The organism is Xanthobacter autotrophicus (genome assembly GCF_029991245.1).
GTDB lineage: Bacteria > Pseudomonadota > Alphaproteobacteria > Rhizobiales > Xanthobacteraceae > Xanthobacter > Xanthobacter autotrophicus_C.
This window is the reverse complement of sequence record NZ_JAIVFO010000010.1, coordinates 1-55,181: the sequence shown is the minus strand read 5'-3', so window position 1 is coordinate 55,181 and position 55,181 is coordinate 1. Positions and strand designations below refer to the sequence as shown.

The window sequence follows — 55,181 nt, the reverse complement described above, 5'->3', positions numbered from 1 at the left end:
CCCTGCCCTCCCCCGCAAGCGGGCGAGGGTTCAGCGGTGGTGCGGGGTGATGGCAGCCTTCTCACCGGAAGCGATACCCCCGCCCCTCACCCCCGCCGGCGGCTGCCCGGCTCCGGCGGGGGGCTGCCCGAGGCCAGCGCACGGGCCTGGCCGATCCAGTTCTCCCGCTCGATGCGGCCGGGAAAGGCCAGATAGCTGCCCACCCAGGCCGCCTCGTCCGGCGTCCAGGCGGCGATCTGGCGGACATGATAGATGCCGAGCGCGTTGAGCCGGCGTTCGTTCTGCGGGCCGATGCCCTTCAGCAGCTTCAGATCGTCCGCCCCTTCCCCCTCCGGCGCGCCAAGGGTGGGCGGGCGCACGCCGGGATGGCCGTCCGGTCCCTTCTCCCGCACCACCGGCGGCGGGGGCAGCGGCAATGGCAGGGGCTCATCGTCGGGCTCAGGCGGCAGGGAGGCGAGATCCGGGCTCAGCCCAAGCCGGGAGAACAGGTCCGGCTCCCGCGGCGCCGGCACGGGACGCGGCGGCAGGTGGAGCGGCTCGCCCGGAACCACAGGGTCCCGTGCGCCGTCATGGGGGCCGGGTTCGGAGGGCGGGGCCGAAACCGAGCGCGCGGCCGGCGGCACATGCGCCCCGCGTTCGCCCGCCTCGTGCACCGGCAGCCGGCCCGTGAACGCGGCCACGGGCCGCGCCCCGATTTCGGTGAGAGCTGCGGCGCGGCGGCGGCCGAGCTTGAAGCCCAAGGCAAGCCCCAGCAGGAAGGCCAGGGCCAGAAGCAGCAGGACTTCGATGGTGAAGGCCGTCATGCACGCCTCCCCGGGTTCAGCCGGCCGAGCGCATAGCCGGTGGCGAGGCCGATTCCCACCGCCCCCAGAAGATAAGGCCACAAGGCGATGGTGAGATAGATCACGGTGCGCGCTCCTTCACCTCGAACTCGATGCGGCGGTTCAGCGCCTTGCCCGCCTCGGTGTCGTTGGGCGCCAGCGGCTGGCCGGCGCCGAAGCCCGCCTCGCTCAGCCGATCGGCGGCGACGCCGGCGGTCACCAGATAGGCGAGCACGGCGTTGGCCCGCGCCTCCGACAGGCGCTTGTTGAACTCGGCGTCCCCCACCCCGTCGGTGTGGCCCAGGATGCGCACCACAGCGGTGGGACATCGCTTCAGCGCCACCGCGAGGCGATCGATCAGGCCCCGGCTGTGCCGGTCGATCTCGGCGCTGCCGCTGGCGAAGCGGATGGTGCCGCGCGCCAGAAGCTCCCCCACCTGCCGGCCGCAGGCGGCCGTATCCGCCGGCGGCGGGGCGACCGCCGGATCGATGGCGGTCTCCACCATGAAGGGCGGGCGCACGGCCCGCTTCAGCTCGGCGTCCATCTCGCTCGCGGCGGCCGGGGTCAGGGCGGTGCCGGTGAGGCGCAATTGTCCGTCGACGATGCTGATCTCCCCCGTTCCCGTGCGGGACAGCTGGGTCAACGCCGCCAGCGCGGCGGGCAGGAAACCGTCTGGCGCGCCGCCGCCCACGGCCGATACATCATTCACCTTTTCGCGCAGGAAGTCGCGTTCCAGCGCCGCGCGGATGGCGGCGTGGGCGGCAGCGTCCGGATAGAAGCCGGAGACGGTCAGCTCGTCCCCCTCCCGGCGAACCGAGAACACATAGGGCGAAATGGTGGGCGGCTCGAGGTCGTCCGCCACCACGCTCACCCCCGGGGGCGGCGCCTTCACCGCCTGCATCACATTCAGGAAGGCGACGGAATCGGCCGCCTCCCCGGACAGCGTCACCTGGGTGCCCGCCACGTCGGCCGCCCCGGTGCGCAGCTTGACGAGCTGGCCCACGGCGAAGCTCGCCGTGCTCGCCCACACTTCCGGCGCCGGCCCGCCGGAGGCGAGCTGCATGTCGTCCGAGACCGGCACGCCGGGGAAGGCGGCGCGGGTGGCATCCACCAGCAGCCGCCGCGCCTCCTCCGACGGCGCATAGCCGGACAAGCGCACCGCCTCGGTGAACCGTTCGATGCGCCAAGTGAAGGGCGCGGCGCGTGGCGGTTCCACCGCGAAGCGGGTGATCTGGAAGCCGTCGGGCGGCGCGCGGCGCTGGGCGAGCAGCTGGTCGAAGGCGGGGAAGCTCGGTGCCGCCCCCTCCGCCGCGATGGTGCTGTCGGAGAGCGTCACCCGGCCTTCGGGCAGTTGGGCCAGCACCTGGCCGGCGAAGCGCACCGCCTTCAGCCAGAGCGCCGTGGCCGGCGCGCCATCGGCCAGCCGGGTGTCGTCCTTGATGCCGATGCCCGGCACCGCGGAGGACAAGGCCACGGCCACCTCGCTGCGTGCCTCCGACGACGGCACGAAGCCGCTGAGGCGCAGCACGGTACCGTCGCGCACCGCCGACCAGAAGAAGGGCGAGGCCACCGGCGGGCGCACCGCGAAGCGGGCCAGCACCATGCCATCCGGCAGGGGGCCGAGCATGGTCCGGGCAAGGGCGTCATAGCTCGCAAGGTCGCGGGCACGGCCCTCGATGCCGATGGCCCCGTCGGCGAGGGTGATGCGGCCGGACGGCAGCTTCCTGAGCTGCACCAGGCCGAACGAGACCAGGGCGGCGAAATCGCCGGGCGGCGCGCCGCGCGCCCGCACCAGGCGCTCCTGGCCCACCACCTGATCGCCGCCGGCGCGGGCGGCCGCGACGATGCGGGCCAGCGCATCCGCCGACGGCACATGGCCTTCGAGGGCGATGGTGCGGCCATCCTTCACCGCGCTGAAGGTGAAGGGCCGGCGCTCCGGCAGGATCGTGGTTGCATCATGCACCACCCGCACGCCGAACAGGCCGGAGAGGGAGGCGCGCACCTTGGCCCGGGCCTCCTCCGCCAGCGCCTCGCCCTCCAGCGTGGCGTCGCGCCCTTCGAAATGGGCAGAGGCCCATCCCTCCCCGGTGCGGGCGAGGATGTCCGCCGCAGCCGAATCGAGGTCGGCCTCGATGGGGCCGCGGGCTGCGGCAAGGGTGAAGGCGCACAGCACGACGAACGCAGCGAGGCCCAAGACCAGCGGCCACAGGCCCGGCCACCCCGTGCCGCGCCCTTGCTCAGGCCCGCGTTCGCGCCCATCCGCCGAAGCCATCCGCTCGTTTCTCCCTCACGCGGGCATGTGCTGCCCCGGGTGGAGCCCGCGGGCGTCGCCCACCCGGCATTGGTCGGGGGGACTTCAGCACACTTCTGCGACGAACCGGAAGCCTCCCGCCGGAGAAGGGGCGAGCGCTCAAGCGGCATCCTGCCGCAACGCAAGACGCGCCACCCTCCGGCAGGAGGATGGCGCGTCCAGGTCGAGATGCACAAATGCGGCGGCAAAACCCGGCCGATGGGGCTTCAGAAATCGCGCGAGACGAAGAGCAGCACGCGATTGGCCGAGACCGACGACAGTGCCGGCGAGAAATCCGTGACCAGGTAGCTCGAAGCCGAGTTGTAGGTGTAGTCGTACTGCAGCGCGATGGTGAAGTGCTTCACCGGCGCGAAGGCGAGATAGCCGCCGAGATTGTAGTTCTTCCCGCCCGACGCGCCGTAGAAGGACTGCGCTTCCAGATCGTTGAAGTCATAGGCCGCATAGCCGCCGAACAAAGCGCTGCTCCACTTCTCGTTCCAATTGTGCAGGAGCGAGGCGGTGACGTTCCAGCCCGACACCCGGGAAAGGCCGGTGAGGCTCATGAAGGCGTCCGGCGGCGAATAGCTGCCGGACGGGTCCTGGAGGCCGAGATAGGCCGTGGCGCCGTCCGCATAGGCGGACTGGAGATAGAGCGTGTCCCCCTCGCCGAGCAGGGGCAGGTTGAACATCACGCCGCCCTGAAGCGCATAGCCCCAGTCCGAGTCGGTGGACGAGATGGTGTTCAGCAGCGACACCGCCTTGACCTGGTGGAGCGCGCCGGAGAGCTGCGCCGAGCCCCACTCGCCCTCATACTTCAGGTTCGCGACCACGTCCGGCACGCTCTGCCCGGCCAGATAGTCTTCGTCGGAAAACGTCGCCGGATCGGCGGCGAGGGTTCCGGACTGGCGGTCGGACGCATCCTCGAACGAGAGGGTGGCGCTCAGGCCCTTGGTGAATTCGTAGGTGTAGGCGATGAGGTTGAGGCGGGTGTCGTCGCCGATGGTGCCTGGGTCGGTGCCGAGCACGTTGGCGTTGGCGTAGAAGTCGAAGAAGGACTGCGCATGGCCGAAGGTGAAGCCGGCGAACTGGACATAGATGTTCCAGACCTCAAGCTCGGCCTTGTTCGGGCCATCGGACCACGGGTCCGACGAGCGCCAGCGGAACCGGGTCTCGAAATAGGAGCGCAGGGTGCCGTAGTCGGTCTCGGTGCGGGCGTCGAGGATGAGGCCGCCGGTGGCCACCGAATAGCTCTTGTCGTTCTCGGCCGGATACTGGGTATAGGTATTGTAATAGCCTTCTGCCCAGGCATAGCCGCCGACGCGAATGCAGGTGTCGGTGCCCGGAATGTAATAGAAGCCCTCGCCCTGCGCAGTGCAGGCGCGCATGTACGCATCCTTGGCCTTGACAGAGAGCAGGTCGGCCGCCCGCGCATCCTGCGCCGGACCGACCATCGATGCCAGCCCGAGCAGCGCTGCGGCCGCGAGCGGTGCCCGAGCGCTGCCGATCGTGGGGCAGAACCGAGCATAAGCCATGGAACGCGCCATTTGGTCCCCCATAACGATACAAAGTATCTTTAACGTCGCCGCCCACCCCTTGCAAGGGTCAGAAGCGGCCTGATCGATTTTGTCGCGGGGTGCGGCTTCCCAAACGGCGCGGGCCAAGATGTTATGAAATCGACAGACCGCCAGCGGAGCCCACCCGCAGCAACGCGCCGTGACGCACCCCAAAGCGCACTTGATGTCTGTGATCCAGCGACGTGAGTCTGGCCCGCTCCGCGCGCCGCACCTTTCGCTGACGACAATGGCAAAATGCAATCTCGATTGAAATACCGCAGATGCACTATTGGATTATTATAATTCCAGATACTGCCATTACTTACCCAGCGTAATTCAAGGTCGAGACAAAGAAAAGCGTCAAGACAAAGAAAAAGCCCCGGTGGTTTCCCACCGGGGCCTCTTTTGAAATCTTCGCTTGGAGCGAGGATCAGAAGTTGCGCTGCACGCGCACGCCGCCCGACCAGATGTCGGTGGAGCCGCCAGCGAGCGTGTAGCCAGTGGCCGGGTAGCCGTTGGACACGCCGCCCGTGTAGGCCGAGTAGTAGCCGAGCGGGGCCGAGCCATCGACCTTGCTGTAGATCACTTCCGCACCGATATCGAGGTTCTTCACCGGCGACCAGACGGTGTTCACACCGACCTGCCACAGGTTGAAGTCCAGGGCGGCAACAACGTTGTCCGGAACCTCGTAGGAGATGTAACCGGCGTAGAGCGCCGAGCGCAGGCCGGGGGTCCAGTAGTGGCGGAACTGACCCTGGAGGCTCCAACCCTTGGTCAGGCTGGTATCACCCCAGGAGTTGACCGCCACCGCGTCAGCCACGGTGTAGAACGCGCCAGAAGCGGTAATGAAGCTGCCGACCTGGTTCAGGTCGATGGAGCCGACGCCCACCGCACGACCCTGGGCAGTGCCGGAGAGGCCGAGGTAGTTGGCCGCGCCTTCTTCATAGCCAGCCTGGAAGAAGATGCTGTCACCCGCGGCGATGAAGGGGAGCTTGAACTCCACCGTGCCGCCGACAGCCCAGCCCCAGGAGTCGCTGGAGGTGAGGCCCGGATAGAAGCCCGCGTAAAGCGGAGCGGTGACCTGAACCTGGTGCAGGGCACCGGAGAGCTGGGCCGAACCCCAAGCCTGGTCGATGCGCAGGTTGGCGACGATGTCGGGCGCCTGCTGGCCAGCCTGGTAGTTGGTGTAGCCGAGACCGGTGCCGATCGTCGTGCTGCTGATGGAAGCCACGGTGCTGGCGCCGGCCATCTGCACGCCGGTGGTGCGGTTGGCGGCGTCTTCCAGCGACAGGGTCGCGGAGAAGCCGTTGCCGAACTGGGCGGTGTAGGCCGCAAGCGTGGTCCAGGTGTTGGAGCCCGCATACGGGGTGGTCAGCATGTAGTTCAGACCCGTGTCGAAGAACGACTGGGTATAACCGAACGTGAAGCCGGAGAACTGGATGAAGGCGCGCTCGAAATACACGCCCGAGCCGGAACCGGCGTTGGTGCCAGTCTGCGAGTTCCACTCGGCGCCGAAGCGCACGTAGGAGCGCAGGGTGCCGTAGTCGGTCTGGGTGCGGGCATCGAGGTCGATGACGCCGCGGACGCGGGTCAGGTAGTCGCTATCGTCAGAATCCTTGAAGGGGTAGGCAAAGTTGCCCACGCCCGGACCACTGAAGATGGTGCCGGCGGTCGACGAAATCGCCGGGTTGAAGGTGCCGACAGCGTTCACATACGTATCGAAGCGGGCGTAGCCGCCGATCTTGATGCAGGTGTCGGTGCCGGGGATGTAGTAGTAGCCCGCGCCGTAAGCGGAGCAGATCTTCACGTATTCGACTGCCTTCGCCTTGACAGGCAGATCGGCGGCCTGGGCTCCAACGACTGCGACGAGACCTGCCGCGCTACCGAGGAGAAGGCTCTTCACCATCTTCATTTTAGACCTCCAAGTTTGATCGAGGGAGCGAGTTCCGCTTCGCCGGTGCGGCTGCACCCCGAGAGGGTTCTTGCCCCGATTTCCCACTGCGTCCTCAGACCCCCCGAACACGCAGTGGGCGACCGGGGACTGCCCCCCTTCGTCGCAGTGCCAACATACAAAAGGCGAAACAGTGATCAATCAGAACGGTACCGTTCACGTCACCCAACGTCCGCTTTTCCGCCGGGTGTTGCAGGAATAGCACTCCACTGACAACCTACCAAAATACCTATTTTACCCCCTGCGCAGATCCCGCCCTAACCCATTTAACGTTATGATCCTTATCTATTTTTGGTTTGGCGAGCCGCACCGCAGCACGGATTTCAAGCCGGACCTTTCGGGCGGTAGCCGGCTCATGAGACAGGCCCCCGTGGGCCTGGGCCGTCAGGTCTCACCTGTGGCGGAATCTGGACCTCCGAAAAGTGTGCCATTTTCGCCGCGAAGCGCTGCGGTGCATGACTCTCACTTGGGGTTGGATGCGGCCTGATCAGGCGGTCCGTCCGGAGAATCAGCATCTTTTTACCGTCCCGTCTGCAGGTAAACAGATGCTCCCCGGGGAGCAGGCCGGAGCGGAAGCCGCTGTCCGGCGACGCTGGCGACCCCGGCGATGCGGTCGATTCGCCTTGTCCCTAGGGAATGCCCGGTGCCGGGGAATGCCGGCTTGCCGGCCCGCGATCCCAATGCCGGCACGCGCCGTGCTGCCTCCTGCAAACCTCCGGGCGCGCGCGCAAGGGATCACCGAAGATTCGCGTCGCGGCGGCCACGGTCCGCTGGGGAGAACAGGCAAGGGAATGGTCATTCGGCGCACCGCCGGGGCGATCGCCAGATGCGGGGACGGCCCCGCGCCCCACCCCGGACCCATCGGGCTCCGGCGAGGGAAGAAGACCTGCGAGGGAAGAAGACCTGCCGGCGCCCGGGGCGCAGCGGGCTTCCCTTCAGTCCGACCCAGGACGCGGCGGCGCCCCGCGCCCGGCGGCTGGGGCGACCGGCGTGTTCTCGTTCTTGAATCGAGAGGACGATTCACCGATCGAATCGCGCTCTGGAGCGTTTTCGAGCGAAGTGGATACCGGTTCGCGTAAAGAAAACGCGTCAATACAAGACTCTAGAGCGATTGCCGTGAGCCAAGGCGAAGGGAAAATGCTCTGGAGCATGTTCGGCAAACACCGGTTTGCCGGACATGCTCTAAACCTTTGTTTCATCGCAATTCCGGACCCAAACCGCTTCGCACTTTTGCTGGAATTGCTCTAGATCTTGTGTTCGTAAAGCAGGCGGGCGCGGATCGTCCCTTCGATCGCCCGGATGTCGGCGAGCACGCCCTGGCTGTCGGCGGTGGAGGCATCGGCATCCAGAACCACGTAGCCCACGTCCGCGTAGGTCTCCAGATACTGCGCGGCGATGTTGACGGAGTGGCGCGCCAGCACTTCGTTGAGCCGCCCCAGCATGCCCGGCAGGTTGCGGTGAATCTGGATGAAGCGGGTCCCCGTCGGGCGGGCCGGCAGTTGCACCTGCGGGAAATTCACCGCGCCCATGGTGGAGCCGGCGTCCGAGTAGTCCACGAGCTTGCGCGCGACTTCGGCGCCGATGCGCTCCTGCGCCTCCTCGGTGGAACCGCCGATGTGCGGCGTCAGGATCACGTTGTCGAGGCCCTGGAGGGGTGAGACGAAGCGCTCGTTGTTGGAGCCCGGCTCCACCGGGAACACGTCCACCGCCGCGCCGCGCAGGCGGCCGTCCTTCAGCGCCTCGGCGAGGGCGTCGAGGTCCACCACCGTGCCGCGGCTGTTGTTGATGAGGTAGGCGCCCGGCTTCATGGCGGCGATCTCGGCGCGTCCGATCATGCCGTGGGTCGCCGCCGTCTCGGGCACGTGCAGGCTCACGATATCGCTCTGGGCGAGCAAAGCGTTGAGGGTGGCCACCGGCTCGGCCTGGCCGTGGCGCAGCTTGTCGGTGTGATCGTAGAAGATCACCTTGAGGCCCATGGCCTCGGCGAGGATGGAGAGCTGCGAGCCGATATTGCCGTAGCCGACGATGCCGAGCGTCTTGCCGCGCACCTCCACGCTGTTGGTGGCCGACTTGTCCCAGCGGCCCTCATGCGCGGCGTGGGAGCGGGTGGGGATGCGGCGCAGCAGCATCACGATCTCGCCGATCACCAGTTCGGCGACGCTGCGGGTGTTGGAGAAAGGCGCGTTGAAGACCGGCACGCCGTGCACGCGGGAGGCGTCGAGGTCCACCTGGTTGGTGCCGACGCTGAAGCAGCCGATGGCGATCAGCCGGTCCGCCGCCTCCAGCACCTCGGGCGTGATCTGCGTGCGCGAGCGGATGCCGAGGATGTGGACACCCTTGATGGCTTCCTTCAGCGCCTCGCCGTCGAGCGCCTTGGGCAGGCGGACGAGGTTGGTGTAGCCGGCAACGGTCAGCAGCTCCACCGCGCTGTCGTTCACGCCTTCGAGGAGCAGCACCTTGATCTTGTCCTTGGACAGGGAGAGGTGCGGCGTGGGAGATGGGCTGTCGTGCACGATCGCGGCGTCCTTCAGCAATGGATGAGGCCTGGGCCGACGACCGCGTAACAGGACGCGCGGCGCAGCTCAATGCTGCCGGCAATTTCGGCAGCGATCCTCAGGGTTGGCGGATATTTAGCGCTTTTTGCCGCGGGCCGGTGCCCCCCGTCGCTGCGACACTTCGGCCTTGCGCCCCGCGGACACCGCCCCTGCGGGGCCCTTCGCCCTGCGCGGCTCCGGGGCCGCCGGACGGCATGACAGGAGCGCGAACCGCCTGTTGCGACCCGTTGCGGCCGGATAAATTGGCTGAACCGTCAACGGCTTGGCGGAATGAAATGGCGGAGACGGAGTCCGAACTACCTTGTAGTCTGGACGGGTCAGATCATGGCATCAACCCATTGCGGATATGGTCTTCTCCGAGGTGACCAAGCCTTGACGGTTCACTAAGTGTCTGGAAATGTCAGTTGCGCGCTGGGGCAGATGCTAGGGCAGCGCTGGGGCAGGCATGGGACGCGAAACCAAGAGGCTGACCGCGCGGACGGTTGCGGCGCTCACGAAGCCGGGCCGGCATGCGGATGGCGGCAACCTCTATCTGTCCATCTCGGCGAACGGCGGAAGGCGGTGGATCTTCCTCTACCGGTGGGACGGGCGGCAGCTTGAGATGGGGCTGGGCTCGGCCCGCGACGTGTCGCTGGCCCGCGCCCGTGAGCTGGCGGATGCGGCACGCGCCCAGCTCGCCGAGGGCATCAGCCCGCTTTCCATCCGGCGCAGCGAACAAGTCATCCCCACCTTCGGCGAGGCGGCCGATGCCCTAGTGGATGACATCGCTTCCGGCTTCCGGAATGAAAAGCATATCGAGCAATGGCGCATGACGCTGAAGGACTATGCGGCGGCGCTCCGGGGCAAGTCGGTTGCGGACATCTCCACCGAGGACGTACTCGCGGTTCTGAAGCCGCTCTGGCAGACGAAGCAGGAGACGGCTTCCCGCCTTCGCGGTCGCATCGAACGGGTGCTGGACGCAGCGAAGGCGAAAGGCTTGCGCTCCGGCGAAAACCCGGCCCGCTGGCGCGGTCATCTCGACGCCCTTCTGCCCAAGCGTCAGAAGCTCCAGCGCGGTCACCATGCGGCCATGCCCTATTCGGACGTGCCCGCTTTCGTGAAGCGCCTGCAGGCCCTCTCCGGCTCCACGTCGCTCGCCCTTGAATTCCTGATCCTGGCGGCCGCACGTACCGGCGAGGTCCGCGGCGCAACGTGGGCCGAAATCGACCTTGAAGCCAATGTGTGGACCGTGCCGGCGGCGCGCATGAAGGCCGGAAAGGTCCACCGCGTGCCCCTCACCGGCGCAGCGCTGGACGTTCTCGAACGGGCGAAGGCCCTCCAGCCGAGGCCGGAGGGCACCGCGTTCCTTTTCCCCGGCGGGAAGCCAGGCAAGCCGTTGTCGGTGATGGCGCTGGATATGCAGATGCGCCGCCTCAAGTCGGAGGTGACGGTTCACGGCTTCCGCAGCTCCTTTCGCGATTGGGCCGGCGAAGAGACGGCATTTCCTCGCGAGGTAGCCGAGGCTGCATTGGCGCATACGGTGGGCGACGCGACCGAGCGCGCCTATCGCCGGGCTGACGCGCTTGAGAAGCGCCGGAAGCTGATGGACGCTTGGGCGTCGTTCGTGGGCGGTGGAGATGGCGCCAACGTGGTACCAGGCGCAGGGATAGAAATTGCCCTGTCCAATCTGGACGGGGCATCGTGAAGCGTGGGGCTAGGCCGGCCAGCCGAAAGCCGAGAGCGCACCCTCGGTGCCCCACGCGCCATCTGGTGCGGAGGCGGTGCGCGCTGTGGACAATCGAGAGCACGGAACAGATCAGCAGGCGGATGCCGGCAATCCGCAGGGCGGGGAATGGCTGTCGATTCCCGAGGCCATTGGCTGGATCCTTTTCCATGACCTCGAAGAGGCACGAAAATGCTCGGGCAAGTCGTCTAGTTGGCTGTCGTTGACCTATGCTTTTGCGAAGAGAGGCGTTGATGGGCCTGCCCCGGTGATGTCTCTGGAAAAAGCAGAGGCCGGTCTTTTAAAGGCCCTGCAGGAAGACCGGGTCCTGGCCGAGGCTGAACGGGATGGCGGCAGGCGGTCGATGATCCCGCCTCGGGTATGGAAGCTGGTGAAATTCTCCGAAGCCCCCGACCCATGGTGCGCGAGAAGTCAGGACGGGAAGACGCTGCTGCGCCAGATCCTCGTGAGCGCCGACATGCTGGTGAAGGCCTTCGCCAAGGGGTCCGAGCCATCTGGCGACGGGCGAGGGGTCGGGGCACCCCCGAGTGAAGCACCGACCACAGGCGATGATGAGGTGGGGGCCGAAGGCCAGAGCGCGCTCGCCCTGAGGCCGGGCAAGCGGGGCAGGCCAGTCGTCCACGACTGGCCGCCCTTCTATGCCGAGGTGAGGCGGTTTTCCGCGGAAGGGGGCGGGCAACTCATCCAGGCCGATGTTGAAAAGCACATGGGCGAATGGTGCGACGAGAAAATCTCAGGAAGCGCGATCCGGGAGCACGTCAAATTGGCCCTCGCCGGCAACAAGCCTCCCGTCTCTGGAAAGTGACGCGTGGCGGCCGGCGGACGAGGCCAGACCTCAGGACTACGAGCACCCGCCGCGCCATATCCGGGCGACCTGGAGATGGCTCCTCAAAAATCGTGTTCCGCAGGTACCCCCTGCTACACTTGCTACGTTTGCTACGGTTTGAGGTAGCGCGGTATTGAGCGTAGCAACTGTAACAAGTATAGCAGGGGGCAGCGCAGCAGCTACAACGTTAACAAGCTGCGCCGCTTAATCTTGCCGGGGCAGAACCTATGGCTTCTGCGCAGTGCGATCGACAATCTCGAAGACCCACTCGCGAAGGCGCTCAGGCTAACGCACCTTAAAAGATTGGTCCGTAGTTGCTATTTTAGCCACTGGCCTTGAGGGGCGTCGCATTTATCGCCTTTGCAGGAAATAAGACGCTTATACCCTGTATTGCATTTATCTCTATATTGCTCAAAATGATCTGATTTCACGGCAGCAATATCTATTTTCAAGTCAACCCACGATCTGCCTTCATGGGATTTACGACGAGGGGTCCAAGTATAAACGCTAGCTCCGCCGGGTTCGCCGCCAACTCCCACGACTGAAGCTCTTTTTCCGGACCGCGGAACGATTGAAGTTAAATTAAATCGTGCGGCGCAGAAAACATACCCTGAAGGCATGTGAATAGACTGGTATGACTCTTCGCCTTTTCTTAAAAATGTCGATTGCGAGCCAAGTCCTCCTAGCCCGCCAACCACCCATAGAGGCGCCCCAAAATATACCATGGCAAATAACACGAGGGGCCCGGAGACCGGATTTGCAATACCATCACCTACTTCATCAAAAATAGTCGCTGGGCTCTGAACTGGATTGATTCTTTTCTGAAATAAAATTATATCGCTGGTGCTTTGTGCTATCGATGGCGAGCTATTTGCAGCGAAAATAAATGATATTGCCGTTAAGATCGTAGCGACTTTCCTCATGCCCCACCCCTCTCGAGCTATCAGGATCCGACAGCCAAGTTTAACACGGAGCAGAAGACACGTGTAGCCACTCCGGTGCTTAGAACGCCTAACAAAACCCTCTGACGGTTTGATGATACCAGCATCAGGCGCACGCTTGCAGAACTGCTCTATGAGTTGCGAGGGCTGCGCGACGGCGTTTCTCCCCCGAAAGCCAATGCACTTGATGTGCAGGCCGCCCGTGAGGCTATTGCCAAAACCCCCGGATAGACCGGCCCCCTCTATTTTCTGTCCCTTAGCCGCACCCCAGGCCCGTTGCCGTTCTGCTCGATGAATAGAACGCCGGCAGCTTCCAGGGGGGCACGGATGGCACGCTGATCGCGCTCGGCGTCCCGTAGAAGTCGCCTCGCGCCATTGTGCGCAAGGTCCGAACAGCAGATCACCGCGAGCCTCAACCCTTGCTCTGGCAGGACGGTGCGCCGCCGCTCGTCATAAATCCGACGCTGCTCGCCGCGCGAAATGCCGGCGGCGGTAATCCGGCGGTCAAAGAACGGCACCGGCTCATCATGCTGGCGCTCGTGATATTCCACCACAAGGCCAAGCTCGGGATAGAAGGCATCCACCGGCAGGCGGACGCACCTACCGCTCCGACCCGGATCGCCCAGGAGGAACGGGAAGCGCCATTGTCGCTGCGCCTTCAATCCGAGGATGCGGTCGCACAGGCCGATCACATAGGCTTCGTCGCTGTCGCGTCGCGATGCCATGGGCTCAATCCGCCTTGCGCAGCCTGACGCCTGGCTGTCCATGGTTCAGGAACTCGACGCCGACTCCCTCGAGGGCGATCTGTACCTTGCGAACCGTCACGGCGCCGCTTGTGATTGGCTCGGCACCCCGTGCCTCCATGTTTCGGATCGTGTTGATGCTCACCCCCGACTTTTCGGCGAGCCATTTCTGCTCGACGCCCGCTAGGGCGCGCGCGGCGCGAAGCTGATTTCCGATGCTCAAGGTCATGTTAGGTGTGATACCTAACTTTCTGGTTGACAGCAACATGGGATAAGCGTTTAGGTACTAACGCCAGATTAATGGCGTTGGCACCCAATCGAAGGCGCCCACCATGCCCAACCTCTCCCAGATCATGCGCCGCGCCTGGTCGCTCCTGCGGCAGTCCATGGCGCCCTATAGCCGGCCCACCTTCGCGAACCACCTGCGGCAGGCATGGGAAGAGGCCCGCAACGCCCCGGTGACGCCGTGGGAGGTGTTGCAGCGCTACGTGTCGGTGCCGCGCGGCTCCCACCGCGCCGAGGTCATCCGCCGTGCGGAATGCGCCCTGAATGCCGCCCGCATCACGGCGGCGAGCTATCGGAACGCACCCGAGCCCCGCGACGCCTACGCCGCCCGCAAGCGCAGCGCCGACCTCCAGAGGCTCAACGCCCTCGAATTGATCGTGCGCGATGAGAAGGCCGCCGCCGGCATCGCGGCCACCTACTCTGCCAAGCGCGACGGCGATGGCTTCGCTCTGAAGCGCAACGGTGTCCAGTTTGGACGCCTCACCGGGCCGGCCGGCGCGCTCACCTTCACCACCGACGACGCCGCCCTCGCCGAGCGGGCGCGCACCGCCTTCGCATCGTGGGAGGACTTCCCCGCCGCGCTCGCCAAGGTGCGCGCCGCCGACGAAACCCTTCGCCTGTCCCGCATCGCCTGATCCCGCCACCAGCAGGAGGAACGTCTATGCCGCTTCCCATCTGGCGCCAGTGCCCGGACCTGATGGTCCGCCTCACGACGGCGCAGAACCACCCGGCCAACGCCCGCATCGACATCATGACCTTCGCCGGCATGTGCGACAGCCGCGATGAGCTGGAGCGCCACGTGGAGCGCTACGAGCGCGCCGCCGCCGAGTTCGTTCCGCCCCAGCGCAACTGCCGCAAGGCCGCCTGACCGTCGGGGCGGCGGCTCCGCCCCTCTGACCTCTTCCAACACCACCGGAGAACACCAATGCCGAAGCCCACCGCGGCGGCAAACGCCGCCCCTATGCCTGAACCCACCCGCCGGGCCTTCCTCAAAGCCGGCGGCGCCCTCGGAACTGTCGCCGCGCTCGCGGTGCCGGTGGCCGTCCTCCCGAAGGCGGAAGCCGCAGAGCAGGCCGATGCCGCGCTCCTCGCCATGGGCCGCGAGCTTGAAACCCTGTGGGAACGCGAGCGCGGGCTTGCCGCCGAAGGCAAGCGCCTCGACGCGCTGACTGAGCAGACGCGCCCCGCGCCGGAGCCGAAATTGCTCGCCTACCAGCGAGGCGGCAAGCGCCTTCTCGAGGAGAAGGGCGGCCGCTTTTGGGTTAACTATCACCTGTACGACTGGTTGCGCGCTTACGGCGCGACATGGAATTCGCCGACCCTTCAGCAGCAGTCCGAGGTGGCGCAAGTGCTCGCGGCCCTGGAGCGGTGGGACACCGCAGGCCGCGAAACTGAGCGGGCAATCGGCGAGACAGCATGCGATGAAGAACACGACCGTGTGACAGACGCGATCAGCGCGCTTTGCGACCGGATCGTCGCCGAACCGGCGCGGACGCCGGCCGGCTTGGCTGTGAAGCTGCGTGCGCTGGACTGGTGCTATCCCGACAGCTCCCATGCAGCCGCGATCAAGGAGCAGATTGATGATGAAGACGAGGTGACGAGCGTCCGGCTGACGGCCAGCGTTCTTGCCGACACCCTTCGCCTCCTCGGCCAGGGAGGCGCTCATGTCTGAGCCCAGCCCCACCCGTCGTGCCTTGCTGAAAGGCGCTGCCATCACCGGCGCCGCTCTGCTAACTATGCCCGGTGCCGGTTCTACCCTGGAGCCCGATCCTGTCTTCGCCGCCATCGCGGCTCATCAGGAGGTCATTGCCGGCCTGAAAGTCGCCCTGGACCGCTTCACCATCCACGAGCTGGCCGGCGGCAAGTACGATGCTCCAGAAATCGAAGCCGCCGTTGGTGCCGCGCACGACCGTGACTTCGCCGGCCTCTGGGGCGTGATCGATACCGTCCCGACCACCGCCGCCGGTGTCGCTGCATATATCGATCACCTGACCGGCAAGGATTGCTTCGGCGGGGTGATGATCGAAGAGGCAGAGTTCCAGGGCATCATGACGACCCTGCGTGCCTTCGCCGCGAAGGGAGCCGCAGCATGACCCGCCGCACCTCTGCCGGCCGTCCCGCTCCGAAGGCCCGCACCATCCCTTTCGAGCACCAGCCCGAGCTGCGCGCCCTGATGATGTTCCCGACGCTGCCGCCGGGCCACATGACGTTTCCCGTCCCGGATGACGCCTTCTATCCGCACCTGCGCCGCGGCGAGTTCGCCGTGGTCGATCTTGCGGACCATCAACCGGCCGAGGGCGAGCTGTTCCTGATTTCCTTCACCGACCCGCGGGTGGAGAGCGGGCTGGCCTTTGATCTGTGCCTGATGCGAAGCCGGCCGAGCTACTACCGACCGGACCGTGGCTGGCTCTCCCTGTCTCTTCCACGCGAAGAGGGGTACGAGCCGGCGCCCATGTGGTCCGCGTGCTTCTGGATTCCGCCGGAGGATCCGGCCGAGTACGCCGCCGTGCTGCGCTCCGGGCACATCGGCACCAGCGAAGGCCCCTTCACCACGGAACACGCCGCCGAGAAGCTGGTGGGGCGCGTCGTGGGGGTGTGGGTGCCGGGGGCGGAACAGCGCGGCAAACCCAGTGGAATCAACGGCTCTGCGAAGGTTTCTAAAAGGCCGGCAAAAGGCTTCTAATTCCGCTCTCGAATTACAGACCAATTGCAATCCTTTTACCGGCCGACAGGGCAGAAAAACTAAGTCATCGTCATGGCAAGTCAGGTCGCTTCCACAAGAGCACTGGCGGTCATGAGCGAGGATCAAATGCACAACGTCGCCCATACCGATGGAGAACGCGGGAAGGCTTCCGCGGCAGAGGTCAATACCAAGGAATATGACGCGCTCGGCCCGAAGAGCGTCGCGAAGCGGGTGGGCGTCAGCCTCAGCACTGTGAATCGGGCCATCCGCGACGGCAAGCTGAAGGCGAAGAAGTACGGCCGGCGCACCCTCGTCCTGCGCACCGACCTCGATGCCTGGCTGCACAGCCTGCCTGCCGCCTGAAAACGCGAACACCCGACGCTTGCTGAAGGCGCCGGGTGCGGAATGTCGCGTCGAAATCCATTCCCGCCAAGGAAGAATTCTATGTCCACTTCTATACCATGCGCCCGCCGTACGGGCAAGCGCCCGCCGCCCACCAGCAGCGCGAAGCCGGCCAGTGCCATCCCGTCTCCCCTTCACCTAATCGCCCATCGCCTCGCATCGAACCTTGGTATTCCGTTCAGCGTCGCCTTGGCTCACGCGCAGGCCGCTGGCCTTGGTCGCGAGGTGCAGTGATGGCAGCTCGCATCTCCAATCCCGGTCGCGTTCGCCGCGTTGTCACCCCCCATCCGGGTGGGTGGATCCAGATCAAGGAAGAGCGCCAGCACCGCTACCGCATCTATGTGATCCCCGACAGCCTCACGCATTTCCAGTGCCTTGTGGTGGACCACGAGCGAGATAGCGGCGGCTGGTTGGAAGATGAGCACGCGAGCTTCGGCGGGGCGTTGACGACGGCGCTGCGGATCAATCGCGATCCCCAGCACCAGGCCTTCGGCGCTCCGATCATCACCGAGATGGGCGACGGGGGTGTCTCGTGAGCCGCATCGCCTTCCTTCCGGTTCGCGCAATCCGCTCCGCTCGCCGCGCCTTCATCGGCGCGTCGGTCACGGTGGTGATGGAGGAGGACGGCTGGTCCGTCCTCCAGCGCCGCGGCACCTACCCGGTGAGCCGCACCTATTTCCCGACGAAGGATGAGGCCGTTGCCCTCGCCGGCCGCCTCTACTCCGCCGAATACCCACCGCCCGCCGAAATCCTGGATGTCATCTGCGCCGCAGATGGCAATGGAGCCGCAGAATGATCGACCCCAAGGCCTTGGCTCACGCCCTCGGGGGCGAGGCGCGCGGCAATCATGTTGTCGCCCCCGGTCCGGGTCACTCCCGCAAGGACCGCTCGCTTTCCGTCATGGTGGATTCCACTGCCCCGGACGGCTTCGTCGTGAACAGCTTTGCGGGAGACGACTTCCGCGAAGCGCGCGATTACGTGAAGGGGCGCGCCGGCTTCGGCGATGGCAGCTTCGTGCCGACGCCACGAGAGCACCACCAGCCGGTGGAGAGCTGGCGCCCCATCGTTCCGGTCCCGGAGGATGCGCCGGAATTGACCCCGGAGATGATCGAGCGCGGGTGTCCGGTTGGCTATCGCCCCAGCGGCGCCTGGCAATATGTCGATGCCAGCGGCGCCCTGCACTTCCTTGTGGCGCGCTTCGACGCGGAAGGCGGGGGGAAAGAAATTCGCCCCTTCGCCCTGTGCGAAGGACCGGGCGGACGGAGCGAGTGGCGCAACAAGGCCGTGCCTGAAAACCGCATCCTCTACGGCCTGCCCGCTCTCGCCGCCCGCCCGGCCGCCCCGGTGCTGGTGGTGGAAGGCGAGCGGACTGCCGACAGGGCGGCACAGCAGCTCGCCGACTATGTGGTGGTCACCTCCGCCGGTGGATCGCAGGCCGCGGCCAGGTCGGACTGGAGCCCGCTCGCCGGGCGCAGCGTCACCATCTGGCCGGATAATGACGAAGCCGGCGCAGCCTATGCGCAGGCCGTGGCCGACCTCGCCGCCGATGCCGGCGCCGCGAGCGTGCGCATTGTGGCGCTTCCGGCCGGGCTGCCGCCCAAATGGGACCTTGCGGACCCTATCCCCGCCGGCATGCCGTGGGCGCACATCGAAGCCGCATTGAAGGGGGCCAAGCCGGCGCCGAAGGATAGTCCGCTTCCTCTGTTCCCGCCGCTCGCAGCGCCCGAGCTCTATCCCATGGACGCCCTCGGGCCGCTGGCGGAGGCGGCCCGCGCTATCGCCCGCAAGGTGCAGGTGCCCGATGCCATCGCCGCACAGTCGGTTCTCGCCGCCGCCAGCCTCGCCGTGCAGGCGCATTGCGATGTTCGCTTGCCCTTCGGCCAGGTGCGCCCGCTCTCCTGCGACTTCGTCACCGTAGCCGCCTCCGGCGATCGGAAAACCTCCGCGGACAATGAGGCCCTGTGGCCGGTGTACCGGCATGAAAGCAACCTGCGCGAAACGCACATCGCGGCGATGGAGCAATACCGGATCGACCACACGGCATGGAGCGCCGAGAAGCGGCATATCGAGACGAACAAGAAGCTGGCCCATGCGGACCGCAAGCATGCGCTTTCCATGCTCGGCGCCGAGCCGGAGCGCCCCCTTGCCCCCTTCATCGTCACCGGGGACCTGACGCCGGACGGGCTGACGAAGAACTGGCCGTGGGCGCATGCGGCGCTCGGGGTGTTCACGGCGGAAGGCGGGGTGTTCACCGGGTCGCACGGCATGTCGGAAGACAACCGGCTGCGCACGGCCGCCATGCTGTCCGAGCTGTGGGACGGCAAGCCGGTGAAGCGCATCCGGGCCGGCGACGGCGTTTCCATCCTGCCCGGTCGGCGGCTGGCGCTCCACGTCATGGTGCAACCCCACGCTGCCGCCACCTTCCTTGCCGATCCGGTGCTGCGCGACCAGGGGCTTCTGTCGCGGGTGCTGGTGGCGGCTCCGGCCAGCATTGCCGGCACCCGCCTTTATCGCGAGACGGCCCCCGAGGATGACGCCGCCATCCGCAGCTATGGCGCCCGCATCCTCACCATTCTGGAGAAGCGGCCGCCGCTCGCCGATGGCACGCGCAACGAGCTGACGCCGGCCACGCTGGAGATATCCGCCGAGGCCGCCACCCGGTGGCGCCAGTTCTTCAACCATGTCGAACAGGCGCTGCGGGGTGATGACGAATTCCGCGGCATCCAGGACTTCGCCGCGAAGGCGGCGGAGCACGCGGCCAGGATTGCCGGGGTGCTCACGGCCTATGCGAACCTTGATGCCGAGGAAATCGGTCCGGAGGCAATGGATTGCGCCATTGGCCTGATGGACTTCTATGTCGGGGAAGCGCTGAGGCTTCACGCGGCGGGGCGCACGAACCCCGACCTGCTGATGGCGCAGCGCCTGCTGGACTGGATGCGGGCGGATGGCGCGGAGCGGGAACCGATGGCGTTTCGGTACATCCTGCAACATGGCCCCGGCCCGATCCGGACCAAGGAAACTTTGGAGCGCATTGTCTCCATTCTGATGAAGCACGGATGGGTGCGGGAGACATCCAGCCGGCCCCGCATGCTCATCGCAGTGGGGGAGGCGTAAGCCATGGGATGGGCTCCATTCAAATGCGCGAAAACGCGGGTGCCCCCTGCTACAGTTGCTACAGTTGCTACACTCAATACTGAAATACCTCAAACCGTAGCAAACGTAGCAAACGTAGCAGGGGGTACCTGCGGAAACGTAAAATTCCCGGTGCCTCTCGATGAGGTTGCCGCCCTGCATGCGCGGACGGTTGCGCGCCTGATGAACGCGGCGGGACTGGCCCACGCGGAAGCCGAGCGTCGTGCCGTGGCGATGGTCGCGGCCGCGCTCAGGAACGACCCCCGGCTGGTGCCGCACCAGAACGACCCGCTGAAATGCCTCGTGTGCGGCGGGACGGGCCGCGAGGGTCCACCCCTTCTTCCCATCCTCACCCCAAAACAATGGGTCAACCTGTGGCTTTGCCGTAGCGCGTGTCACGCGACCTTCCGGCAGCAGCAGGCAGCACGTGTCGCGGAGCTGATGCGCTCGGCGCTTCCCGCCTCCACCACCATTGCGAGGCCCTGATGGCGACGCTCGATATCGAGAAGCTCCGCAAGGTCCGCGGCCTGATGACCGGTGGCGCGACCGAGGGCGAACGGGCTGCCGCCCGCTCCCGCGCCCAGGCCATCGCCAAGGCCGCCGGCATGACGCTGGAAGTCGCGCTCTCCAAGTTGGACACGCCGGCACAGCCGAAGCCCCGGAGCTTCTTCGACGGCTTCGACGAATGGATGGAAGCGAAGGAGCCCGGCTACAAGGCGCGGGAGGCGGCCAAGCGGGCGGAGCGGAATGCCCGCGATGCGCGGCGCCGCGCTGAAGTGCTGGCCGTCTATGGCTCGGAAGCCGCCCTGTTCGCCCGCACCGAGCGCGAGGCGCTGCTGGACGCCGCCATCGCGCCGTTAGCGACCTGGGATCACTGGACCGACGATACCGGCACGGTGCACCGCTTTGCCAAAACCCTGGACGGCGTGGCCAGCGACTTCTGGAACGCGAAGGGCATCACGCCGGCAATCCGCGCGGCAGTCATGGGCGCCTATCCGTGGCCCATTACGCTCGTCGAAGCCCTCGCCGAGGTGAAGGAATGGGATCAGCTTCGGTGGGATCGCGGACTGTTCTGCAGGTCCGGCGAATGGAACCCCTACCGCGAAGTGAATTGCCGCGTCACGCTGCTCGAAGACGAGCTGGAGACTGGCAGGCCGGCGGCGACATGGGACGATGTGCAGGCTCGGTTCGACTGGAAGCGGTATGTCTACGAGCGGACCTATGTCGATCCCACCCAACGCGAGGAGCCGTTCCTCGAGCGGCTGGAAGCCGACTTCGCCTTCCTGCGGGCAAATGCTCAGGTGCCGCCCGCCGGGCCGGAAAGCAACGCCGCCAACGGTTCTCAGGCCGCTTCCGTTCCGCAGCCCGCTATTCGCCGCACCAACGCGGACAAGAGGGCCGACGTGCTCGCCTGGCTGCGGGAGTATCCCGAGCTTTCCGACCGGGAGATTGCCCGGCGGGCCGGGGTGTCGCCGCAGACGGTGAACACCCATCGGCGGCAGGCTTCTGCGGCGGCTTCCAAAGCCAACAAATGTGAACATTCGGGATCGGTCGGATGAGAACAAATGAGAACATCCCACCGTCATCCCATGATGACAGCAAATGACAGGTTCGCGGCCCGTATTTCGCGAGCTGCGACCATGACAAATGATGACATCTGCCACCTTGGAGAATCCACGATGCAGGGCACCCGCATTTCACTTTTCGCCACGCTCCTGCGCACAGTCGCGGACTGGGCCAGCATCCGCCATGGGACGCCGAAGCCTTCAGCCCGCGCCGAGCGCCGGCGCCGTGCCAGGCAGCGGTTGAAGAACCGCGCGGCGCTGGCCGACCTGTATCAGGCCGCCGCCCTGGACCTCGGCGCGCAGGTGGAGGGACTGCGCCAGATGGTGGACGAGTTGAACACCGAGCGGCACGGCATGATCCGGCGGGCGGATAGCCTCGAAGGGGCGGTGAACGACCTGCTGCAGCGAAACGTCGACCTGATGGGGCTGTGCGCGACGCACCAGCACCAGGCCGAGCACTGGCGCCGGATGGTGGAGGCTGAAGATGGGCCTTCGAATAAACAATTCGGAAATATTCTGCAATGAACCGTCTAGACGTGTCCTGACATCTATTTGAAATGCAGTCATCCATATCAGATTTCGTGTCTCCGTAGTACAATAAAGCAATCGGAGGCCAACATGGCGACGCGAAACACTGAAGTTTTCAATTTACGCTGCTCTGGCGAGTTCATGGCGGCCATCACCGAGGCGGCCGCTCGCAAGAACCTGACGCAAAGCGAATTCGCCCGCCGCGCCATCGCCCAGCACATCGAGCGTACCGGCGTGAAGCCGCCGCAGGCTCCCCGTACCCGAAAGAGCAGGTGACCAGATGAACCAGCCCGAGGCCCCGGACCCGATGCAGACTGCGCTGACGCAGCAGGCCATGAACACCAGCACGGCCAATCAGCAGCAGGCCACCAACATGGTCAACCAGTCCACGCCGGACTACAGCCTCACCTACGACCAGACCGGGACGCGGACCTATGTGGACGGCTTCGGCCGGACGCAGACCGTGCCCGAGTACACGGCCACGCAGAAGCTCTCCGACGTGAACCAGGGCATCTACGATTCCTCCAAGCAGGCGCAGGGCAACATGGCATCGACGGCATCGATGCTGTCGGCGAATGCCCAGTCCGCCCTGAGCAATCCCTTCAAGCTCGGGAATGAGGAGACCGAGGCCCGGCTTTACGAGCTGGGCTCCAAGCGCCTTGACCCCCAGTTCGCGCAGAACGAAGAAGCGCTGCGCGCGCGGCTGGCGAACTCCGGAATTCAGGCGGGCTCCGACGCCTGGAACCGCGAGATGGCGAGCTTCAGCCAGGGTCGGAACGACGCCTACAACTCGCTTCTGCTTAATGGCCGGCAGCTCGCGGACCAGGAACTCTCGACCGAGCGCAACAGCTCCCTCAACGAGCTGAACGCCCTGCTCACCGGCTCGCAGATCGCAGCCCCGAACTATGTGAACACCCCGCAGACGCAGGTGGCTGGCGTGGATTACGCTGGCCAGGTGCAGAACCAGTACAATCAGCAGGTTGCTTCGAACAATGCCATGATGGGCGGCCTATTCGGGCTGGGCGGCGACATCCTTGGCGCCGGCGTCACGAAGTATTCCGATCCTCGGCTGAAGCGCGATGTTCGCCGTGTCGGCACCCTCGGCAACGGCCTGCCCGTCTACGCCTACCGCTATGTGTGGGGCGGGCCGGTTGAGATCGGCGTCATGGCCGATGAGGTCGAAGCTGTTCGTCCGGACGCGGTTCACGAGGTCGGCGGCTTCAAGGCCGTGGATTATGCCAAGGCGGTGGAGGCCTGACGATGGCGCTTTCTCAAACTCCTGAGCCATTCGTCTGGGGATCGGGTGGCGCGCAGCTCACTCCGGAGGAAATCGCCCGGCGCCGCGAGATTGCCGATGCCCTCATGGCGCAGGGGAGCGATTATTCTCCGGTTCAGCATTGGGCGCAGGGGGTGGCGCGGCTCGGAAAGGCCGTTCGTGGAGGTCTGGAACGTCGCGACACGAACGAGGCGGAGCGCACGGCCCGCGCTGCGGCGCAGGAGAAGTGGCAACCCATCGTGGACGCGCTCACTGGCGCGCCGGCCGCTGCTTCTCCTCCGTCAGCCGGCGCGGCTCCAGCAACGGCTGCACCGGCTTCGACGCCCCCGGCGCAGGCCGCCCCTACGCCGCCGACCGGCCCCTCTCCCGGCGTGCGCAGGGTGGCCGATGCCATGACGCAGGTGGCATCCCTCGACCCAGGCTCCGGAGCGCCGGCCCCGGCAGTACAGTCACCAAACCAGCCCGCAGCCGGTACCATTCCGGGCCTTGCAGAGGCGCGCTCCCGTTATGCTCAAGAACTGCAAGACCCCGCCGTCGCGGCCCGCCTCGCGGCGTTCACGCATGCCGAGGTGGGAAGCCAGGGGCCGCAGGCGCAGCAGGCTTTCATGGAAAGCATGTTGAACCGCGCCGCCGCGCGCAACCAGACCCTCGCCGAGACCATGTCCGGGAGCTATTTCCCAGCCATCACGCATCAGCGCGTGGCGCAGTTCTCGACTGATCCCCAGATCACCGGCCGCTATGGCGATATGGTGAAAACCGTTCTTGGCGGGTCCAACGTCGGGCAATACGCCACGGGCAACGCCTCCGGCTCGGTGGGCTTCAACTCCGGTCCGCAGGTCGCGGCCTACGGCGGCGAGCGCTTCGGCATCGAGGGGCCTGACCAAGCGTGGGCGAGCCGTCTTCAGGGTGGCGCCCAGCCGGCGGCCGCTCCGGTGCAGGTGGCGAGCGCAGACCCCACCTTCATGCCGCCCTCTGGCGCGCCCATCGTGCCCGTGCCGGGCGCCGATCCGCTCCCGGCGCGCCCGACGCCCGGCATGCAGCAGGTTGCTCAGGCCATGGCTGCACAGCCGGCGCCGCAGCCCTCTCCCGGTGCGGCGAACCTCATGCGCAGCGTGCCTCTTCCGGTCCTCATGGAGGCGGTGGGAAACCCGTGGCTCCCCCCCGGCCAGCGCGCGGTGGCACAGGCGCTTCTTCAGCAGCAGCTTGCGGCGCAGAAGCAGGCCGCCGAGCCTTTCACCCTCGGGCAGGGGCAGGTGCGCTATGACGGCACCGGGAATGTGGTTGCTCGCGGCCCTGACAAGCGCCCGGAAGGGGCTGGCGAATACGGCCTCAACCCGGTGTGGGGCGTCGATGCCCAGGGCAACCCTGCCATCATCCAACTCGGGAAGGACGGCTCGCCGATCCAGCCCAAGCTCCCGGCGGGCGTGAGTATCGCCAAGGATCCGATCAAGATCGATGCGGGAACCCATTACGTGTTTCTGGATCCGCAGACGCGCCAGCCCATCACGACTGTCCAGAAGAACGTGGCCGGCGCCGCGGCGGCTCAGGAGGTTGGAAAGGCGGCGGGCCAGGCGCAAGCCCAGTTGCCCGGAGCCGAAGGGATGGCAGCGCAGATCGGCCAGCACATCGACGCACTGGCGAATGATCCCAAGCTGCCGGACATGCTCGGCCCCTTGGCGTCCCGCATGCCCAACCTCACCGCCGACGCTGCCCGCGTGCAGGCCAAGATGGATCAGCTTCGCGGCGGGGTGTTCCTCCAGGGTTATGGGATGCTGAAGGGCGGTGGCGCCATCACGGAAGTGGAAGGGCTGAAGGCCGAACAGGCCATGGCCCGCCTCAGCGCCGCGCAGAGTGTGGACGACTACAAGGCGGCGCTCGGCGAGTTCAAAGACGCGCTCATCACCGGCCTTGCCAAGCTCCGGGCGCAGGGAGCCATGGTGCCGGGCGTCGGGCAGGGATTCGGTGCACCGGGCGGAGCCCCTCCGGCGGCTGCGCCTTCGCTTCAGCCGAACAACGCTCCTGGCGGTGGCCCGAGCAATCCCTCGATGGGGGCGCCTCAAGGGGCGAGCGGGGTCGGCGATCCACTCGCGCAAGCAAGAGACGCCATCTCGCGTGGCGCGCCGCGTGATGCGGTGATCCAGCGTCTTCGGCAAAACGGCATCGATCCGGCGGGGCTTTGACCATGGGCATGTTCGACGATCTGATTCCCGCGCAGCCACAGCAGGCCGGCGCTGGCCTGTTCGATGACCTGATCCCGAGCCGGCCGCAGCAGCCGGCCCAGCCCGCCCCCGGCGGCCTCTGGAACAACGCCACGGCCGGCCTCAACGACGCCATCTATTCGACCCTCGGCGCGCCGGTAGATGCCGCGACGTGGCTCACCAACAAGGGCGTGCAGGGCATCAACGCCGTGACCGGCGCCGAGCTGCCGCAGGCGCGCAGCAACCTTCCCGGCTCCAGCCGGTGGCTGGCCGGTGCCGGTGAGGCGGCGGGCGTGAACGATCCCGCCAAGGTGCAGGCCACCAGCACCGAGGAGAAGCTGGCCCGCGCGGCCGGCGCTGGTGTCGGCGGCATGATCGCCCCGGAGGCCGCCTTGGGCACGCTGAACCGGGCCGGCGTCGTGGGCGAAGGCGCCATGAACATGCTCGGCTCCATCTTCGGCCGTTCTGCCTCCGTGGGCGATGTCGCCACCAATGCGGCAGTGGGCGCCGCGGCGGGTGTCGGTGGCCAAATGGCCGGCCAGGTGGTGCCCGAGCCGTGGAAGCCCCTCGCCGAGACGGCGGGCAATCTCGTGGGCGGTGCGGTTGGTGCCGGCGCCATCGCGGCGGGCCGGGGCGCTGCCCAGCTTCCGCAGGCGTGGCGCGACTTTCGCTTGTCCGATCCGGCGACGCAGGAGGCTGCGGCCGGCCGGCGGCTGTGGGACGCGGCGAGCGATCCCTATGCCGCGCGGGAGGCCATCGATGCGGCCAATGCCTCGAAGGCGGTGGGCATGCCCACCGAGCCGGGTGCCATGCCCCGCAATCTGGTGGCGGGCTCCGAGCCGACCACCTTCCAGTTGACCGGCGACATGGGCCTTGGCGTGCTGGAGCGGGCGAGCGACAGTCGCTTCCCGGCCGCCTTCCTCGAACGCCAGGCGGACCAGAACGCGGCCCGCGTCGGTGCTCTTCGGGGCATCCAGCCGCAGGGCGCGCCCGAACAAGTGGTGACGGCGCTGCGCCAGAACCTCGCGGCGCTGGACGAAGCCACGGGGCAGGCCGTCACCGGCGCCACGAACGCGGCGCGTGAGGCAGCGGGCCGGCTCGGCGGCGAGGGCACACCCGAGGGCTACGGCACCGGCATCCGGCAGAACATCATGGATGCCCGCGGCGTCGCCAAGGAGCGCGAGCGCGCCCTGTGGCAGGCCGTGGACCCGAACGGCGACTTGAACCTGCATGGCACCGGCACCCGCGAGGCGGCCCGGTCCATCGTGAAGGGATTGGAGAAGTCGGCGGCACCGCTGGCCGGAGAGGAAGCCGCCACCATCGGCACGGCCTTGCAGTATCCCGACGTGGTGCCATTCCGCGAGATGACGGCGCTGCGCAGCCGGGTGTCGGAGGCGCTACGTCAGGAGCTTTCCACGAACGGCCAGACCCGCGTATATTCCCGCCTGTCGCAGCTGCGCGGCGCCATCGAACGCGATATCGAGAACGCGGTGGCGTCCAAGGCTGCAATGGAACAGCAGGCGGTGCAGGCCGGTGCGATGTCCGAAGACGCCGCAATGGAAGCTCGGTTGCGGAATTGGACGAATGTCTGGTCGGAAGCCCGGAGAGACAGTGCGCAAGGTGCTGGAGGAGTTGCCTCCGGCGGAGCGACCTTTAGCTCTACAGCAGATGGAGCGGGATTTCCGCGCGGCGGGCGATCTGGAAATCCTCCGCGAGATCAAGGCGTACAAAGCCCTGGCCTCTTCGACGACCTCATCCCCAACTTCGACGAAGGAGCCGCCGGCCGACTGAAGGCGGCTTCTGCGGCCACTCAGCAGCGGGCGCAGACCTTCGATAGCGGCCGGGTGGGCGCCGTCACCAGGCGCTCGGGCGCCTCCGGGCCGTTCCAGACGGAAGCCTCTGTGGTCCCCGGCCGCTTCTTCCTGCCCGGCCCGCGCGGCTACGAGGCCATGCAGGCGCTGCGCAATGCCGCGCCTGAAGCCCTGCCGCAGATCCGCGACTATGCCATCAGCACCATGCGCAAGGCGGCGGAAAGCCCGCTGGACGGCACCCTGGACCCGGCCAAGGTGCAGGCGTGGCGGCAGAAGCACGCCGATGCACTCCGGGCTGTGCCCGAGGTGGACCGCATGCTGGCCGACCCGGTGGCGGCTTCCGAGACCATGGCGCGGCTCGCGGCCGAACGGAAAGCCCAGCTTGATGCCTTCGAACAGGGCGCCGTGGCCCGCCTGCTCAATCTGGACGACCCGGCGGACGTGACGCGGACCATCGGCGGCATCTTCTCCCGGCAGGATGCCATGCAGCAGATGGGCCGCCTGGCCCGCGAGACCGCCGGCAGCGAGGAAGCGCGGCAGGGCCTAAGGAAGGCCGTGGCCGACTACATCAATCTGCGGTTCATCGGGAACACGGAAGCCGCCACCAGCCAGGAGAAGCTGATCCGCTCGGACCGGTTCCAGGAGTTCGTCAAGCTCTCCGCCTCGGCGCTTCGGCAGGTGTTCGGCGATGATGAAGTCAGGACGCTCGCCGCCATCGCCGAGGACCTGAGCCGGTCGAACCGAACCGCGAAGCTTCCCGGCCGGTCGAACACCGTTCAGGACCTTCTCGCGGTGGGCAATGCTTCGGGTGGCGAAAGCTGGCTGTCCCGCCTGCTGTCTCCCGGCGGGCTCGCCAGCGCTGGCGCTGCGGCCGGCAGCATGGCCAGTGGTGGCCTTGGGGCCGCAGTAGGCGCCGGTGGCGGGGCTCACCTCGGGCGCATCATCGAGGCGATGCGACAGGCTGGGCTCGCCAGTGTGGACGACATCGTGAAGGACGCGATGTTGAACCCGGGTCGGGCGCGGGCGCTGCTGGCGAAGGTGTCGGACGCCCCGACGCCACAGGAAGCCCTCTCCCTCGCTCAGGCCTACATCCGGGCGTCACTGCTGCCGGGATCGAATGCCCCACCGCCGCAGGGCCGCGGGAAGATGGGTGACATATTCGGAGTGGATCGGCCGCCCCGTCCCATTCTCGCGCCCGCCGCGCCAGAGCGCCGGAGCGGCCTGGATGGCGCTCCTCCTTCCCGTCGGGCCGTCGCCGAGGCCCTGCTGAGCCGGGGCATCCCGGTCCACACCTATTCGCCGGGGGTGGAGAAGGTCGCGCGGGAGATGGCTCGCCGCCGCCCCGTGGGGATTACCAGCGGCGTGATGGGAATGGCGTGAAAGCGCTCCGGAGGGGCGGTGGCCTGGCGGTGGAATCACCCCTCATGAGGCTTTGCGGCGCAACGCTTTCGGGGTGGTGCGCAGGGATATTTGCCGCCGATGGATTCAGGGGATGACGGTGGCCTCACTACACAACGGCCGCCGCGAGCGGTTCGCGCAGGAGCTTACCAAGGGCAAGAGCGCAGCTGAGGCGTACGTGGAGGCGGGGTATTCCGGCAGCAGCAAGAGCATGCAGGAAGCGGCCTCAAGGCTGTCAAGAAATGTCAAGGTTCAGCCCCGCGTCGCTGAAATCCAGCAGCGCGGGGCAGAGCGCGCGGAAATCACCCTGGCAGATGTGACCGAGCACCTGAAGCGCATCGCCGCGGCTGCCGAGGAGGAAGGCGGAGCGCCGGGGCTCTCGGTGGCCCGCGCCGCCTGGATGGACGTTGCGAAACTGAACGGGCTGGTGGTGGACAAGAGCGAGAGCGTGAGCGTCACCCACACGATCACCGACAAGCCCATGTCGGACGAGGAATGGGCAGCGGAGTATGGGGAGGGCTGGGACAGGGCTTCCTAGTGGACGGTGGGAGCGGTTCGCCCTCGAAATGGCCCAGGGCGGCAGCGCGAAGGCGGGTAGAACTTCTATGTTTGCGCTGTCAGGCCATTTTGTGGATTTGCAGACTCAGCCATCGCTCAGGGCATCAAGGTCTAGAGCATCAGAGCCTAGATATGTTGCCGCAGAAATTTCGTCCAATGCGCGCGCGTAGCTGCTCAGGGTGTATTTTGGATGTTCAAGAATAAGATTAGTTAATGCAGATAATTGAACTTCTGTGTCTTCTGGAATTTCGTCAATTTTATTAAAAATAAATATCAGAGAAATTTCAATACGTTCACCGATCCAGCCAGGATTTGCAGATACTCGGATTTCGCGCGCTGCAGAAAGGAATTTCCCTTCCGAAGAATTACGCCCATGGCGTTCCTTGATCCTTCTTTGCAAAGGAGCAACAAATGCAACGAAATCATCAGGCAGCGCCGCCCGCGCGCGTTTACGTGCTAGTGCACTCGCCAAACGTCTCCGCTCAGAATCGTCAAATACCCCCCTTATCCGACCACCATCAAACTGAATAAGTGTGCGCTTCTCAACCGTTGTAAGGCGGTCTAAATCTGCCGCCATAGGGCGCGTATCCAAGCCGGAACAAGTCAGATAACGCGGGATTCGTCCGGCTCGCACTTGGCGGAGCTTATCTTCCGGAAGTGTGACCAGTGGGCACACCTCGACAAATTCACGTGTCGCGCACGTCCGGACGATATCGCAGGTCTGGCTGACAATCATGAAGCCGGGGAAATCGGTGCTAACCACAGCCAAGCCTAAAGGCTCTCCCACCGCTGTCGTCTCTCTTGCCAGCTGTTCGGCTTCGGGTGTTCCTGGTATCGAGATGTCCGCGAGATGGATAGCAGGCATTGCAGCATCAAGGACGACGTCCCCCTGACGCCATTCAGCCAGCCTTGCATCGATCTGGGAAATTTCCTCAGGCGTCACTGGATACCATTACCGCCGAATTGGCTTCGACAGCCGACGATTGAGAGTACCCCCACCAGCCGCTAAACTTTCTTGGCTTCGATCAATCTGCTCCGCCAATGTTTCGGCTTCAGCGGGTATCGACCGCACTACGCCAACCCTCCGGCCCGTCGCTAAGATAATCGCAGCTTCATAACGGCCTTCAACCAAAAGGTCATAAGGCCGAACCGAGAAAGAATCGCGATTCAGTAAGCGCGCGCGTGTTTCGAATGGGTCGGGCGTCGCAATAGCTCGAATCGCTTCGACGGTTGCGCGCATACGCCCTTCTTTGCGCGCACTAATAGCCTCTCCCGCAAGCCAAGCTTGGAAGCTGCGACGAGAGACACCAAGAAGAGGAGCAATCTCCTCATTTGTTAATCCCGACACACGGCGCAGTTCCTCTCCAAAGCGCTGGGCTTCAGTTAAGGCAACGGCACTCCGAGAAACAGTTTGAATATGCTCACTCGGCCAAGCCACCAATGGCGCGGATGTTCCCTGATGAATCAGGGTAAAAAGAAGAGCGTTGGCAATAAAGTCGCCCATCCCAATGGCTTTAGCAATCACAGGGCGAGATGAGGCGAACGAAGTTTGACGGAGACCCATACTAGAGCCGGTAGGCTCCTGGCCGGCCACCAGCCCCGTCCCAAAGGCAGGTCGCCAATCGGTACGGTCATGTTGCAACTGCAGGGCACTCATTTAAGCCACCTTGAAATGAGCCAGCCCAGAGGGAGTCATTACCCAACGAAATGCGGCGTAGGCCCGCTCGGACATGCGCTTGTAGATCGTTGCCAGCCCTTCCGCATCGAAAGATCGCTGACTCGAAGAGTACACGTCAATATCGAGTAGCCAACTGGGCGTTTGGGCAGGCTCCAACAAACCGGGGTCGATCGTGACGCCGGGGGGGAGGATACCCCACCGCAACAACATCGCCCCCTCCTCAACATTGAGGTTGGCCTCACTGATCGCTTGACGCACGTGCTCACGAAATTCCGGGAGCGCCACACCGATTAGGTTGGGCGCTATCCAATCTGGCAAATTGCCAACAGCCTCGCCATCAATCCGATTGAGATAGCGTATCCCCATACGCACAACGAGGCCGGGAGCATAGATATCTTCAACCCAACGCAGGAGCTGAGCCCAACGCTCCATAAATAAATCGCGTCCTGGATAGTTATGCGTTTCCAACGTAATTGCATCTGAAGTCAGAGATACGATAAAGTACTTATTCGCATCGCTGAAACGCCAGACATTCGAAACTATAGGCCTGAAACTCGGGGCACTAGACCCAACCTCTATCTGAAGTTCATGAGATGCGACCTGCTCTAGAAGCGGGTAGTGCTTCCTAAGCGCTTCCTGGAGGGGGGCGACACCTTCCTTGCTGTCAATTTTGAGGACGCTAGAAAACCGCGCTTGAACGACCACTTTCACAAGAGGCGAGTTCGCCAAAGGCTCTTCGTCAGGTGCGGGGCCGCCCAAGGGCGGCGGTAGCAAAGCCGTCATGGGCACATCCTCCATATGTGAAGTATAGTGTGAAGTGTGAGAGTCGCAAGGCTAGGAACGCCAAACTCGCGGCTCAGGAGTAGAAGCGTGCTACCCGCCGATAGGTGGCCATTGGCGACGATGCTGGTGAGAGGGCCGCGCCAGGGTAGTGTCAATCCGCCGCGCCCGCCCGTGGGGAGCCCTGCAGGGCAGATGACGCAATCTTCCTCACTACGGGTGGGCTTCCCCTGTATGTCCCACCACTCGAATCATGCAGCCATCATCAGCGGCCCGATTTAGGCCGGTATCTAGGTCACGAAGGGTCACAGCAGGTCTGAACAATCCAGCGCCCGCGCTGGGGCATATGCTGGGGCAGAGATTTCCAGTACATTATTTTTACGTGCGTTATCAGCCAGTTATCTTAAATTGATGGCGGAGACGGAGGGATTCGAACCCTCGAGACCCTTTTGGGGGTCTGCTCATTTAGCAAACGAGTGCCTTCAGCCTCTCGGCCACGTCTCCAGCACGTCTCCCTATGCCGAACCGCCGCGGCCTTTGCAAGGCATCCGGCGTCGTATCCCGCCGGAAATGTGACGCCGGCGCGAACGATCGGGCACCTGGGATGCGATGCCAGAGCGTTTTCGAGCGACGCGGAGACCCGGACCGGCCGCGATCAGTGCGCGGCGTCCCGCCATGCCGCCACGCGGGAGGCAACGCTGGCGGCAAGGCTTGCTGCGACGTCGGACCAGTCATCGGGGCGGGCGGCGCGGACAACGCCGAGCGAGGGATAGAAGGCACTGGTGCCGGCGTCCCGACCCCAGCACCAGTGCCCCGTGGGGCCGACGGCGACGAGGCCTGGACGGCCCCGGGCCCCGGCGAGGTGGGCCACGGGCCCCTCCCCCGTGACCACCAGGTCGAGATGCTGGATCAGGGCGGCCGTATCGGTTAGCGCGCCCTCCCCGTCCCAACCTGGGCCAAGACGGGTCACCTGCCCGCCGAACGTGGTGGCGGCCAGTTCCGCCTCCGCCTCCGGTCGCGTTTCGAGACTCACCAGAGCGATGCCCTCAAGCGCGGCCAGGGCTGCGAAAGCGGACAGCAGGGCGAGATCGCCGTTCCAGGCAATCCCCACCGCGAACCCCTCCGGCCGCATCTCCCGCCAGCGGGCCATGCGCGCGGGATCGGCCAGGAGATAGGCTGGCCGCGGCCAGCCTTGCGGATCCGGCGCCAGGAGGCGCGGCAGGCTGGCGAGGGGCGTCCAGCGCAGGCCGGCATCGCGCACGTCCACGCCGGCAAGGTCGCTGGCCACGGGAATGCGCGCGTCGATGCGCGACAGCAGCGGCACGTGCTCGGGCTGCGCCAGTAGTCGCGCGGGAATTTTCCGGTCGGCCAGCTGCCGCAGCAGGCGGCCGAACAGGATCAGGTCGGCAAGGTCGCCCTCCGCCGTCACGATCAGGGCCGACGGCATCTCCACCCCGTCCCAATGCGCCAGTGGCAGAGGCTTTTGCGCGGACGAATCGCCGGCTGCACTGGCCTCCAGGCCGGCCCAGCCGTCCTGCCAGCGCCCCTCGGCCAGAGCCTCGAGCGCGCGCAGGCGAAGACCCTCCGGCGTCGCGGTTTCCGGTGGCAGATCCCCGTCCCCGTCCGGGCCTGCCGTGTCCGGCGGGCCGGGGTCGAACGGCAGCGGCTCCGGCACAGGGGGGACAGGTGAAGGCTCCGCCGCTTCGGCGACGGCCGTAGCGGCGTGGGGCGCTTCGAGATCGCCCGGCGCGGGCTGTGCCTCTGCCGGCTCCAGCCCGGCTTCGGGTGGGCTGGCATCGGCCGCCGCCGGCGCGCTCAGGGGCGGGAGGGTGTCCCCATCGCCCAGTTCGCGCTCGATGCGCGCCAACGCGAGCTGGAAGGCGGGCCGGGCCGGCGCGGCGGCGAGCGCCTTGCGGAAGGCCTCCCGTGCGGCGGGAAGATCCCCGGCGGCCCTGAAGGTCTGGCCGATGAGAAAATGCGCGTCCGCCAGATCCGGCTTGAGCTGCAGGGCCGCGAAAGCCGCCTGCGCCGCCTCGGCGCTACGACCTAGTTCATGCAGCAGCGCGCCCTTGGCGAGGAAATGGGCCGGCTCCCAGGGCTGAAGCTCGGCCAGCCGGGCGTAATCGGTCAGCGCTTCGGCACCCTGGCCCAGGCGCACCCGCACCTTCGCCCGATTGGCGAGGGCTTCCACGGCACGGGGGTCAAGGGTCAGAGCCGTGTCGAAATGCGCCACCGCCTCCGCGTGGCGCCCGAGATTGGCGAGCATGTTGCCCGCCAGATAGCGCGCCTCCACGAGGCCCGGATCGAGCCTGGCCGCCGCCTCGAAGGCTTTGAGCGCCCGCTCCCATTTGTGTTCGGCCTGAAGCGTCGCGCCGAGCAGCACATGGGCGTGGGGATTGCTGGAATGGCCCTGCTTCGCCCGGCGGGCCGCCACGTGGGCCTCCTTGATCCGCCCGGCCTGCAGATGGGCGAAGACGACCAGGCGCTCCACCTCGAACACGCCCGGCCGCGCCTTCAGGAGGCGGTGGTAGATCTCGAGCGCCTCGTCGAGGCGCCCCTCCCGATGCAATGCGGTAGCGCGGGACAATGCGGCGCGCTCTTCCTCGACCATGGGCGCTCCTTGCCGCGGAATCAGTCGGCCTCACCCATATAGCATTGCCGGCTCATGCGGTGGCTTGATCGCGGTCCCCGCTTCAGCGGGCGCGCTGGCCGAACAGCACGCTCTGGGCGTCCTTGTCCTTGGAGAGGTCCACCTTGGCCCGCTCCTCGGCGTTCACGGCAAGGCCCCGCTGCACGGCGGGCCGGGCCAGGACGCGGTCCAGCCACCCCTTGAGATGGGGGAACTCCTCGATGTGCTGGCCCTGCCGCTCCCACAGCTTGGCCCAGCCCACGCAGGCGATGTCGGCGATGGAATAATCGCCGGCGAGATAGTCACGGTCCTTCAGGCGGGTGTTCATCACGCCATAGAGCCGGTGCACCTCGTTGGTGTAGCGCTCCACCGCATAGGGAATCTTTTCCGGCGCGTAGATGCGGAAATGGTGCGCCTGCCCCGCCATGGGGCCAAGGCCGCCCATCTGCCAGAACAGCCACTGGTCCACCTCCACCCGGCCGCGCTCGTCGGGAGGGTAGAACAGCCCGGTCTTGCGGCCGAGATACTGGAGGATAGCCCCGGATTCGAACACCGAGATGGGCTGGCCACCCGGCCCCTCCGGATCGATGATGGCCGGCATCTTGTTGTTGGGCGAGATGGCGAGGAAGTCCGGCTTGAACTGGTCGCCCTTGCCGATGTTCACGAGCTTGACCGCATAGGGCAGCCCGCATTCCTCCAGCATGATGGTGATCTTCCATCCGTTGGGGGTGGGCCAGTAGAAAAGCTCGATGGGCAAAGACTGGACTGCGGCCATGATGCGCTCCCAGAGCCCGTTGCCCCCGGATCGCTTTACGATCCTCCAGGTCAAGCGGGCTCTCATCTTCGTGTCAGAGGCCGGTCCCGCGGCCGCAGCGTAGAGGTAGAGAGGAGCCGGCCCGAGGGCAAGAGGCTGCGCCAAAGCCCGCGCGATGCCTGAGCGAAGCCCCCAAAGCCCGCGCGGCGCCTGAGCGAAGCCGCGGCAGCGGTCAGAGACCTGGGCCGCTGGCTGGGCCGCTGGGATGAAGCACGATCTTGAAGCCCTCGTGCGAGTTGGAAAAACCCAGCCGGCGATAGAATCGGTGGGCGTCGGTGCGGACCTTGTTGGAGGTCAGGGCCAGGCTCTGCGCGCCGGCACGTCCGGCTTCGGCCATGGCGAAGCGCACCATGGCCTCGCCGATGCGGCGGCCGCGCAGCGCCCCATCCACCTGCACGGCTTCCAGAAAGGCGCGCAGGGCGCCGCGCCCCGGCAGGCTGTGCACGAAAACGAGCTGGAACGTGCCCACCACCCGCCCGTCAAGCGCGGCCGCATAGAGGCGGGCCCGCGGGTCGGCGGCGATGGCATCGAAGGCGGCACGGTAGTCGCCGAGGGCCGCCGCCTCGCAGGTATCGCCGTGGCCGCCGAGGGCATCGGCGGCGAACAGGGCGACCAGCGCGGGCAGGTCATCGGGCCGGGCCGGACGGATCTCCAGGCCGGCAACGGGGGCGGTCAGCGACACAGGGGATCGTCCGGCGAGAGGACCGTCATCTGCCAGTCGCTCCAGCGGTGGGGGTTCATGGCGGGCGACCACCACTTCACCGCCATCTCGATGGTATTTTGATCCGGCGGCGGCAAGAGCAGCTGGGGCAGGCCGTTGGCGATGCCGGTGATGCGGGCGCAGCCGGTGGTCGGCCGCGGCGGCGGACGATACTGATCCTGGTACCACACCACCACGCGTGCGCCGGGAATGGCGGCGCGCAGGCGCCCGGCGGAAAATCGGTCGTCGGCGACGAGGGTCGGCGACGCGCCGAGCTTCATGGTCACCCCGAGCTGCATCTTGTACAGCGGCTCGGCCGAGACGCAGCGCCCGCACAGGCGCGGATCGGGCCACAGGGGGATGGCGACGCGCACGGCCATCACGCCCACGGCCATGGCGACGAGCAGGCCGAGATAGAGCTTCACCCGCGGTCGCCAGCCGCCGAGGCGCTCCAGTTCGGCGAACAGATAGACCGGCAGCAGCAGCAGGAAGACGTGGAAATAGCGGTCGCGCAGGTTCGTGGTCCCCACCGCGAACGTGGTGATGAGCGTGACCACGATGCCGAGCACGATGACCGTGCGCAGCACCCGCCGCGCGGCGCCCCGCGCGGCGTCGTCCGGCAGCGCCCCCTCGCCCCGGTTGTAGGGCAGGAACACCAGCGCCATCAGCCCGGCCAGGGGCAGCCCATAGCCGGCGAGCGCCCCGACCACGGAGGCGAGCACCGCGTCCCAGCCCGCGCCGGTGGCGCCGATGGTCTGGGCGGTGGCGCTGGCCACATTGTGCCCGAAATGCCAGAGCGCCCACCCATAGATGCCGAGCGGCACCGCCGCGACGAGAAGGCTGATGAGGATGCGAGGATCGAGGATCACGCGCCGGTAGGCGGGCTCGATGAGGCAGGCGACCAAAAGCACGCCCAGGAACGCGGCGAAGCCGAACTTGCCGAGCATGCCCACCGCGATCCACGCGCCGAGCCCGGCATAGAGGCCGGCGGACGGCTTGCGGGCCAGCGCGATGACCGTGAGGAAGGCGCCGGCGATGGCCACGATCATCACGTTGGAATGGGTGAGGATGCGGTGGCTGTGATAGCCGATCACCCAGATGGTGGAGAGGGAGAAGGTGGCCAGCGCCTGCAGGCGCGGCTCCGCGATCACCCGCCGGGCGACGCGGTAGACCAGCATGGCGCAGGCGAACAGCAGGGTGTAGCGCAGCACCGCGAACGACAGGCGGTCGGTGCCCAGCACCTGCTGGAGGCCCCACAGCAGCCAGTCGAAGAAGGGCGGGTTGCGCGGGACGTAGGACAGTTCCAGCGACTGGACGAGATAGCTCTCGATGGCGTCGTCCGGATTGACGGCGATCTCGAACACGGTGGCGATGAGGGCGTGCAGCACCATGTAGGCGCCGAGGATGACCGCGACGCCTTCCTGCCGCGCCCAGAACGGAACGTCGCGGGGCGTTGCGGCCTCGGCCTCCCGACGAAGATAGCTGGCAGTCACGGGACACTCCTGATGCGCGGGCCTCTATAGCCGCGCCCGCCAGCGGGCGCCACCTCGGGGAAACGGTCGGACGGGGGATTGCGCCCAAGCTCGGGGGCAAGCTCGGGGGCAAGCGCGCGGGATTGGGATCGGGTGCCGTTGCGGCAAGGATCGCAGGGCAAGAAAACGGGGCAACACTCACGGGGGCGAGGATCGCAGGGCGGCGCCTGCCCCCGCCCCGGGGCCTCCTACAGCGTCTCCAGCACCGCGAAGCGCTCCCGCCCGCCGGCGGCCAGCGCGGTGTCGGACACCTCATGCACCAGCATGTCGTCCACCCGCGCCCCGGCAGGTCCGGCGCGGCAGGCCTCCAGCATGGCCTCCACCCCCGCGTCCGGGCCGGCGAAGACCGCCTCCACCGCGCCATTGCGGCGGTTGCGCACGAAGCCCTTGAGGCCCCGCGCCTCGGCCTCGCGGGCGCACCAGGCGCGATAGCCCACGCCCTGCACCCGCCCGCGCAGCATCACATGCACGTACCGCATGGCGTCCTCTCGATTGGACCTGCCGTCACTTGGCGCAGCCCTCGGGCGCCTTCAGCGCCTCGAAGGTGGACATGGCGCCGACCAGGGCGAACTTGCCGTAATCGATCTTCAGGCTGCCCACGACGCCATTGTCGTAGAGCTGCATGTTCATCACATAGGCCGGCGCGCGATCCACCCCGCCGGTCTCGAAATAGCTGATGGTGACCGGATAGAAGGTGCGGCCCGCCAGGCTCTCCTTCGCCGGGGCCGCGATGCGGCGCTCGTCGGTGCTGGGGCGGCCCACCACGGCGAGGGTCTCGTACACCTTGGCCGGATCGTTGGCGCCGTCATAGACCTTGGCCTCCAGCACGCTCTCCCCCGCAGCCGCGGCGGCGAGCACCCGCTTCACATGCTCGGTGGGCAGCAGGATGTCCCCCTTCAGGTCCAGGGTGCGCGCTGCGGGCTGGGTGACGGTGACCTTCAGGGCATCGGGCCCCTGCCGCTCCACGCTGGCCTCGATCTTGTCGGCGCCATCATCGCCGGTGGAGGTGGAGAGGAAACGGTAGGCCTTCGCCGCCCCATCCTCCCACGCCGTGGAGGTCACCGCCTGGCGCAGGGGGCTGCCCTCCCCCGTGGAGGCCAGGCTCTCCTGCCGGGTGAGGGTGGAATAGCCGGCGCAGGCATCACCGGTGATCTCGTACTGGATCTCGCCGTTCATCTCCTCAAGCTGGCCCGAGGGCTTGGAGCCGTCGAGGGAAAGGCGGTAGCTCGCCTTGTGGGGCAGCAGCGGAACGGCCCCCGCCGAGGCCGCGTCAAGGCCGAAGACTGCGAGCACCGCAACGAAGGCGAGGCGCGAACGAAACGTCATGGTCCAAAACTCCTCCTGCGCCACCCCTGCTGGAAACCTGCGCCGCAGCGCCGGCTTGCACGGGCGCTGCGGTTCGGCGAAGAGGAAGGCCCAATTGCGCACACCGTGTGGCACAGCCCCGCACGGGACAGGAGCCTTTTCATGACCTCGCCCATTGAAGCCAAGCTGGCCGAACTCGGAATCACCCTGCCGACGCCGACGCCGCCCCTCGCCAATTATGTCCCCGTGGTGCGCACCGGCAACCTGCTGTTCGTCTCCGGACAGATCTCCATCGACGGCACCGGCAGGATCATGACCGGAAAGCTCGGCGCGGGCGTCGAGATCGAGGCCGGCCGCGAGGCCGCGAAGCTGTGCGCCATCAACATCCTGGCCCAGGTGAAGGCCGCCATCGGCGACCTCGACAAGGTGGTGCGGGTGGTGAAGCTCGTCGCCTTCGTGAACTCCACCCCCGATTTCGTCGACCAGCCCAAGGTGGTGAACGGCTGCTCCGACTTCTTCGTGGAAGTGCTCGGCGACAAGGGCCGCCACGCCCGCTCCGCCGTGGGCATCGCCGCCTTGCCGTTGGACGCGGCGGTGGAAGTGGACGCCATCGTGGAAGTGGTTTGATACCACCAACCTCGGTCTTCTACCGATGCCAGGCGGGTACGCTCCACACTCGGGTGTTCCCGAGTTGTGGATGTCAAAGCCGGATCCGGCAATGGCCGGAGCCGGGCGCCGCGCGGGCTTGACCAACCGCAGGACACGCGCATGGGCGACCTGAGCTGGCTGACGGCGCGTCCGGTCGCCCACCGCGGACTGCACGACGTGGCCCGCGGCATCATCGAGAATGCCGGCGCGGCGATGGATGCTGCCATCGCCGCCGGCTACGCCATCGAGCTGGACCTGCAGGCCAGCGCCGAGGGCGAGGCCATGGTGTTCCACGACTTCACCCTCGATCGCCTCACCGACGCGCGCGGCCCGCTGGCCGACCGCCCGGCGGCGGAACTGGGCGCCATCACCTTCCGCGGCACGGGCGACCGCATCCTCACCCTGCCCCAGCTTCTGGAGCGGGTGGCGGGGCGGGTGCCGCTCATCATCGAGATCAAGAGCGCCTTTGCCGGCGACACCCGCCTCGCCGCCCGCGCGGCGGACCTGGTGGCGGCCTATCCCGGCCCGGCGGCGCTGATGTCATTCGACCCGCGGATGCTGGAGGAGGTGCGCGCCCGCGCCCCCGGCGTGGTGCGGGGCATCGTCGCGGAGGGTCATTACGGGCCGGACTGGCCGAGCATCGGCCCTGCCCGTGGCTTCATCCTCGCCAACCTGCTGCACTGGCCGCGCTCGCGATTCCAGTTCGTGAACTATCGCGTCGCCGACCTCGACAAGGCCGCCGTGCGCCTCCTGCGCACCCTCGGGATGCCGGTGCTCACCTGGACCGTGCGGACGCAGGACCAGCGCGCCCGCGCCGCGCGTTACGCCGACCAGATCGTGTTCGAGGGCTTCCGGCCTTAGGTCGGCATGGCGTCCCGGACCAGCGACGGCGCAGCCGAAGCGCCGATCCAGGACCCAGCGGAGACTCCTGCGCAGCAGGCAAAACCCATATGGCGATGGGGGCCGCGAGCACCTGTGGCGAGGTGGAGCGCCGGACCAGCGCCGAGCCCCGGCTCTCCCTCCGCCCCGCTTCAGCCGGACGGCGCGAGGGTTTCTGCCCTGCCGTTAGACAGCCTGCGGCGTCCTGTCGCGGTGGGCAGGGTGTGATGCAACGCACAAATTAGCGGGATGCCCGACGCCCGCATTCGCATCCTTCCAGCCCTCGCCGAGATCAAGCCGACCGACTGGGACGCCTGTGCCGCCGGCGGCGGCGCGCGGCCGGAGCCGTTCGTGTCCCACGCTTTCCTGTCGGCGCTGGAAAGCGCGGGCTGCGCCGCCCCCCGCACCGGCTGGCTGCCGCAGCATCTCGTGCTCGACGGGCCGGACGGCACGCCCGCGGCGGTGATGCCCGCGTACCTGAAGTCCCATTCGCGCGGCGAATATGTCTTCGACCAGGGGTGGGCCGATGCCTACAGCCGTGTCGGCGGCGAATACTACCCCAAAGTGCAGGTGGCGGTTCCGTTCACCCCCGCGACCGGCCGCCGCCTGCTCCTGAGGGATCCGCAGGACCCGGTGGGCCGGCCCGCCCTGACTGCGGGCCTGAAGGAGCTGGTGCGCCTGCGCGGGGCCTCCTCGGCCCATGTCACCTTCGCCACCCAGGCGGAGTGGGAGGGGCTGTCGCAGCTCGGCTTCCTCCCGCGCACCGACCGGCAGTTCCACTGGACCAATGCCGGCTATGCCACCTACGACGATTTCCTCGCCGAACTCGCCTCGCGCAAGCGCAAGGCGCTGAAGAAGGAGCGGCGCGAGGCGCTGGCCGGCGGCATCACCATCGAATGGCTGACCGGCGCGGGCCTGACCGATGAGGCGCTCGACGCCTTCTTCATGTTCTACCTGGACACCGGCGACCGCAAATGGGGCACGCCCTATCTCAACCGCGAGCTGTTCTCGCTTCTGGCCGAGCGCATGCCGCAGGACATCCTGCTGGTGATGGCGCGGCGCGAGGGGCGCTATATCGCCGGCGCGCTCAACTTCATCGGCGCCGAGACCCTGTACGGGCGCTATTGGGGCGCCGTGGAGCAGCACCCCTTCCTGCATTTCGAGGTCTGCTACCATCAGGCCATCGACTTCGCCATCGCCCGCGGGCTCAAGGTGGTGGAGGCCGGGGCACAAGGCGAGCACAAGCTGGCGCGCGGCTATTTGCCGGTCACCACCTATTCCGCCCACTACATCGTCAATCCCGGCCTCAAGGCAGCGGTGGCGCAATATCTCGACCGCGAGCGCGCCTATGTGGAGGAGGATGCCGCCGTGCTCACCGAGCTTGGCCCCTTCCGCCGCTGCCGGGAGGAGGAGCACGACTGAGGGTAATGGGACACACCTTGCGTCCCTTTTGCCAGCGTATCATCCCGACGTTGCCCGGCCCCTTGCCCGGTCGCTATAGTCCGCCCGCGAAACCGGGGGTTTGCGATGACGTATTGCTGTGGGGTCCTGGTGCGGGACGGCCTTGTTTTGATTGCCGATACCCGAACCAATGCCGGCCTCGACAACATTTCCACCTTCCGCAAGCTCCATATCTTCGAGGAGCCGGGCCACCATGTGCTCGGCCTCGCCACCGCCGGCAACCTGTCGGTGTCCCAATCGGTGGTGAGCCTGCTGCGGGAGGGCGTCGAGGACCACGAGGCGGGCGAGCGCCACCAGTTGCGCGATTGCCGCACCATGTTCCAGGCCGCCCAGCTGGTGGGCACGGCCATCCGGCAGGTGCACAAGGTCAACGGCGAACTCATGGAGCAGAGCGGCATCAGCTTCGAGGTGTCGTTTTTGCTCGGCGGCCAGATTCTCGGCGACAGCCTGCGCCTCTACATGATCTACTCGGCTGGCAACTTCATTGAATGCACGCCCGACACGCCCTTCCTCCAGATCGGCGAGCACAAATACGGCAAGCCGGTGCTGGACCGCGCGGTGAGCTACGAGATGGAAATCTCCGACGCGCTGAAATCCAGCCTCATCTCCATGGATTCCACCATGCGCTCGAACCTCGGCGTGGGCCTGCCCATCGACGTGATGGTGGTGTCGCCGGACACGCTGCGCTCCGAGCTGCTCTACCGCGTCGAACCCGGGGAACCCTATTTCCACGACCTGCGCGAGCGCTGGTCGGCAGCGCTGCGCTCGGCCCACGCCTCCATCCCGCGCCCGCCCTACCTGAAGGACATGCGCACCCGCCGCCTCACCGAGGTGTGACGGGAGCGCTTCGGGCATCCGATCGCCGCGGGACCTTGGAACGAGAAAGGGCGCCCCGGAGGGCGCCCTTCTTATTTCCGTGCGAGCGGCTCACGCAGACGCTCGGTGCGTCTGGCGGCTCACGCCGACGCTCGGTGCGTCTGGCGGCTCACGCCGACGCTCGGTGCGTCTGGCGGCTCACGCCGACCCTTGTTGCGTCTGGCGGCTCACGCCGACCCTTGTTGCGTCTAGCGGCTCACGCCGCCTTGGGGGCGAGCTTGGCGGAAACGATCTTGTCGGGATCCTTCACGGGCTCGCCGCGCTTGATCAGGTCCACATTCTCCATGCCCGAGACCACCTCGCCCCACACGGTGTACTGGCCGTCGAGGAAGCGGGCATCGCCGAAGCAGATGAAGAACTGGCTGTCGCCGGAATCGGGGTTCTGCGCCCGCGCCATGGAGCAGGTTCCGCGCACGTGGGGCTGGCGGCTGAACTCGGCCTTCAGCTTCTGGCCCGAGCCGCCCATGCCGGTGCCGGTGGGGTCGCCGGTCTGGGCCATGAAGCCGTCGATGACGCGGTGGAACGGCACGCCGTCATAAAAGCCGGTGGACGCCAGCTCCTTGATGCGGGCCACGTGGCCGGGAGCAAGGTCCGGACGGAACGCGATGGTCACCGCCCCCTTGGTGGTCTCCAGAACCAGAACGTCGTCACTCATGGGTCTCATCCTTTCGAGGCGGCGCCGGAGGGTCCGGCCGCCGCGTCCGCCCGGCTGTGCCGGGCTTGAGAAAGCTGCGGCGACCGGCTGAGCCGACCGGAGCAGCGCAAATCACCTCGGCTGAACTACTTGGCGTCCGCCGCCACCTGCATCTTCACGATGCGGTCGGGGTTGGACACCACGCCGCCCGAGCCCGAGCCCTTCTTGATCTTGTCCACGAACTCCATGCCGGAGACCACCTGGCCCACCACGGTGTACTGGTTGTTCAGGCTCGGGGTTTCGTCGAACATGATGAAGAACTGGGAGTTGGCGCTGTCGGGCGAGGAGGCCCGCGCCATGCCCACCACGCCGCGCTTGAACGGCACGGAAGAAAACTCCGCCGGCAGGTTGGGATACTTGGAGCCGCCGGTGCCGTCGCCGCGCTGGCCGTCGCCGGTCTGGGCCATGAAGCCGTCGATGACGCGATGGAACGGCACGTTGTTGTAGTAGCCCTCGCGGGTCAGCGTCTTCATGCGCTCCACATGCTTGGGCGCAAGGTCCGGCCGCAGCTGGATCACCACGCGGCCATAGGGCGTCTCGAGAAAGAGGGTGTTCTGCGGGTCGGGCTTCGTCTGCGCCTGGGCCGGCAACGCGACGGCGAAGGCAAGCAGGGCAGCGGCGAGGAAGCGACCCAAAAGACGCGTCATGAAGATCTCCTGCGAACGGCCCCTGTCGGGGCGAATAACCGTGCTCTCGAGCGCGATCCGATCAGATTGATCAATCTGATCGGTGAATCGCCCTCTCACTTAATGATAGAGAACGCGTTATCCGATCAGCTTGCCTCGCAAGCTGATCGGCGCGTGCTCTAGCGCGGGAACTTGTCCTTCAGGCGCGCCAGCACTTCGGCCGGCACGAAGGCGGACACGTCCCCGCCCATGGCCGCGATCTGCCGCACCAGCGTGGCGGTGATGGGGCGGACCCGCGGCGAGGCGGGCAGGAACACGGTCTGGATGGCGGGGGCGAGCACGCCGTTCATGCCCGCCATCTGCATCTCGTAGTCGAGGTCGGTGCCGTCGCGCAGGCCCCGGATGAGCAGCGTCGCGCCGAGCCGCTGGGCGGTGGCGACGACCAGGTCATCGAAGGTGATGGCCTCCAGCGTCGCATTCTCCTGCGCCGCGATGGGCCCGCACACCGCCGTGAGCATTTCCAGCCGCTCCTCGGGCGAGAAGAGCGGCGCCTTGCCGGGATGGATGCCCACCGCCAGCACCAGCCGGTCGGCGAGCCGGCAGGCGGAGCGCACCACGTCCAGGTGGCCGTTGGTCAACGGATCGAACGAACCGCCATAGATGGCGGTGCGGGGCGTGTGGGCGCTCATGCTGCGCTCGACCTCTTCGCGCTTGACCTCATGGGGCGTTCCTCGGGGTCCTCAGAGGTGGCGCCTCTCCGGGCGACCTCTTGGGGCGGCATGGGGCGCCTGGAGAGGCGCCCCTGTTGGGGCGGAAGCCGTAGCCGTCCGCACCGCCCGGCGCAACCGCCAAAGGCGGATGCGCCGGGCGGACGGGACTCCGCCCTATGCCGGCGTGATGGTGGCGTCGAACGACCCACCGGGGCCGGGCACCACCACCTTCACCGGATGGTCCGCCAGGGCCTGCACGAAGTAGGAGGCATCCTGCACCAGGATGGGGAAGGTGCCGTAATGGCACGGCACCACCACCTCGACCCCCGGCAGGAAGCGCTTCACCGCCAGCGCCGCCACGGCGGGACCCATGGTGAAGCGGTCGCCGATGGGGATGAAGACCACCTTGGGCCGGTGGATCTCGCACATCAGCGCCATGTCCGAGAAGATATCGGTGTCGCCCATGTGCCAGACGGTGGGCTCTCCCGGCGCCCGGATGATGAGGCCGGTGGGGTTGCCGAGATATTCGGAGGGCTTGCCGTCGCCGCCCGAGGAATGGTCGGCGCGCACCATGGTCACGGTGAAGCCGCCGCAATCCAGCGTGCCGCCGGTGTTCATCATCTGCCCGGCATTGCCCGCGCCCTTGGCGGCAAGGAAGGCGCACAGCTCCGGATTGGCCACCACCGGCAGGGTGCGGCTGGCGTCGGCGGCATCCTCCACCAGCGAGACCGTGTCGCCCACATGGTCCGAATGGCCGTGGGTGAGCAGGATGTGCGTCACCCCCCGGGAGGCGTCCTCCACCGTGGAGTTGAAGCTGGGATTGCCGGTGAAGAAGGGGTCGATGAGCACCGCCTTGTCCGCGAAATCGAGGCGGAACGCGGCGTGGCCGAACCAGGTGATCTTCATGGGAAAGGACGCCCCTTTGGCTGCGCGGAGCACGCCCCGGTCCGCCTGCAGGGCAGGCGGGCCGGATCACGGTCTCCGTCTTGAAGCCCAGAGCCGGACCCGGCTCTGGATGCGATCGGGCGCGGAGTATCCCGGAAGGTCCGGCAGGGCGCAACGGCGAGGTGGCCTTTCGCCACGCCCCGCCGGCAAAAAGCGGCAGGCCGCCTAGCCCAGCGTGGAAAGCGCCGGGAAGGTCTCGATGAGCCAGTAGCTCGCATGGGCGATCCAGCCGGACATGAAGGCGATGCCGGTGAGCACCAGCAGCGCGCCCATGGCCTTCTCCACCACCGGCAGCGCCTTGCGCATGTGGACGAGGCTTTTCAGGAAGGGGCGCACCGCAAACGCCGCCAGGAGGAAGGGCACCCCGAGCCCCAGCGAATAGATGGCGAGCAGCCCCGCGCCCTTGGAGACCGTCGCCTCCGAGCCCGCCACCGCGAGGATTGCGCCCAGCACCGGGCCGAGGCAGGGCGTCCAGCCGAAGGCGAAGGCCAGCCCCATCACGAAGGCGCCCCAGATTCCGGTGGGCTCATGCACATGGGCGCGGGCAGTGCGGTGCAGCAGATGGATGCGGAACACGCCGAGGAAGTTCAGCCCCATCACGATGATGGTAAGTCCGGCGATGATGGAGAGCACGTCCAGATGCGCCCGCAGCAGGTCGCCGATGGCCGAGGCCCCTGCCCCCAGCATCACGAACACCACGCTGAAGCCGGCGACGAACAGCACCGCCCCCACCATGGCCCGGCGCCCCACCTCCTTCACCGGCTCGTCGCCGGCGAGGTCGTCCAGCGTGCTGCCGCCGAGGAAGCACAGATAGGGCGGCACCAGGGGGAGCACGCAGGGGGAAACGAAGCTCACCAGGCCGGCGAGGAAGGCGGCGGGCAGGGTCACGTCGGCCATGGGTCTTCGTCGCAGCTCCTGTGTGGCGCGTCCGTTGACGGTCGGACGGGCGTCCCGTCGACGCACCATCTCGCGGTGCTTTGCCTCATGGGCCGCCGGAGACGTTCGGGCAAGCCACACTTCGCCGCGCTCCCCGCCTTGTGAGCACAGTCGGCTGCGCCGGCCGGCGCCGGTCGGGGCTTGCGCCGGCCCCACTTCAAGGACATCTGAAGAGCATGAGCGACGAGCGCACGCCCCCCCGCCGGCCGCAGGTCTTCCGCCTCGACGAAGCCGCCATCACCATGGCGCCGCCGGAGCCGGTGGAACCCGCCTTCCCCCTGCCCGTGCCGGTCCCGGAGCCGCGCCGCAGCTGGGGGGTGTCCCTGGCCGGCCTGTTCTGGTCGGCCCTTGGCGGCGTGCTGAGCCTGATGGCCTATGTGGGCCTCAGCCAGCTCATCGCCGACCTGTTCGCCCGCGCCGAATGGCTCGGCTATGTGGGCCTTGCCTTCACCGCCGCGCTGCTGGCCGCTGTCATCGCCATCGTGGCGCGGGAAATGGCCGGCATGGCGCGGCTGACCAAGCTCGACGATATCCGCGCCCGCGCCGAACAAGCTTTGGCCGAGGACGACCGAACCCTCGCCGAAGCCGTGGTGCGGGACGTGCTGCGCCTGTCCGAGGAAACGCCCAGCCTCACCCGGGCACGAACGGACCTCGAAGGGCACATGTCCGGCATCATCGACGGGGCGGACCTGGTGCGCCTGTCCGAACGCACGTTGCTGGCGGGCCTTGATTCCCGCGCCCGGCAGATGGTGTCGGATGCGGCGCGCAACGTCTCCGTGGTCACCGCGGTATCGCCGCGGGCGGCGGTGGATCTCGCCTTCGTGCTCTACAGCGCCGTCACGCTCATGCGCCGCCTCGCCCAGCTCTATGGCGGGCGGCCCGGCACGCTTGGCACGCTCAAGCTGGTGAAGCACGTGCTCGGGCATCTCGCCATCACCGGCGGCATGGCGGCCGGCGACACTTTGGTGCAGCAGATCGTCGGCCAGGGGCTGGCGGCGCGGCTGTCCGCCCGCCTCGGCGAGGGAGTGGTGAACGGGCTGCTCACGGCGCGGCTGGGGCTTGCCGCCATCGCCGTCACCCGCCCCCTGCCCTTCACCGCCCTGCCCGCGCCGCGCCTCGCGGACGTGGCCGGCGGGCTGCTGCGCAAGGCGGAGGAGGACGAGGCGGCCGCCTCACGCCGGCAATAGGTGCGCCGGAATAGCGTCCGGCGTATAGCGCAGCGGGCGGTTGCGCCAGATCATCTCCGCCGTGGGCCACACCACGAACGCGCCCATGGCGACGAGGAACAGCGCGACGCTCCATTGCCGCTCCATGAGCGCGAAGCCCAGCACCGTGAGCAACCCCGTGAGGCCAGCCAAGCCCACTGCGACCATCAGCGCAAAGCGCCACGGCCCATAGCCGCCGCGGAAGCGCGCGCCGCTGCCCGCCGCCGCGAGCGCGCCATGCAGTGCCCGGACGAAGGCGGCATAATCCGCCCCCTGGTCGCGCACGCCGGTGAGCGAGATGCGCGAGGAGGAACCGGTCTTCAACCGCGTGCCGTTGCGGCCTGTCAGTTCGATCTCGAAGCTGTGGTTGGCGAACTTGGACGGCAGGAAGCGCAGGGTCACGGCCGTCACATCGGCCAGCGCCAGGCGCCCCTCCTTGGGACCAACCGCGAATTCCAGCACCGGCGGGGCAAGCTCAAGCCGCACGCCGGTGCCGCCGAGGCGCGGAAAGCAGGCATAGGTCGCCGCGCCGGCATCCGCGCTCACGTCAATTCCCGCATGGCGGCGTCGATGCCCTCGACGGTGAGCGGGAACATGCGTCCCTCCATGAGGTGGCGGACGAGGCGGATGGAGTCCGTATAGCCCCAATGGGCCTGCGGCACCGGATTGAGCCACGCCGCCTTGGGATAGGTGGTGGTGAGGCGCTCCAGCCAGACCTTCCCCGGCTCGGCGTTGTTGTGCTCCACCGAGCCGTTGGCATAGGTAATTTCATACGGGCTCATGGAGGCGTCGCCGACGAAGATCAGCTTGTAGTCGTGCGGGTAGGTGTGCAGCACGTCGAACAGGGGCATGCGCTCGGTGGCACGCCGGACGTTGGATTTCCACACGCCCTCATAGACGCAATTGTGGAAATAGAAGTGCTCGAGGTGCTTGAACTCGGCGCGGGCGGCGGAGAACAGCTCCTCCACCTGGGCCACGTGCCAGTCCATGGAGCCGCCCACGTCGAGGAACAGCAGCACCTTCACCGCGTTGCGCCGCTCCGGCCGCAGCCGCACGTCGAGCCAGCCCTGACGGGCGGTCTCGCGGATGGTGCCGTCGAGGTCCAGTTCCTCCGCCGCGCCGATGCGGGCGAACTTGCGCAGGCGGCGCAGCGCCACCTTGATGTTGCGGGTGCCCAGTTCGACGGTGTCGTCGAGGTCCTTGAACTCGCGCTTGTCCCAAACCTTCACGGCGCGGAAATTGCGGTTGCCGTCCTGGCCGATGCGCACGCCTTCGGGATTGTAGCCATAGGCGCCGAAGGGCGAGGTGCCGCCGGTGCCGATCCATTTGGAGCCGCCCTGGTGGCGCCCCTTCTGCTCCTCAAGCCGCTGCTTCAGCGTCTCCAGCAGCTTGTCGAGCCCGCCCAGCGCCTCGATCTGGGCCTTCTCTTCCTCGGTGAGGTGCTTCTCGGTGAGCTTCCTCAGCCAGTCCTCGGGGATGGAATGGCCCTCCTCGCCAAGGGCGCTTTCCAGGCCCTTGAAGCAGCGTCCGAAGACCTGGTCGAAGCGGTCGAGATGGCGCTCGTCCTTCACCAGGCTGGCGCGGGCAAGATAGTAGAAGGTATCTACCTGCCGGCCAGCCACGTCGCGATCCATGGCCTCCATCAGCGTGAGGTATTCACGCACGGAGACCGGCACGCCGGAGGCCTTGAGCGCCTCGAAGAAGGCGATGAACATTCAGGCTTCTCCCCGCTCCGCGCCCTGTGCCCGCCCCTCGCGGCTCATCCGCGCCCACACCCTGCACCCACACCCAGCGCCCACGTCCCGCACCCACGTCCCGCACCCAAGTGGGCCGCGTCGTACGCGCCGCGCGCTCCACCATAGCGGAGAGCCGTGCCCGCGCGCAAAGCCGGGCTGGTGCGCGGGCCGCTAGAGCGTTTTCGAGCGAAGTGGATACCGGTTCGCGCAAAGAAAACGCATCAAAACAAGACTCTAGGGCGATTGCCGTGAGCCGATGCGAACGGAAAACGCTCTAGAACGCGAACGCGAAAGGCCGCGCCCCGGAGGACGCGGCCTTTGCCTGAAGGAGGCTGCCCCGAAGGGCAGTGCTCAGTTCACGCCATAGACGTTGGCGTTGGCTTCCGTGATCTCGCGGACCGCGGTGGCCCCGAGCAGCACCAGGTTCAGGAACTTGGTCAGCTCCACGGACGCGGCATTGCCGACATAGATGATGTCCTTGTCCCGCATGGGCACCTTGGTGGCCATGAGGTAGCCGGTCGGCTCGCGGAAATTGACCGTGTAGATGGTCGGGATCCGCTTGTCGGTCACATTGGACACGTCCACGCCCATGCGCTCCAGCGTGGTGCGGTTCTCGACCCGGAACAGGAACACGGACTGCGGGTCCGCCTGCCCGTCCAGCAGGCCATCGGCCTTGGCCGCGGCCTCGCTCAGGCTGATGGAGTCGTTGCCGAAGTTGAACTGGCCCTGCCTGCCGCTGGCGCCGAAGGCCAGGAAGGTGCGCGGACGGCTGAACACATAGATGGTGTCGTCCGGCTGCAGATAGATGTTGTTGGTCGGCTCGCGGACCAGGCGGTTGAAGCTGATGGTCGCCTCGCGGTTGCCGCGCTGCAGCGTGACCAGCAGGTCGTAGCCCTTGGCCTGCGCCAGGCCGCCGCGACTGACCGCGTCCAGGATGCGCTCGCCGGCGGAGGTCAGCGGGAAGCGCACCGGGGTCTGCACCTCGCCGATGACGGTGACCGCGTTGGAGCGCTGGGTCTTCACCGTGACCACCGCCTGGGGCTCGATGGCCCGGTTGCGCAGGCGCTCGACGATTTCCTTCTCCACTTGCGACGGCATCAGCCCGGCCGCCCTCACCTGGCCCGCGTAGGGCACCGAGATGAAGCCGCTGGGATCCACGGTCTGCTCAGGGATGTCGACGAAATTGCCGGCGCGCGAGGCGGCTTCAGCGGGAATGAACAGGCCGCCCGAGGAGGCCTCGAAGATGGATACGCCGACCTGGTCGCCAATGCCGATCTTCACGTTGGGGATGGGCCTGCGATCATTGCGGAAGGTGCCGACCAGACCTTCGCCGTCAGTGGTCGACAGCACCCGCACCACGTCGATGGTCATGGGCACCAGCTTGTAGCCGACGCCGTCGGTGTCCTGCGTCTGCGGATTACGCACCTCTACGCTGTAAGGGCCGGAAGCCGGAAGAAAATTGCAGCCGCCCAGGACTGCAGCGATGGCGACGCAGCCTGCGAAGCGAAGGCGGTCGAACCAACTCTTTCGGACGAGCAACACTGGCTATTACCCCCTTACAACGTCGCGGATGATCCCTACCATGATGGTCCGGGAGCGGACCATCTCCGACCGGTTGAATCGTCTCCGATCAAAGCGTTTCCGAGTCTCATGTGGCATCGCAGCAACAAGGGCGGATGCCGCTTTCCTAACGAAATTAGCAATATAATACCTCCATAAGAGAGGTATCAGAGCCTGTCGTTCCCGCGCCGCACGGCTGGCCGGCAGGCTCAGGTCGTGATCTGAAAGCAGTCGGTGCCTTCGAGCACCAGGCATGTCAGGTGGCCCGAGGCATAGGCGCCCGTATCGATGTTGATCCGGTTTGGTAATACCTCCGGCTCTTTCGTCGGGGTATGCCCGTGCACGACGCAGTGGCCGAGCCAGTCGGGGCAGTCGAGGAACTCGCGGCGGATCCACATCATGTCCTCGCGGCTCTGGTCCTCCAGCGCGACGCCGGGCCGCAGACCCGCATGGACGAACAGATAGTCGCCGCAGACGAAATAGCTCGACAGCCCGCGCAGGAACGCGACATGCGCCGGCGTCATGGACGCGCGCCAGTGGCTCCAGAGCGTGCCGTCATCCAGGGGGCGCTGGTGGCCCACATAGGACACAACGGTCTCGCGCCCGCCGATCCTCAGCCAGCGGGAAAACGCCTCCCGCGACAGGAGGGCCTCGACCATCACCGCCTCGTGGTTGCCGCTGAGGCACACCGCCTTGTGGCTGGCCTGGCGCTTGATCAGCGCGTCGATGACCGCCGCCGACTTCGGGCCGCGATCCACGTAGTCGCCCAGATAGACCTCGATGCAATCGGCTCCCGGATGGACGCGCTTGTCCTCGTCGATCGCCGCCTGCAGCCGCAGCAGCAGATCGAGATGACCGTGGATGTCCCCGACGGCGTAGACCCGCTGGTTGGGTGGAATGCTTGGCATCGGCGGGCGGAACGAACCCTTGGTCGTGGTCTTGGGGCGGAGCTTCAGCATTCCCATGGTTGCGGCCCGCCCCCCTGCAACACCCCCCATGGGGCATGATCACGACGAAAGTCTATCACACTCTCTCGCGCACCGCGAAGACTCTTTGCTGCATTGCGGTAACGATGGAGACTCAAAGAGTAATTGCGTAAGGGCAAGGTCCCCGCCGGCCGTCAGGCCGCACCGGGAGCACCTCGACCGGAGCGGTGAATCCGGCTCAAATGCCAATGGCCCATGAGCTGGACTCATGGGCCATTGGTCTAGCCGGCGCGGCGTTTGAGCGTCAGCCACTTGGGGCCCCGCTTGGGGGACAGGTGCGCACCGGGTCGCGCAGGCAGACCGGGCGACGGCAGGGCCGGGACCAATTGCACGCGCCGGCAAGGGGCTTCTTTCGCTTCGGGGGAGAGCGGTGATGGCATTCGATCTGACGGCGCTGGCCCTGCTCCTGGAAGCCCTGCTCGGCTATCCGGCGGCCATGGTGCGCCGCGTCGGCCATCCGGTGATCTGGATCGGCCGGCTGATCGTTGTCCTCGACCACGGCCTGAACCGTCCGGGCCTCACCGCCACGACCCGCAAGGGCCTCGGCGTGGTGGCGGTGGGCGTCATCCTCGGCGCGGCCGCCGTTCCGGCCGCGATTCTGGAAGCCATGCTGCGTCCCCTGCCCTTCGGCCTCCTCGTGCTCGGCCTGATCGGCTCGACGCTGATCGCCCAGCGCTCCCTGCACTGGCATGTGGCTCGGGTGGCCGAGGCGCTGGAGACCGGCAGCCTGGAGGCGGCCCGCACTGCGGTGAGCCATATCGTCGGCCGCGACCCGCAGACCCTGGATGAAGCCGGTGTCGCCCGCGCCGCCATCGAGAGCCTCGCCGAGAATTTCTCCGACGGCGTGGTGGCGCCCACATTGTGGATGTGCGTGGGCGGGCTGGCCGGTGGGGCCGCCTACAAGGCCCTTAACACCGCCGACAGCATGATCGGCCACCTCACCGAGCGCCACGCCGCCTTCGGCTGGGCCGCCGCCCGCGCCGACGACTACGTGAACCTGCCCGCCTCGCGCCTCGCCGGCATGCTGCTGATCGCAGCCGCCGCCCTCACTCCCGGCGCCGATGCCCGCGCCGCCCACGCTGCCATGCTGCGGGACGCGCCGCGCCACCGCTCCCCCAATGCCGGCTGGTCGGAAGCCGCCATGGCCGGCGCGCTGGGGCTGAAGCTGAACGGACCCAAGGTCTATGCCGGCGTCTTCACCGAGGACGCCTATATGGGCGACGGGCGAAGAGAGGCGACGGCAAGGGACGTGCGCGCGGCGCTGCGGCTCTACCGCCGGGCCGATGCGCTGATGGTGCTGCTGGTGCTCGCGGGCGCCGCAGCCCCCTTCATCTGGCGAGGCTGAGCAAAAGGTCGAGGTCGAGATGGGCGGCAAGGTGCGCGGCGAGGCGGTCCAGCGTCTCCTCCACCCCCTGCTCATAGGCCGCCTGCGACGGCGCCCCGCCGAGCGCCGAGAGCAGGCCCGCGCGGAAGGCGTCAGAGGCGAACAGCCCGTGCACATAGGTGCCCGCCACCCGACCCGACGCGGACCGGGCGCCATCGGGATGCCCATCGGAGAGCACGGCGAAGGGCCGCTCCGCATCCGCGCCAGTGGTGACGCCCATGTGCATCTCGTAACCGGAGAAGGGCTCCCCCTGCGCCACGCCCTCCACCTCCACCAATCGCTTGTCCGGCGACAGCACGGTGTGGACCTTGAGCAGGCCGAGGCCCCGGGCGATCTTCGCCTCGCCCTCGATGCCGTCGGGATCGGCGATGGTCTCGCCCAGCATCTGGTAGCCGCCGCACAGGCCCATCACGCGGCCGCCACGCCGGGCGAAGGCTAGGATGTCGTGGTGGAGCCCCTCGGCCTTGAGCGCCGCGAGGTCCGCGATGGTGGCCTTCGAGCCGATGAGCAGCACCAGGTCGGTATCCACCGGCAGTGTCTCGTGGGGGCGGATGCGGCGCACTTCCACCCCCGGCTCGGCATCCAGCGGGTCGAGGTCGTCGAAATTGGAGACGTGGGGCAGGATGGGCACGCAGATCCTGATCCGCGCCCCGGGCTTCGCCGCAGGCGGGGCGGCGAGCGCCAGCGCGTCCTCCGCCGGCAGGCGGATGGCCTCACCGAAATGCGGCACCAGCCCCAGCGCCGCCCAGCCGGTCTGGCGGGCGATCAGGTCCATGCCGGCGGAAAACAGGCTCGGGTCGCCCCGGAAGCGGTTGACGATGAAGCCGCGGATGAGGGCGGCATCGGCGGGATCGATCACCGTCTTCGTCCCCACCAGGGAGGCGATGACGCCGCCCCGGTCGATGTCGCCGATGACCACCACCGGCACATCCGCCGCGCGGGCAAAGCCCATGTTGGCGATGTCGCCGGCGCGCAGATTGACCTCGGAGGCGCTGCCCGCGCCTTCCACCAGCACCAGGTCGGCCTCGGCCTTGAGGCGGCCGAAGCTCTCCAGCACGAACGGCAGCAGCGACGGCTTCATGCCCTGGTAGGCCGCCGCCTTGGCGGTGCCGTGGACGCGGCCCTGCACCACCACCTGCGCGCCGGTCTCGCCCTGGGGCTTCAGCAGCACCGGGTTCATGTGGACGCTGAGGGGCACCCGCGCCGCCCGCGCCTGCAGCGCCTGCGCCCGGCCGATCTCGCCGCCATCGGCGGTGACGGCGGCATTGTTGGACATGTTCTGCGGCTTGAACGGGCGCACCGTCAGCCCGCGCAGGGTGAAGGCGCGGGCGAGACCTGCGACGAGGAGCGACTTGCCCACGTCCGACCCGGTGCCCTGGAACATCAGCGCGCGTGCCATGGGCTCAGAACTCGATCCCGGCCTGGGCCTTCACGCCGGCCGCGAAATGGTGCTTCACCAGCCCCATCTCGGTGACGAGGTCGGCCGCCGCGATCATCTCCGGCTTGGCGTTGCGCCCCGTCACCACCACGTGCAGGCCGGGGCGGCGGGCGGAAAGGGTGGCGACCACCTCGGCCAGGTCGAGATAATCGTAGCGCAGGGCGATGTTCAGCTCGTCGAGGACGAGGAGGGCGATGGTCTCGTCCGCCATCAGCTCGCGCACCTTGGCGAAGGCGCGGGCGGCGGCGGCGCGGTCGCGGGCAAGGTCCTGCGTCTCCCAGGTGAAGCCCTCGCCCATGGTGTGCCAGACCACGCGATCGCCGAATGCGGCAAACGCCTCCTGCTCCCCGGTCTGCCACGCGCCCTTGATGCTGTCTCTTATACACAACTGACGCTGCTCTGACGCTGCCGACGATAAGG

At 67.2% G+C, this 55,181-nt stretch carries 53 protein-coding genes and 1 tRNA gene; 26 read left to right on the top strand and 28 right to left on the bottom strand.

Annotated elements, in window-relative coordinates; all coding sequences use genetic code 11:
* Positions 1-86 precede the first annotated feature (86 nt).
* The 4 genes from K9U41_RS23845 to K9U41_RS03740 all read right to left on the bottom strand — a co-directional run bounded on the left by K9U41_RS23845 (position 87) and on the right by K9U41_RS03740 (position 6,576).
* Entirely contained in the window at positions 87-803 is a 717-nt protein-coding gene (locus K9U41_RS23845) for a hypothetical protein (protein ID WP_349237827.1), read from the bottom strand.
* Positions 804-903: 100 nt separating this feature from the next.
* Positions 904-3,093, bottom strand: coding sequence for an OmpA family protein (locus K9U41_RS03750; protein ID WP_282639523.1), 2,190 nt, complete (start codon positions 3,091-3,093; stop codon positions 904-906).
* Positions 3,094-3,338: 245 nt separating this feature from the next.
* Entirely contained in the window at positions 3,339-4,562 is a 1,224-nt protein-coding gene (locus K9U41_RS03745) for a porin (RefSeq protein WP_282639524.1), read from the bottom strand.
* A gap of 532 nt (positions 4,563-5,094) precedes the next feature.
* Positions 5,095-6,576, bottom strand: coding sequence for a porin (locus K9U41_RS03740; RefSeq protein ID WP_282639522.1), 1,482 nt, complete (start codon positions 6,574-6,576; stop codon positions 5,095-5,097).
* Positions 6,577-7,605: 1,029 nt separating this feature from the next.
* Here K9U41_RS03740 and K9U41_RS03735 point away from each other — a divergent pair.
* Positions 7,606-7,863, top strand: a complete 258-nt coding sequence (locus tag K9U41_RS03735; protein WP_282639521.1) for a hypothetical protein — start codon at positions 7,606-7,608, stop codon at positions 7,861-7,863.
* On the opposite strand, the gene serA is transcribed toward K9U41_RS03735, so the two are convergent.
* Positions 7,860-9,128, bottom strand: coding sequence for a phosphoglycerate dehydrogenase (gene serA, locus K9U41_RS03730; RefSeq protein WP_282639520.1), 1,269 nt, complete (start codon positions 9,126-9,128; stop codon positions 7,860-7,862). The two genes, K9U41_RS03735 and serA, sit on opposite strands and share 4 nt — an antisense overlap.
* 487 nt (positions 9,129-9,615) lie before the next feature.
* On the opposite strand from serA, the gene K9U41_RS03725 reads away from it, so the two are divergent.
* Together K9U41_RS03725 and K9U41_RS03720 are read left to right on the top strand one after the other, a co-directional pair.
* On the top strand, positions 9,616-10,854 hold the full coding sequence (locus K9U41_RS03725; protein WP_282639519.1) for a tyrosine-type recombinase/integrase: 1,239 nt from the start codon (positions 9,616-9,618) through the stop codon (positions 10,852-10,854).
* 85 nt (positions 10,855-10,939) lie between these two features.
* Positions 10,940-11,698: a hypothetical protein gene (locus tag K9U41_RS03720; protein WP_282639518.1), complete on the top strand. Its 759-nt coding sequence runs from the start codon at positions 10,940-10,942 to the stop codon at positions 11,696-11,698.
* A 338-nt stretch (positions 11,699-12,036) separates the two neighbouring features.
* On the opposite strand, the gene K9U41_RS03715 is transcribed toward K9U41_RS03720, so the two are convergent.
* The 3 genes from K9U41_RS03715 to K9U41_RS03705 all read right to left on the bottom strand — a co-directional run bounded on the left by K9U41_RS03715 (position 12,037) and on the right by K9U41_RS03705 (position 13,632).
* Positions 12,037-12,642 (bottom strand): hypothetical protein, encoded by a 606-nt coding sequence (locus tag K9U41_RS03715; RefSeq protein WP_282639517.1) that lies wholly within the window; start codon positions 12,640-12,642, stop codon positions 12,037-12,039.
* Between the two features lie 260 nt (positions 12,643-12,902).
* Positions 12,903-13,385, bottom strand: coding sequence for a hypothetical protein (locus K9U41_RS03710; protein ID WP_282639516.1), 483 nt, complete (start codon positions 13,383-13,385; stop codon positions 12,903-12,905).
* 4 nt (positions 13,386-13,389) lie between these two features.
* Complete coding sequence (locus K9U41_RS03705) at positions 13,390-13,632, bottom strand: helix-turn-helix transcriptional regulator (RefSeq protein WP_282639515.1); 243 nt, start codon at positions 13,630-13,632, stop codon at positions 13,390-13,392.
* A 103-nt stretch (positions 13,633-13,735) separates the two neighbouring features.
* On the opposite strand from K9U41_RS03705, the gene K9U41_RS03700 reads away from it, so the two are divergent.
* The 17 genes from K9U41_RS03700 to K9U41_RS03620 all read left to right on the top strand — a co-directional run bounded on the left by K9U41_RS03700 (position 13,736) and on the right by K9U41_RS03620 (position 29,219).
* On the top strand, positions 13,736-14,323 hold the full coding sequence (locus K9U41_RS03700) for a hypothetical protein (RefSeq protein ID WP_282639514.1): 588 nt from the start codon (positions 13,736-13,738) through the stop codon (positions 14,321-14,323).
* A 26-nt stretch (positions 14,324-14,349) separates the two neighbouring features.
* Positions 14,350-14,556 carry a hypothetical protein gene (locus tag K9U41_RS03695; protein WP_282639513.1) on the top strand — a complete coding sequence of 69 codons (207 nt, stop codon included), beginning with the start codon at positions 14,350-14,352 and terminating at the stop codon, positions 14,554-14,556.
* Positions 14,557-14,613: 57 nt separating this feature from the next.
* Positions 14,614-15,360, top strand: a complete 747-nt coding sequence (locus K9U41_RS03690) for a twin-arginine translocation signal domain-containing protein (protein WP_282639512.1) — start codon at positions 14,614-14,616, stop codon at positions 15,358-15,360.
* Positions 15,353-15,781 carry a hypothetical protein gene (locus tag K9U41_RS03685; protein WP_282639511.1) on the top strand — a complete coding sequence of 143 codons (429 nt, stop codon included), beginning with the start codon at positions 15,353-15,355 and terminating at the stop codon, positions 15,779-15,781. Before K9U41_RS03690 ends, K9U41_RS03685 begins: the two co-directional genes overlap by 8 nt.
* On the top strand, positions 15,778-16,371 hold the full coding sequence (locus tag K9U41_RS03680; RefSeq protein WP_282639510.1) for a hypothetical protein: 594 nt from the start codon (positions 15,778-15,780) through the stop codon (positions 16,369-16,371). The genes K9U41_RS03685 and K9U41_RS03680 overlap by 4 nt, the downstream gene beginning before the upstream one ends.
* A 111-nt stretch (positions 16,372-16,482) precedes the next feature.
* Entirely contained in the window at positions 16,483-16,734 is a 252-nt protein-coding gene (locus tag K9U41_RS03675) for a helix-turn-helix domain-containing protein (RefSeq protein ID WP_232847451.1), read from the top strand.
* A 272-nt stretch (positions 16,735-17,006) separates the two neighbouring features.
* Positions 17,007-17,309 carry a hypothetical protein gene (locus K9U41_RS03670; RefSeq protein ID WP_149576387.1) on the top strand — a complete coding sequence of 101 codons (303 nt, stop codon included), beginning with the start codon at positions 17,007-17,009 and terminating at the stop codon, positions 17,307-17,309.
* Entirely contained in the window at positions 17,306-17,569 is a 264-nt protein-coding gene (locus tag K9U41_RS03665; protein WP_282639509.1) for a hypothetical protein, read from the top strand. Before K9U41_RS03670 ends, K9U41_RS03665 begins: the two co-directional genes overlap by 4 nt.
* Positions 17,566-19,887, top strand: coding sequence for a YfjI family protein (locus tag K9U41_RS03660; protein ID WP_282639508.1), 2,322 nt, complete (start codon positions 17,566-17,568; stop codon positions 19,885-19,887). Before K9U41_RS03665 ends, K9U41_RS03660 begins: the two co-directional genes overlap by 4 nt.
* 150 nt (positions 19,888-20,037) lie before the next feature.
* Positions 20,038-20,391 (top strand): hypothetical protein, encoded by a 354-nt coding sequence (locus K9U41_RS03655; RefSeq protein ID WP_282639507.1) that lies wholly within the window; start codon positions 20,038-20,040, stop codon positions 20,389-20,391.
* Entirely contained in the window at positions 20,391-21,464 is a 1,074-nt protein-coding gene (locus tag K9U41_RS03650) for a winged helix-turn-helix domain-containing protein (protein WP_282639506.1), read from the top strand. Before K9U41_RS03655 ends, K9U41_RS03650 begins: the two co-directional genes overlap by 1 nt.
* Before the next feature lie 120 nt (positions 21,465-21,584).
* Complete coding sequence (locus K9U41_RS03645; RefSeq protein ID WP_282639505.1) at positions 21,585-21,995, top strand: hypothetical protein; 411 nt, start codon at positions 21,585-21,587, stop codon at positions 21,993-21,995.
* Between the two features lie 93 nt (positions 21,996-22,088).
* The gene (locus tag K9U41_RS03640; RefSeq protein WP_282639504.1) at positions 22,089-22,274 is read left to right on the top strand and encodes a ribbon-helix-helix protein, CopG family; all 186 of its coding nucleotides are present in this window, start codon (positions 22,089-22,091) and stop codon (positions 22,272-22,274) included.
* A 4-nt stretch (positions 22,275-22,278) separates the two neighbouring features.
* Complete coding sequence (locus K9U41_RS03635) at positions 22,279-23,256, top strand: tail fiber domain-containing protein (RefSeq protein ID WP_282639503.1); 978 nt, start codon at positions 22,279-22,281, stop codon at positions 23,254-23,256.
* Positions 23,257-23,258: 2 nt separating this feature from the next.
* Complete coding sequence (locus tag K9U41_RS03630) at positions 23,259-25,454, top strand: hypothetical protein (RefSeq protein WP_282639502.1); 2,196 nt, start codon at positions 23,259-23,261, stop codon at positions 25,452-25,454.
* Positions 25,455-25,462: 8 nt separating this feature from the next.
* Positions 25,463-28,663 carry a hypothetical protein gene (locus K9U41_RS03625; protein ID WP_282639501.1) on the top strand — a complete coding sequence of 1,067 codons (3,201 nt, stop codon included), beginning with the start codon at positions 25,463-25,465 and terminating at the stop codon, positions 28,661-28,663.
* Between the two features lie 118 nt (positions 28,664-28,781).
* Positions 28,782-29,219: a terminase small subunit gene (locus tag K9U41_RS03620; protein WP_282639500.1), complete on the top strand. Its 438-nt coding sequence runs from the start codon at positions 28,782-28,784 to the stop codon at positions 29,217-29,219.
* A gap of 105 nt (positions 29,220-29,324) precedes the next feature.
* Here the strand turns inward: K9U41_RS03620 and K9U41_RS03615 are convergent, their stop codons facing one another.
* The 10 genes from K9U41_RS03615 to K9U41_RS03570 form a co-directional block, all read right to left on the bottom strand.
* Positions 29,325-30,182: a hypothetical protein gene (locus tag K9U41_RS03615; RefSeq protein WP_282639499.1), complete on the bottom strand. Its 858-nt coding sequence runs from the start codon at positions 30,180-30,182 to the stop codon at positions 29,325-29,327.
* Positions 30,183-30,191: 9 nt separating this feature from the next.
* On the bottom strand, positions 30,192-30,896 hold the full coding sequence (locus K9U41_RS03610; RefSeq protein ID WP_282639498.1) for a hypothetical protein: 705 nt from the start codon (positions 30,894-30,896) through the stop codon (positions 30,192-30,194).
* On the bottom strand, positions 30,897-31,700 hold the full coding sequence (locus K9U41_RS03605) for a TIGR04255 family protein (protein WP_282639497.1): 804 nt from the start codon (positions 31,698-31,700) through the stop codon (positions 30,897-30,899).
* A gap of 409 nt (positions 31,701-32,109) precedes the next feature.
* A tRNA-Ser gene (locus tag K9U41_RS03600) sits at positions 32,110-32,201 on the bottom strand.
* 151 nt (positions 32,202-32,352) lie between these two features.
* Positions 32,353-34,308, bottom strand: a complete 1,956-nt coding sequence (locus tag K9U41_RS03595; protein WP_282639496.1) for a tetratricopeptide repeat protein — start codon at positions 34,306-34,308, stop codon at positions 32,353-32,355.
* Positions 34,309-34,390: 82 nt separating this feature from the next.
* Positions 34,391-35,101 (bottom strand): glutathione binding-like protein, encoded by a 711-nt coding sequence (locus K9U41_RS03590; protein ID WP_282639495.1) that lies wholly within the window; start codon positions 35,099-35,101, stop codon positions 34,391-34,393.
* A 211-nt stretch (positions 35,102-35,312) separates the two neighbouring features.
* A complete protein-coding gene (locus K9U41_RS03585; protein ID WP_282639494.1) occupies positions 35,313-35,822 on the bottom strand; it encodes a GNAT family N-acetyltransferase in 510 nt (169 codons plus the stop codon).
* On the bottom strand, positions 35,813-37,333 hold the full coding sequence (locus K9U41_RS03580) for an ArnT family glycosyltransferase (protein ID WP_282639493.1): 1,521 nt from the start codon (positions 37,331-37,333) through the stop codon (positions 35,813-35,815). Before K9U41_RS03580 ends, K9U41_RS03585 begins: the two co-directional genes overlap by 10 nt.
* 227 nt (positions 37,334-37,560) lie before the next feature.
* Complete coding sequence (locus K9U41_RS03575; protein WP_282639492.1) at positions 37,561-37,851, bottom strand: acylphosphatase; 291 nt, start codon at positions 37,849-37,851, stop codon at positions 37,561-37,563.
* A gap of 25 nt (positions 37,852-37,876) precedes the next feature.
* Positions 37,877-38,698 (bottom strand): cell envelope integrity EipB family protein, encoded by an 822-nt coding sequence (locus tag K9U41_RS03570; protein WP_282639491.1) that lies wholly within the window; start codon positions 38,696-38,698, stop codon positions 37,877-37,879.
* 141 nt (positions 38,699-38,839) lie between these two features.
* On the opposite strand from K9U41_RS03570, the gene K9U41_RS03565 reads away from it, so the two are divergent.
* From K9U41_RS03565 to K9U41_RS03550, 4 genes are all read left to right on the top strand, one after another.
* The gene (locus tag K9U41_RS03565; protein ID WP_282639490.1) at positions 38,840-39,304 is read left to right on the top strand and encodes a RidA family protein; all 465 of its coding nucleotides are present in this window, start codon (positions 38,840-38,842) and stop codon (positions 39,302-39,304) included.
* 141 nt (positions 39,305-39,445) lie between these two features.
* The gene (locus tag K9U41_RS03560) at positions 39,446-40,186 is read left to right on the top strand and encodes a glycerophosphodiester phosphodiesterase family protein (protein ID WP_282639489.1); all 741 of its coding nucleotides are present in this window, start codon (positions 39,446-39,448) and stop codon (positions 40,184-40,186) included.
* A 267-nt stretch (positions 40,187-40,453) separates the two neighbouring features.
* Positions 40,454-41,626: a GNAT family N-acetyltransferase gene (locus K9U41_RS03555; protein WP_282639488.1), complete on the top strand. Its 1,173-nt coding sequence runs from the start codon at positions 40,454-40,456 to the stop codon at positions 41,624-41,626.
* Positions 41,627-41,731: 105 nt separating this feature from the next.
* Positions 41,732-42,502, top strand: coding sequence for a proteasome-type protease (locus K9U41_RS03550; protein ID WP_282639487.1), 771 nt, complete (start codon positions 41,732-41,734; stop codon positions 42,500-42,502).
* A gap of 235 nt (positions 42,503-42,737) precedes the next feature.
* On the opposite strand, the gene K9U41_RS03545 is transcribed toward K9U41_RS03550, so the two are convergent.
* The 5 genes from K9U41_RS03545 to K9U41_RS03525 all read right to left on the bottom strand — a co-directional run bounded on the left by K9U41_RS03545 (position 42,738) and on the right by K9U41_RS03525 (position 46,413).
* Positions 42,738-43,196, bottom strand: a complete 459-nt coding sequence (locus tag K9U41_RS03545) for a peptidylprolyl isomerase (protein WP_432715720.1) — start codon at positions 43,194-43,196, stop codon at positions 42,738-42,740.
* A gap of 125 nt (positions 43,197-43,321) precedes the next feature.
* Positions 43,322-43,882 carry a peptidylprolyl isomerase gene (locus K9U41_RS03540; RefSeq protein ID WP_282639485.1) on the bottom strand — a complete coding sequence of 187 codons (561 nt, stop codon included), beginning with the start codon at positions 43,880-43,882 and terminating at the stop codon, positions 43,322-43,324.
* 158 nt (positions 43,883-44,040) lie between these two features.
* Positions 44,041-44,550 carry a pantetheine-phosphate adenylyltransferase gene (gene coaD, locus K9U41_RS03535; RefSeq protein ID WP_282639484.1) on the bottom strand — a complete coding sequence of 170 codons (510 nt, stop codon included), beginning with the start codon at positions 44,548-44,550 and terminating at the stop codon, positions 44,041-44,043.
* 195 nt (positions 44,551-44,745) lie between these two features.
* Positions 44,746-45,477 carry a metal-dependent hydrolase gene (locus K9U41_RS03530; protein WP_282639483.1) on the bottom strand — a complete coding sequence of 244 codons (732 nt, stop codon included), beginning with the start codon at positions 45,475-45,477 and terminating at the stop codon, positions 44,746-44,748.
* A gap of 204 nt (positions 45,478-45,681) precedes the next feature.
* Positions 45,682-46,413: a cytochrome c biogenesis CcdA family protein gene (locus tag K9U41_RS03525; RefSeq protein ID WP_282639482.1), complete on the bottom strand. Its 732-nt coding sequence runs from the start codon at positions 46,411-46,413 to the stop codon at positions 45,682-45,684.
* Between the two features lie 215 nt (positions 46,414-46,628).
* Here K9U41_RS03525 and K9U41_RS03520 point away from each other — a divergent pair, with 215 nt between their 5' ends.
* A complete protein-coding gene (locus K9U41_RS03520) occupies positions 46,629-47,639 on the top strand; it encodes a YcjF family protein (RefSeq protein WP_282639481.1) in 1,011 nt (336 codons plus the stop codon).
* Here K9U41_RS03520 and K9U41_RS03515 read toward each other — a convergent pair.
* The 4 genes from K9U41_RS03515 to K9U41_RS03500 all read right to left on the bottom strand — a co-directional run bounded on the left by K9U41_RS03515 (position 47,625) and on the right by K9U41_RS03500 (position 51,912).
* Positions 47,625-48,203 (bottom strand): hypothetical protein, encoded by a 579-nt coding sequence (locus K9U41_RS03515; RefSeq protein WP_282639480.1) that lies wholly within the window; start codon positions 48,201-48,203, stop codon positions 47,625-47,627. The genes K9U41_RS03520 and K9U41_RS03515 overlap by 15 nt on opposite strands.
* Positions 48,200-49,372: a vWA domain-containing protein gene (locus K9U41_RS03510; protein ID WP_282639479.1), complete on the bottom strand. Its 1,173-nt coding sequence runs from the start codon at positions 49,370-49,372 to the stop codon at positions 48,200-48,202. The genes K9U41_RS03515 and K9U41_RS03510 overlap by 4 nt, the downstream gene beginning before the upstream one ends.
* Before the next feature lie 372 nt (positions 49,373-49,744).
* Positions 49,745-50,818 (bottom strand): polysaccharide biosynthesis/export family protein, encoded by a 1,074-nt coding sequence (locus K9U41_RS03505; RefSeq protein WP_282639478.1) that lies wholly within the window; start codon positions 50,816-50,818, stop codon positions 49,745-49,747.
* 344 nt (positions 50,819-51,162) lie between these two features.
* Positions 51,163-51,912, bottom strand: coding sequence for a metallophosphoesterase family protein (locus tag K9U41_RS03500; RefSeq protein WP_282639477.1), 750 nt, complete (start codon positions 51,910-51,912; stop codon positions 51,163-51,165).
* Between the two features lie 400 nt (positions 51,913-52,312).
* Between K9U41_RS03500 and cbiB the strand changes: the two genes are divergently transcribed.
* Positions 52,313-53,284 carry an adenosylcobinamide-phosphate synthase CbiB gene (gene cbiB, locus K9U41_RS03495; protein WP_282639476.1) on the top strand — a complete coding sequence of 324 codons (972 nt, stop codon included), beginning with the start codon at positions 52,313-52,315 and terminating at the stop codon, positions 53,282-53,284.
* On the opposite strand, the gene K9U41_RS03490 is transcribed toward cbiB, so the two are convergent.
* Positions 53,268-54,722, bottom strand: coding sequence for a cobyric acid synthase (locus K9U41_RS03490; protein ID WP_282639475.1), 1,455 nt, complete (start codon positions 54,720-54,722; stop codon positions 53,268-53,270). The genes cbiB and K9U41_RS03490 overlap by 17 nt on opposite strands.
* Positions 54,723-55,181 lie beyond the last annotated feature (459 nt).

What these genes read in the sequence shown, in the direction of transcription:
- K9U41_RS23845 (WP_349237827.1), bottom strand. Translation starts at nt 803, where the DNA reads ATGACGGCCTTCACCATCGAAGTCCTGCTGCTTCTGGCCCTGGCCTTC.
- K9U41_RS03750 (WP_282639523.1), bottom strand. Translation starts at nt 3,093, where the DNA reads ATGGCTTCGGCGGATGGGCGCGAACGCGGGCCTGAGCAAGGGCGCGGC.
- K9U41_RS03745 (WP_282639524.1), bottom strand. Translation starts at nt 4,562, where the DNA reads ATGGTCGGTCCGGCGCAGGATGCGCGGGCGGCCGACCTGCTCTCTGTC.
- K9U41_RS03740 (WP_282639522.1), bottom strand. Translation starts at nt 6,576, where the DNA reads ATGAAGATGGTGAAGAGCCTTCTCCTCGGTAGCGCGGCAGGTCTCGTC.
- K9U41_RS03725 (WP_282639519.1), top strand. Translation starts at nt 9,616, where the DNA reads ATGGGACGCGAAACCAAGAGGCTGACCGCGCGGACGGTTGCGGCGCTC.
- K9U41_RS03715 (WP_282639517.1), bottom strand. Translation starts at nt 12,642, where the DNA reads ATGAGGAAAGTCGCTACGATCTTAACGGCAATATCATTTATTTTCGCT.
- K9U41_RS03710 (WP_282639516.1), bottom strand. Translation starts at nt 13,385, where the DNA reads ATGGCATCGCGACGCGACAGCGACGAAGCCTATGTGATCGGCCTGTGC.
- K9U41_RS03705 (WP_282639515.1), bottom strand. Translation starts at nt 13,632, where the DNA reads ATGACCTTGAGCATCGGAAATCAGCTTCGCGCCGCGCGCGCCCTAGCG.
- K9U41_RS03700 (WP_282639514.1), top strand. Translation starts at nt 13,736, where the DNA reads ATGCCCAACCTCTCCCAGATCATGCGCCGCGCCTGGTCGCTCCTGCGG.
- K9U41_RS03695 (WP_282639513.1), top strand. Translation starts at nt 14,350, where the DNA reads ATGCCGCTTCCCATCTGGCGCCAGTGCCCGGACCTGATGGTCCGCCTC.
- K9U41_RS03690 (WP_282639512.1), top strand. Translation starts at nt 14,614, where the DNA reads ATGCCGAAGCCCACCGCGGCGGCAAACGCCGCCCCTATGCCTGAACCC.
- K9U41_RS03685 (WP_282639511.1), top strand. Translation starts at nt 15,353, where the DNA reads ATGTCTGAGCCCAGCCCCACCCGTCGTGCCTTGCTGAAAGGCGCTGCC.
- K9U41_RS03680 (WP_282639510.1), top strand. Translation starts at nt 15,778, where the DNA reads ATGACCCGCCGCACCTCTGCCGGCCGTCCCGCTCCGAAGGCCCGCACC.
- K9U41_RS03675 (WP_232847451.1), top strand. Translation starts at nt 16,483, where the DNA reads ATGAGCGAGGATCAAATGCACAACGTCGCCCATACCGATGGAGAACGC.
- K9U41_RS03670 (WP_149576387.1), top strand. Translation starts at nt 17,007, where the DNA reads ATGGCAGCTCGCATCTCCAATCCCGGTCGCGTTCGCCGCGTTGTCACC.
- K9U41_RS03660 (WP_282639508.1), top strand. Translation starts at nt 17,566, where the DNA reads ATGATCGACCCCAAGGCCTTGGCTCACGCCCTCGGGGGCGAGGCGCGC.
- K9U41_RS03650 (WP_282639506.1), top strand. Translation starts at nt 20,391, where the DNA reads ATGGCGACGCTCGATATCGAGAAGCTCCGCAAGGTCCGCGGCCTGATG.
- K9U41_RS03645 (WP_282639505.1), top strand. Translation starts at nt 21,585, where the DNA reads ATGCAGGGCACCCGCATTTCACTTTTCGCCACGCTCCTGCGCACAGTC.
- K9U41_RS03640 (WP_282639504.1), top strand. Translation starts at nt 22,089, where the DNA reads ATGGCGACGCGAAACACTGAAGTTTTCAATTTACGCTGCTCTGGCGAG.
- K9U41_RS03635 (WP_282639503.1), top strand. Translation starts at nt 22,279, where the DNA reads ATGAACCAGCCCGAGGCCCCGGACCCGATGCAGACTGCGCTGACGCAG.
- K9U41_RS03630 (WP_282639502.1), top strand. Translation starts at nt 23,259, where the DNA reads ATGGCGCTTTCTCAAACTCCTGAGCCATTCGTCTGGGGATCGGGTGGC.
- K9U41_RS03625 (WP_282639501.1), top strand. Translation starts at nt 25,463, where the DNA reads ATGTTCGACGATCTGATTCCCGCGCAGCCACAGCAGGCCGGCGCTGGC.
- K9U41_RS03610 (WP_282639498.1), bottom strand. Translation starts at nt 30,896, where the DNA reads ATGAGTGCCCTGCAGTTGCAACATGACCGTACCGATTGGCGACCTGCC.
- K9U41_RS03605 (WP_282639497.1), bottom strand. Translation starts at nt 31,700, where the DNA reads ATGACGGCTTTGCTACCGCCGCCCTTGGGCGGCCCCGCACCTGACGAA.
- K9U41_RS03595 (WP_282639496.1), bottom strand. Translation starts at nt 34,308, where the DNA reads ATGGTCGAGGAAGAGCGCGCCGCATTGTCCCGCGCTACCGCATTGCAT.
- K9U41_RS03590 (WP_282639495.1), bottom strand. Translation starts at nt 35,101, where the DNA reads ATGGCCGCAGTCCAGTCTTTGCCCATCGAGCTTTTCTACTGGCCCACC.
- K9U41_RS03575 (WP_282639492.1), bottom strand. Translation starts at nt 37,851, where the DNA reads ATGCGGTACGTGCATGTGATGCTGCGCGGGCGGGTGCAGGGCGTGGGC.
- K9U41_RS03570 (WP_282639491.1), bottom strand. Translation starts at nt 38,698, where the DNA reads ATGACGTTTCGTTCGCGCCTCGCCTTCGTTGCGGTGCTCGCAGTCTTC.
- K9U41_RS03565 (WP_282639490.1), top strand. Translation starts at nt 38,840, where the DNA reads ATGACCTCGCCCATTGAAGCCAAGCTGGCCGAACTCGGAATCACCCTG.
- K9U41_RS03560 (WP_282639489.1), top strand. Translation starts at nt 39,446, where the DNA reads ATGGGCGACCTGAGCTGGCTGACGGCGCGTCCGGTCGCCCACCGCGGA.
- K9U41_RS03555 (WP_282639488.1), top strand. Translation starts at nt 40,454, where the DNA reads ATGCCCGACGCCCGCATTCGCATCCTTCCAGCCCTCGCCGAGATCAAG.
- K9U41_RS03550 (WP_282639487.1), top strand. Translation starts at nt 41,732, where the DNA reads ATGACGTATTGCTGTGGGGTCCTGGTGCGGGACGGCCTTGTTTTGATT.
- K9U41_RS03545 (WP_432715720.1), bottom strand. Translation starts at nt 43,196, where the DNA reads ATGAGTGACGACGTTCTGGTTCTGGAGACCACCAAGGGGGCGGTGACC.
- K9U41_RS03540 (WP_282639485.1), bottom strand. Translation starts at nt 43,882, where the DNA reads ATGACGCGTCTTTTGGGTCGCTTCCTCGCCGCTGCCCTGCTTGCCTTC.
- coaD (WP_282639484.1), bottom strand. Translation starts at nt 44,550, where the DNA reads ATGAGCGCCCACACGCCCCGCACCGCCATCTATGGCGGTTCGTTCGAT.
- K9U41_RS03530 (WP_282639483.1), bottom strand. Translation starts at nt 45,477, where the DNA reads ATGAAGATCACCTGGTTCGGCCACGCCGCGTTCCGCCTCGATTTCGCG.
- K9U41_RS03525 (WP_282639482.1), bottom strand. Translation starts at nt 46,413, where the DNA reads ATGGCCGACGTGACCCTGCCCGCCGCCTTCCTCGCCGGCCTGGTGAGC.
- K9U41_RS03520 (WP_282639481.1), top strand. Translation starts at nt 46,629, where the DNA reads ATGAGCGACGAGCGCACGCCCCCCCGCCGGCCGCAGGTCTTCCGCCTC.
- K9U41_RS03510 (WP_282639479.1), bottom strand. Translation starts at nt 49,372, where the DNA reads ATGTTCATCGCCTTCTTCGAGGCGCTCAAGGCCTCCGGCGTGCCGGTC.
- K9U41_RS03500 (WP_282639477.1), bottom strand. Translation starts at nt 51,912, where the DNA reads ATGCTGAAGCTCCGCCCCAAGACCACGACCAAGGGTTCGTTCCGCCCG.
- cbiB (WP_282639476.1), top strand. Translation starts at nt 52,313, where the DNA reads ATGGCATTCGATCTGACGGCGCTGGCCCTGCTCCTGGAAGCCCTGCTC.
- K9U41_RS03490 (WP_282639475.1), bottom strand. Translation starts at nt 54,722, where the DNA reads ATGGCACGCGCGCTGATGTTCCAGGGCACCGGGTCGGACGTGGGCAAG.